The organism is Campylobacter parajejuni (assembly GCF_046764905.1).
GTDB lineage: Bacteria > Campylobacterota > Campylobacteria > Campylobacterales > Campylobacteraceae > Campylobacter_D.
In genome coordinates this window covers 55,933-111,729 of sequence record NZ_JBKORB010000005.1, presented here as the reverse complement: position 1 = coordinate 111,729, position 55,797 = coordinate 55,933, and the positions used below count along the sequence as shown (strand labels likewise).

The window sequence follows — 55,797 nt, the reverse complement described above, 5'->3', positions numbered from 1 at the left end:
AACTGCTTTTTCTTTAATTTTGCCAATATGAGGGGCTGCGGGGGTTTGCAAAAAAACACCCTCTTTAAAAATCTTTGTTTTTGGGCTAAATTTAGCTATAAACTCACTATCAGTTGGCTTTCCTGCTTGAATGAGTTTAAAATAATCATAAGAAAAATTCGCACAAAAAGCCGCACTAAAATGCGTTTTACCTACATCTGTATGCACTCCACTTACATAAATTTGCATTTTAAACCTTTAAAAATTTAACTTTGTATTTGTGATAAATCAAGCTTGAAAATTTCAAATTTTAATTATAGCTAAAAAACGAATTTACTTTTACCTAAGCCAAAGTTAGCTATAATCAAAGCTCATTTTTTTAGAAAGGACAAAAAGATGTTAGAAGGTATAATTAGAGAGAGTATCGGTAGAAAAGCGGCTAAAGCTTTAAAAAGAGATGGTTATCTAATCGCAAACATCTATGGAAAAGGATTAGAAAACATCAATGCCGCTTTTAAAGTCAATGAATTTATCAAAGAGGTTCGTAAAAAAACGACTTTGATTTTTGATGTGAAAGTGGGTTCTCAAATTCTAAGCGTTGTAGTTGTGGATTACCAAAAAGACCCTGTAACAAGTGATTTAAAACATGTGGATTTAAAAGTTGCCCAAAAAGGTGTGATTTCTAAATATATGGTTCCGGTTAAAATCACAGGAACAGCCATAGGTCTTAAAAACAAAGGTGTTTTAATCCAATCTAAAAGAAGATTAAAAGTAAAATGTGCGGCTGAAAATTTGCCTAATTTCTTCGAGCTTGATGTAAGCAAATTGGATGTGGGTGATGCTTTGCTTGTTCGTGATATCGTAGTGCCTGCGGGTGTAAGTATGATTGACGCTGATAGGGTAGCGGTTGTAGGCGTAGAAAAAGCTAGATGATTTTAGTCGTAGGGCTTGGCAATATAGGCGTAGAGTATGAAAATACCCGTCATAATGTAGGCTTTATGCTGATTGATTTACTTTTAAAAGAAAGCAATTTTACAAATCTTACAAACTCTAAATTTAAAGGAGAGCTTTTTAAGATAGGCTCTTCTTTGCTCCTTCTTAAACCTAGCACTTATATGAATCATTCAGGGCTTAGTGTAAAAGCGGTAAGTGATTTTTACAAATGCGAAAGAATTATAATCATACACGATGATATTGACATAAATTTAGGCACTTTGCGTTTTAAAAAGGGCGGTTCAAACGGCGGACATAATGGGCTTAAAAGCATAGATAGCTTGTACGGACATGACTATGAAAGAGTGCGTATAGGAGTGGGTAAGGGTGAAAATGTGATTTCACATGTTTTGGGTAAATTTAAACCTGAAGAAGACCTAATTTTAAGCAAAGTTTTAGAGCATACAAAAAAAGCTTTGCTTGAGCTTATTCAAAACGGTGATTTGCCTCTCATATCATCTAAATACAGCCTAAAGGCTTAAGATGTGGATATTTTTTCGTTTTATTTCAGGGATTTATTTAAAAAATTTTTTTATCATTTTTTTTTCTTTGCTGGGATTTTATTGCGGTGTTGATTTGATTTTAAATTTTAAGGACCTGCCAAAGGCTGCCAATCTTGATTTGCTTTATGTGATGTTTTTATCTTTTTCGGCGGTGCCTTATGTGCTTCCTATTTCTTTGATTTTTGCTTGGGTGGTTTCTTTGATTGCTATGATTAGGGCAAATGAATTAGTAAGCCTTTATGCCTTGGGTCTTAGTAAAAATTATGTGATTTTATTTCCTTTTTTATGGGCTTTGTTTTTTTGTTTTGCTTATATAGCTTTGAATTTTACTTCTTTTGCCTATGCAAATGATTATAAGAGAAATATTTTAAAAAACGGCACTATTGTGAAACAAAGTGGAGAGGTATTTTTGAAATTTAACAATGATTTTGTTTATATTTCAAAGATAAATAATGGGCAAAATAGTGCTCAAAATATAAAAATTTTTAGTATCAATGATTTAAATTTAAGCTCTTTTATAAGTGCTAAAAATGCTCATTTTGAAGGTGAAAGTTGGATTTTGCGAGAGGGTAATATTACTTTACTACCTAAAAACTATGAACTAGCTAAAGATGGTTTGAAGATAGAAGATTTTTCCCAGCTTAAATCACTTGATGGTTTTAAGCCAAAGATTATAGAAGGAGTGGCTAGTAATAGTGATTATTCCATTTTAGACGCCCTAGAAAGTTTTGGACTTTTTAAGGCACAAAATGTCAATACAACCGCCCTTAGGATTAGTCTTTATAAATTTATTTTCACTCCCTTTTTTGCACCCTTTTTAATGCTGATTATGTATTATTTTTTTCCTATTATAGCGAGATTTTTTAATCTTGCTTTTATAACTTTTATAGCTTTTGTGCTAACTTTGATGATTTGGGGGGTGTTGTTTTTGCTTACTAGATTAAGCGAGAATGGTGTGATTGCAAGTGAAATTGGCATTGTGACGCCTATCATACTCTTAGCTTTTTTGAGTGCTTGTATGTATTATAAACACCGCTAAATTAAGCTTTGTGTAGTAAAATTATAAAAATTAAAGGCTAAAGATGGATTATAAACAATTAAAAAATGAATTTCAAACTCCCTTTTATATTTATAATTTTGATTTTATAAAGAAGCGTTTTTTAAGTCTTAAAGAGGCTTTTAAGGCTAGAAAATCTCAAATTTTTTATGCTTTAAAAGCGAATTCAAATTTAAGTCTTTTACAAATGCTTGTCAAATTAGATAGCGGGTTTGATTGCGTGAGTATAGGCGAGATAAGGCGTGCTTTAAAAGCAGGAGCGAAGCCTTATAAAATCATTTTTAGTGGAGTAGGAAAAACCAAAGAAGAGCTAAAATTGGCTTTAGAATATGATATTTTATATATCAATCTTGAAAGTGAAGCTGAAATGATTCTTTTAGAAAGTGTGGCTAAGAAGCTGAATTTAAAGGCAAGAATCAGCATCCGTGTCAATCCAAATGTCGATGCAAAAACCCATCCTTACATTTCCACAGGACTGAATGAAAATAAATTTGGCGTTGAAACCCAAATAGCAAGAAAAATGTATCTTTATGCCAAAAATTCAGCCTTTTTAGAGCCTGTTGGAGTGCATTTTCATATAGGTTCGCAGCTTTTAGAACTTTCTCCTATTTATGAGGCAGCAGGCATAGTCGCAAAACTTGTAAGAGAATTAAAAGCCTTGCAAATTGAGCTTAAATTTTTTGATATAGGCGGGGGGCTTGGAGTAGCTTATGAAAAAACAGATACCGAACCTAAGCTTTACGAATACGCACAAGGAATTTTAAAGCATTTAAACGGACTTGATTTAACCATAGGAATGGAGCCGGGCAGGTATTTGGTGGCAAAAAGTGGGGAATTTGTCTGCTCTGTGCTGTATGAAAAAACAAACAAAGACAAGCGTTTTATTATCGTAGATGGAGCGATGAATGATTTTATTCGTCCTAGTTTATATGAAGCTTACCACGAGATAATTTTGCCTTATAATAAGGGCGAAGAAAGCGAATGTGATGTAGTGGGGGGAATTTGCGAAAGCGGGGATTTCTTTGCTAGAAAGCGTTTTTTGCCTAAGAGCAAGGGCGGGGATATAATGGTGATTAAAAATGCTGGTGCTTATGGCTTTAGTATGAGTAGTAATTATAATAGCCGCAATAGAGCTTGTGAATTAGCCCTTGAAGAAGGACAGATAAGATTAATCCGCCAAAGAGAAAGCTTTGAAGAGCAAATTGCCTTAGAAGAGAAATTTTTAAAGGCTTAAAATGTTTTTTTTAGATGTTCAAGGGACTTTGATTTGTGATTATGATAAGTCCTTGATTAATGGGGCTAAAGAATTGATTGATTTTTTAAATGCGAAAAATCTTCCTTATATTATCATCACAAATAATACAAAAAAACTTGATTTTTTAGAGCAGCTAAGGCAAAAGGGCTTAGCGATAAAAGAAAATGCGTATTTAGACCCCTTTTGCGTTTTAAAGCATATTTTAAAACCTTGTAAAATCGCGGCTTTTGGTGCAGATGAATTTCTACAAAGCCTTCAAAAGCTTGGCTTTGAGCTTGATTTTACCTATCCTAGTGCTGTGCTTGTGGCTAGTTATGATGATTTTAAATTTAAAGATTTTGCCACTATGATAGAATTGGCTAGAAGAGAAATTAGCTTTATTGCTATGCACGAGGGTAGCATTTACAAAAAAGATAATAGGGCTTATCCGGGCGTAGGTAGCATTATGGCTATGCTTAAAAATGCTATTAATTTTAAATATGAAGTTGTGGGTAAGCCCAGTTTGGCCTTTTATAAGGAGGCTTTAAGCTTACTAAAAAAGCAAGAAGCGGGCGCGGAATTTGAAAAGATTGCTATGATTAGCGATGATTTTAAAGGAGATTTGCTTAAAGCAAAAGAACTTGGTATGAAAAGTTTGCTAGTTTTAAGTGGCAAGATAAGCGATACAAAAGGACTTGATACGAACTTACTTGATGGAATTTATCCTAGTGTTTTTGAGTTTTTAAAGGAGCTAAAATGTCAAATTTAGAAGGGTTTAGAGCTAAAATTGATAGGGTTGATGATAAGATTTTAGAGCTGTTAAATGAAAGAATGATTTATGTTAAAAGCATAGGTGAATTGAAGCAAAATAGTGGAGGGAGTATTTATCGTCCTGAGCGTGAAAGAGCTATTATTAACCGCCTTAAAAATGCAAATTTAGGACTTTTAGACCAAAATGCCATAGAAGCCATTTATCAAGAAATTTTTGCCGTTTCTAGGAATTTAGAAATGCCTCAAACCATAGCTTATTTAGGACCTGAAGGCACTTATACACATCAAGCAGCAAGAAGTCGTTTTGGGGCTATGAGCCGCTATATCGCACTAGCAAATATAGAAGATGTATTTAAAGAGCTGAGTAATAAAGAAGCAAAATACGGCGTTGTTCCCATAGAAAATAATACTGAAGGAGCCGTAGGCGTAACTTTGGATTGTCTGGGAGCTTATGCGGAGCTTAAAATTTTTGGCGAAATTTATATGGATATTCATCATTCTTTTGTGGGAATTAATGAGAATTTAAAAGAAATCAAACGCATTTATTCCCATCCACAAGGCTATAATCAGTGTCGCAAATTTTTAGAAAGCCATGAGCTTAGCCATATAGAATTTGTGCCTTCAAAATCCACAGCTAACGCAGCTTATTTAGCTTCACAGGACAAATATTCTAGTGCCATTTGCTCAAAAATTGCCGCTAAACTTTATAATATCCCTGTGCTTTTTGACAAGATAGAAGATAATGCAGCCAATAAAACAAGATTTTTGATTTTAAGTGATATTAAAAATCCTAAAATGCCAAATTGCAAAACTTCCATTTTAGCACACACAGCACATAAACCCGGTGGACTTAGTTTCTTGCTAGAGCAGTTTAAAAAAGAAAATATCAATCTTACCAAACTCGAATCGCGTCCTGTAAAATCAAAAGAATTTTTACATAGTTTTTATATAGATTTTGAAGGGCATATTGATGATGAAAATGTAAAAAAAGCCTTAAAAGATATAAAAGAGATTGTTTGGCTTGGTTCTTATTTATCAGGAGAAAAAGATGAAATTTAATGATTTTTTACAGCATTTAAGCACTTATGAGCCGGGTAAGGATATAGAGCTTATCGCTAAAGAATACGGCGTTAAAGAAGTCATAAAATTAGCCAGTAATGAAAATCCTTTTGGCACTCCACCAAAGGCTTTAGAGAGCTTAAAGCAAAATGCAAACAAAGCCCATTTATATCCTGATGATAGTATGAGTGAGCTTAAAAATAAACTCGCACAAAAATACGGGGTAAAAAATGAAAATATTATCATTGGTGCGGGTAGTGACCAAATTATAGAATTTGCAGTGCATGCTAAACTAAATCCCAAAAATGCTTTTTTACAAGCGCGAGTTACTTTTGCTATGTATGAAATTTATGCCAAACAATGCGGTGCAAAATGCTATAAAACAACAAGCATTACTCATAATTTAGATGAATTTAAAAAGCTTTATGAAGAGCATAGAGCTGAGATTAAAATCATTTTTTTATGTTTGCCTAATAATCCTTTAGGCGAGTGTTTAAACAGGAGTGAAGTGCTTGAGTTTATGAGGGGTGTGGATAAGGATTGTTTGCTAGTTATTGACGGCGCTTATAATGAATTTGCAAGTTTTAAAGATAGCAAAAAACATCTAAAACCTTGTGAATTGATTAAAGAATTTGAAAATGTGCTTTATTTGGGAACTTTTTCTAAACTTTATGGGCTTGGGGGTTTGCGTGTGGGCTATGGTATGGCTGGAGCTAAGATTATAAAGGCTTTGTATAAACTTCGCGCCCCTTTTAATGTCAATAATCTTGCCTTAAAAGCAGCCGCAGCAGCCTTAGATGATGAGAGCTTTACTCAAAAAACTTTAGAAAATAATTTTTCTCAAATGGAGCTTTATAAGGAATTTGCAAAAAAATATTCTATTAAAAGCATTGAGAGTTATACAAATTTCATCACCTATTTTTTCGATGAAAAAAATAGCACGGATTTGACTGAAAAATTGCTTAAAAAGGGTATAATAATAAGAAATTTAAAAAGCTATGGTTTAAATGCTATGCGTATCACTCTAGGAACGCCTTATGAAAATGAAAGATTTTTTACAGAATTTGAGAGTATTTTAAAAGAGCTATAAATCAAAGAAATATAAAATTCGCTAAATTTAAGGGATGAGAATTAATGGATTTTAAAAATATGTTTCATCAAATAGGTCAGCTTTATCAAAACCTAACCCGTAAGCAACGCATAGTTATTGCCGCTTCTATTGTTGTGGTGGTAGGGTTTTTGGTCTTTTTAGCCTTATTTCGTGGGAGTGGTAGTAGTGCAAATAGTGGCTATGCGGTTTTGGTTGAGAATTTAAGCCCTAGTTCTTCTGCGGCTATTGTGGCTAAGCTTGAACAAAATAATATTCCTTATAAATTAGAAAGTGAAAATAAAATTTTAGTTCCACAAGATCAGGTTTATCGCCAAAGAATGTTTATAGCTAGTGAGGGGCTTATCAAAGATAGTCGCGTAGGTTTTGAAGCTTTTGATACTCAAGCTTTTGGAGCTACAAATGAAGAGCAAAAAGTAAAATACCAAAGAGCTATCGAAGGGGAGCTTGCAAGAACAATAGAAACCCTAGAGCCTATACGCAGTGCTGTTGTGCATATAGCTTTTCCAAAAGACAGCGTTTTTACCGAAAGGCAAATTCCACCTACAGCTTCAGTTGTTGTTAATGTTCGTGAAGGCTTGAAGCTTACTAGAAAGCAAATTGATGGTATAAAAAATATTGTTTCAGCAGCAGTTCCAAAACTGACTAAAGAAAATGTTAAGATTAGCGACCAAAGTGGTGTGCCACTTGATGAACAAGAAGCCTATGAAGATGATTTGGTTCGTGCGCAAATTAAATTTAAAAGCGATCAAGAAAAGGCTCTAGAAGATAAAATCATTGAAAATTTAGCCCCTTTTGCAGGTGGTATGGATAAGGTAAAAGTGAGCGTAAATATAGATTTTGATTTTTCCAAACAAGAATCTCAAAGTGAAATTTATGACCCAAATCCTATAGTGCGTAGCGAACAAACCTTAAATGAAGAAAAAACAGGCAGACAAGAGCCTCAAATTCAAGGCGTTCCCGGAGCCGTTTCAAACATAGGACCCGTTGAAGGGCTGGATAATAAAGGTCAAATAGATACTTATAAAAAAAATCAAGTTACTACCAATAATGAACTTTCTAAAACCATCACAAATACTAAAAAACAATTTGCCACCGTTCTTCGTACTTCAGCAGCTGTTACCATAGATGGAAAGTATCAAGATGTGGTAGATGAAAATGGAGAGATTAAAAGCGAATATGTTCCATTAAGTAAAGAAGAGCTTACAAGTGTTGAAAGCATAGTTAAAAATACTATTAATTTTAGCGCTACAAGGGGAGATAGTGTTGTAGTGCAAAATTTACCTTTTCATCGCGAATCTATCAGAGTTGAAAGCAAGGTTAAGACCTTTTATAATCGCTTTATTGAGCCTTTTATTCCACCGGTTAAATACTTTATCGCTGCGATTTTGCTTTTTATATTTTATAAGAAGATTATCGCTCCATTTGCTCAAAAAATGCTCGAAGATGTTGCAGCACAAGAAGAAATGCAGCAAGGCCCTAGTGCTGTTTTAGACGATGCTGAAGATGCTTTAGAAAAATTCAATGCGGCTAGGAAAAAGGTCGAAGAGCAACTGGGTTTTGGAGAAAACTTCAACGAAGATTCTATACAATATGAAGTTTTACTTGAAAAACTGCGTAGTTTGGTAAGTGATAAGGGGGAAGAAATTGCTGCACTTTTGCAAAATTTAATCCAAAATGATAGCGAATTTGGCGACAAGGATATGTAATGATAAAGCTTAGTGAAGAACAAAAAATGATTTATGATGATTTATCTATGCCTGAAAAGGTGGCGATTTTTCTCATTCAGCTAGGAGAAGATGCGACTACGGCTGTGTTTTCACATATGGAGATTGATGTGATTACGGAAATTTCGCGTTATATTGCTATGGCTAAAAATGTAGATCGTTCTGTGGCTACTGCGGTTTTGGAAGAATTTTATACACTATTGCAATCTAATCAATACATTAAAAGCGGTGGCTTAGAATACGCCAAAGAAATACTTTTCCGCACCTTTGGACCTGAAATTGCCAATAAAATTTTAGAAAAACTTACCAAAAGTATGGAGAATAATCAAAATTTTGCTTATTTGGCACAAATTAAACCCCAGCAGTTAGCCGACTTTATCACCAAAGAACACCCTCAAACCATAGCCTTAATCTTAGCTCATATGGATTCTATTCATGCGGCTGAAACTTTGGAGTATTTTAGTGATGAATTAAGGGCTGAGGTTGTCATAAGAATGGCGAATTTGGGCGATATTTCTCCGGGCATTATCAAAAGAGTCTCTGCTGTGCTTGAGAGTAAGCTAGAAAGCCTTACTTCTTATAAGGTTGAAGTGGGCGGTCCTAGAGCTGTGGCTGAGGTTTTAAACCGCCTTGGTCAAAAGGCTTCAAAATCGACTATCACTTATATAGAACAAAGTGATGAACGCTTGGCTGAAACCATTAAAGAGCTTATGTTTACCTTCGATGATATACAAAAACTAAGCACCAATGCTATTAGAGAAATTCTAAAAGTGGCTGATAAGCGTGATTTAATGATAGGCTTAAAAGGAGCTAGCGAGGAATTAAAGCAGAAATTCCTAGCCAATATGTCCACCCGTGCCAGTGAGGCTTTTTTGGAAGAAATGGGCTTTTTGGGTGCTGTAAGGGTTAAGGATGTCGAAGATGCTCAAAGAAAAGTGGTTGAAGTAGTGCAAAAACTAGCCGAGCAAGGACTTGTGCAAACAGGCGATGCGGATGAAATGATAGAGTAGGTGTGGTATGGTTAATCGTAGCAATGTAATTTCTGGCGGAGCTTCTCAACAGCACGTTGTTGAAGGATATCGTTTTAAAGTGATTTCTGAATTTGACAATCATATAGGAGAAAAAAAACAAGCCACTCAAGCTTTAGCTGAAGAAAATGTTAATACGCCTTTAAATAACGAAAATCAAGCTGAAGACAAACAAAACACCGCTTCGACGCAGGCTATACAAGAAATTCAAGCTCCAGCTTTCCAGCCTAGTTTTGTTGAAGATTTGCTTAAAAAAACTGATGAGATGTCAAGCAATATTATCAAGCTTCAAATGCAAATAGAAAGCCAAGAGAATGAATTTAACAACCGCTTAAATGCCGAACTTGAAAATGCTAAGGAAAAATTTAGCAAAGAAGGCTATGAAAAGGCAAAGGAAGAATTTCAAAAAGAATTAAGTGAAGTTAAAGATAAATATCTTAAAAGCATAGCCAAGCTAGACGAGGCTTGTGTGAATTTAGACGCCTTTGTAGAAAAAAACGAAAAAGAATTAGCCCAAACTGCCATAGATATTGCTAAGGAAGTGATTTTAAAAGAGCTTGAAATGAATTCCAGTAAAATAGCTTACGCTTTGGCTAAGGATTTAATCACTGAGCTTAAGGGTGCTAGTGCCATTGAGCTTAAGGTTAATGGGGACGATTATGAGTATTTAAAAGAACAATTTGGAGCTAATGCTCATATTAAAGTCAGTCTTGATGATGCCATCAGTAAAGGAAGTGTGGTTATTATAAGTGATGCAGGCAATATAGAATCTAATCTTAATTCTCGTTTGGATAAAATCAAAAAAATGGTGCATAATGAGTAAAAAATTCGCCCACACTCAAGAAGAATTAGAAAAACTAAGTCTCAAAGAATTAGAAAATTTAGCCTCCACCTTGCGTGAAAGGATTATAGAAGTTGTCAGCAAAAATGGGGGACATTTAAGTTCAAATTTAGGTGTTGTGGAGTTAAGCATAGCTATGCACTTGGTTTTTGACGCCACAAAAGACCCTTTTATTTTTGATGTTTCTCATCAATCCTACACGCATAAACTTTTAAGCGGAAAAGAAGAAATTTTTCACACCTTAAGACAGAAAGGGGGCTTAAGCGGTTATACCAAGCCTAGCGAAGGCGATTATTTTGTAGCTGGGCATTCAAGCACTTCTATTTCTTTGGCAGTGGGTGCTTGTAAGGCTATCGCTTTAAAAAAAGAAAAACGCATTCCCATAGCCTTAATCGGCGATGGAGCTTTAAGTGCAGGAATGGCTTATGAGGCTTTAAATGAATTGGGCGATTCTAAATTTCCTTGCGTGATACTTTTAAATGATAATGAAATGAGTATTTCAAAACCCATAGGTGCGATTTCAAAATACCTTTCTCAGGCTATGGCAACCCAGTTTTATCAAAATTTCAAAAAACGCATTGCTAAAATGCTAGATGTTTTGCCTGAAAGTGCGACTTATATGGCAAAACGCTTTGAAGAGAGTTTTAAGCTCATTACCCCGGGACTTTTGTTTGAGGAGTTAGGACTTGAATATATAGGACCTATTGATGGGCATAATTTAAGCGAGATTATTTCTGCATTAAGACAAGCAAGGGCTATGCAAAAACCTTGCGTTATACACGCTCAAACTATCAAAGGTAAGGGTTATGCCCCAGCTCAAGGGAAGAACGCTAAATGGCACGGAGTGGGTGCTTTTGATATAAATAGCGGAGAGAGCATTAAAAAAAATGATACTAAAAAATCTGCTACTGAAATTTTTTCTAAAAATTTACTAGAATTAGCCGCAAAATATGAAAATATAGTTGGAGTTACAGCGGCTATGCCAAGCGGGACAGGGCTTGATAAACTCATAGAAAAATATCCAAATCGTTTTTGGGATGTGGGGATTGCCGAGCAACACGCTGTAACTTCTATGGCGGCTATGGCAAAGGAAGGATTTAAGCCTTTTATCGCTATTTACAGCACCTTTTTGCAAAGAGCTTATGACCAAGTGATTCACGATTGTGCGATTATGAATTTAAATGTGGTTTTTGCTGTGGATAGAGCGGGTATTGTAGGCGAGGATGGAGAAACGCATCAGGGTGTTTTTGATGTGAGTTTTTTAGCCCCTTTGCCCCATCTTACTCTTTTAGCCCCAAGAGATGAGCAAATGATGCAAAAAATAATGGAGTATGCTTATTTACATCAAGGTCCCTTAGCTTTTCGTTATCCTAGGGGGAGTTTTGTTTTAGATGAAGAATTTCATCCCTGTGAGATAAAATTAGCTAAAGCCCAATGGCTTGTCAAAAATAATAGCAAAATTGCTTTTTTAGGTTACGGACAAGGCGTGGCTAAGGGATGGCAGGTTTTAAGAGCCTTGCAAGAAAGGGGTGAAAATGCGAATTTGATTGATTTGATTTTTGCTAAACCCTTAGACGAAGAGCTTTTGTGTGAGTTAGCACAAAAGAGTGAAATTTGGTTTGTTTTTAGCGAAAATGCTAAAATGGGCGGGGTGGCAAGTTTGATTAATGATTTTTTACAAAGGCAAAATTTAGCTATAAGGCTTGTTAGCTTCGAGTATGAAGATGAATTTATAGAACACGGCAAAAGCCATGAAGTGGAAAAAAATTTGCAAAAAGATGGGGATAGTTTATTAAAGCAAGTTTTGAAATTTTTATAGCTAAAGGATAAAAAATATTATTTGATATAAACTTTTTTTAATGAAAAATTGATTATTATTTTTGATTAAAAAATAAGGACGATGAGTATGGAATTATTGCAAATGCTTAAAAAACACGAGTTAAAAGCTACTCCACAAAGGCTTTGTGTTTTAAAAATTTTAAAAAGACATGAACATCCTAATATCGATGAATTATATACAGAAATTAAAAAAGAATACCCCTCAATCTCTTTAGCAACGGTCTATAAAAATCTTAACACCTTGCAAGAGCAGGGTTTGGTTGTTGAGATTAATGTTTTAAATCAAAAAGCTTGTTATGATATTTATGAAGAAGAACATATTCATGTGGTTTGTTCTAAGTGCGGGAATATAGAGGATGTAAGTTTTAAAGACACCAAGCTTTATGAATATCAAGAGTATTTAGAAAAAAAAATAGGCAATCTCGTTAATCATTTATCCGTTTGTGCTTATGTTGATACTTGCAAAAAGTGTCATTAAGCAAAATAAGGTTAAAATAACCCACATATTTTAAGGGTTATTTTAATGGTTTATGAAATTCAAAAAAGCTTCTTACTTTCTGACTCTACTCTTTTAGAGAATTTACGCAAAGATGATATACCCCTTAAAAGCTACAAATTCGAAACTTTTTATACTCAAATAAGCCCTAAGTGTAGTGTTAAATTTCAAAGTTTTTGTGATGAATTTTATAAAATCACTCAAATTAATGATAAGATTTTAGAGCAGAATCAAGAAGAAAAAATTTCTAAAAAAAAATTTGAAAAAGCTCGAAAAAAGCTTATAGGAAGGAGCATTAAAAAAGAACGCTTTGAATTTAAGCTTTGTTCTTTAAAAAGCTATATTGATGTTTATGAAGAGGGTCAAATTTGCGTTTTAAAGGTGTTTTTTCCCACTTTAAGTTGTGCTAAGGAATTCAAACTTCCTAAAGATTTTAAAATCAAAGAAGAATTGCTTCATAATTTAGATTCCAAATTTATCGTGTTATACGGCTTTGGCTGTGAGAATTTTGATATAGAAAAATGCTTTAAAATTATAGAAAAAAACCAAAATTTTACCCTAGATTTTCCAAGTTCTATTAACGCTTATGATGGGTTTAGAATTTTTTTGTTCTATGTATTTAGAAAATTAAAATTAAATTGGAGCTTGTGTTTAGAAAAAAAGGATAGGCAAAGTTTGGGTGAGTTTTTGTTTCATTCAAGGACCTTGTATGTGGTTTTATCTAATATGAATACTATTTTAGATGAAAAATTAAGCAACGCTTTGGCTTTAAAATTTAAAGATATAACGCAAAAAACTCAAGATATTTTGCAAATTCTCGCAAGTGAAAAGTTCTATGAAAATTTATTGCTATTTTTAAGCGATGAAAAAATTCAAGCTTTGTTTAATGATTTTGATTTTTTCATAAAAGAGCATTCTTTTTATGAGGGTGCTTCTAAGGATAGCTTTTTTAAACAGCTTGTCGCTTTAGAGCTTAGAAAAAAGATTGTTTTATTTCGAAAAAATATCTTAAAAAATTTAGAGCTTTTTGAAGATAGTCTTTTTGAATTAGCGATATTTTTAGAATATTTTCATAATTTTTTTGAAATAAAAAGCCTAAAAAAGCTTTATAAAAAGTATTTTAAAGCTAAGGAAAAAAATATTTTTGATGAAAAAAAGAGAGCTAAGTTTTTCAAATTGCTTAAAAAATCAAGTAAAAATTTGAAAATTTACAAAGGATAAAAATGCAAAAACAAGAAAAAATCATTCAAATGTTTAACCAAATTGCCCCTACCTATGACAGGGCTAATAGAATTTTAAGCTTTGGCGTGGATATAGCGTGGCGTAAAAAAGCTTGTGAAAGAGTGTTAAAATTATACCCAAAAAAGGATTTAAAAATCGCTGATATTGCTTGTGGGACAGGCGATATGATAGAAATTTGGCAACAAAGTGCTATAAAAATGCAAAAAAATATTTTAAGTATCAAAGGCATTGACCCAAGCAGTGCTATGTTAAGCGTAGCCAAGCATAAATTCCCAAGCCTTGAATTTATAGAAGCTAAAGCACAAAATTTGCCCCTAGAAAGTCAAAGCTTAGACCTTGTAAGTATTAGCTATGGTATTCGCAATGTTGTTGAGAGAGAGGAGGCTTTAAACGAATTTGCTAGGGTGCTTAAAAAGGAAGGAATTTTGGTAGTTTTGGAATTTACAAAAAGACAAAAGGGCGGTTTTATCGCAGCTTGTAGGGATTTTTATCTTCAAAAGATTTTGCCTATTTTGGGTGGAATGATTAGTAAAAATAAAAGTGCTTATGAGTATTTGCCTAATTCTATTGAAGGATTTTTAAGCAAGGATGAATTTATTAGTGAGCTTGAGAAAGCAGGCTTTAAATTGCTAGAATTTAAAAGCCTTAGCTTTGGCATAAGCTCTATGTTTATTTTGCAAAAGATTTAGCCAGTTTTTTAAGTAGTGGTGGCACGAACATTACCAAAAAAGCAGCAATAAGCAAGATAGGAGCAATGCTTCCTTGCCACAATATGCTTAAATCCCCGCTACTAATCGACAAGGCACGGCGTAAATTCACTTCCAAATGCTCCCCTAAAACAAAGCCCAGTATCAAGGGTGCCATAGGAAATTCAAGCTTTCTTAGCACAAAACCTATCACACCTATAAGGAAAATCATAAATAAATCCCAAGTTGTGCTATTAATAGAATAAATCCCAATAGCCGATACCACAGCGATAATGGGTGCTAGTATCCACAAAGGCACACTAAGAATTCTCACAAAAATGCCGATTAAAGGAATATTTAAAATCAAAAGCAAAACATTGGCTATAAGCAAGGCGGCGATTAAGCCCCAGACTAAACCCGCTTGTTCGCTAAACATAGCAGGACCGGGGTTGATATTATAAAGCGTTAAAGCCCCCATCATTACAGCCGTAGTGCCAGAACCCGGAAGTCCTAAGGTCAGCATAGGGATGAAAGAACCACAAGCTGACGCGTTATTAGCCGCTTCAGGAGCAGCCACTCCCTTTAAATCGCCTTGTCCAAATTGTCCCTTTTTACCTGCTAATTTTCTCTCACTCATATAAGTAATAGCACTAGCTATGGTAGCACCCGCTCCGGGTAAAACCCCTACAAAAAAACCCACCACAGCAGAACGCAAAATAGTCCAAAAGGTGTAAGCAAATTCTTTAAAGCTGATGAGAAGTTTGCCTGTTTTTTTAATCATAGCCTTGCTTGTATGAGTGTTTTCTAGTATCAAAAAAAGCTCACTAATGGAAAAAAGCCCTATAACTAGCACCACAAAGGAAATTCCATCATAAAGATGGGGATTATCAAAGCTAAAGCGATAGACTCCTGTATTGGCATCCACACCTATGGTGGTTAAGAAAAGTCCTATAAGAGCAGCCAGAAAGGAACGAATGGGTTTTTGTGCCATCATAGAGCCTAGAGTTGCAAGGGCGAAGATAATCAGAGCAAAATACTCAGTAGGACCAAAGCTTAAAGCCCATTTAGCCAGTATGGGAGCAAATAAAATAATGCCACAAATGGCTATAAAAGAGCCTATAAAAGAGCTTAGAGCCGAGATACAAAGAGCCTTTCCCGCTTGTCCTTTTTTGGCTAAGGGGTGTCCATCTAGGGTAGTCATAATGGCAGCTGCGTCCCCGGGTATGCCTAAAAGTATGGATGAAATTCTACCTCCATATTCACAGCCCATATAAACCGTGGCTAAGAGTATGAGAGCTGATTCAGCAGGTAAATTCATAGCAAAGGCTAGGGGCAAAAGTATGGCTACGCCATTAATAGGACCAAGTCCTGGCAACATACCGACCATAGTGCCTATCAAACAACCGATGAGAGCTATGATGAGATTGTTAGGTAACAAGGCTACTTCAAAGCCCTGAGCTAAATACATCAAAATGTCCATATTTATCCTTGTTCAAAAATCAAACCAAAAGGCAAGGTGATTTGCAAAAGATTTTCAAAAAAATAATAAAAAGCTATGCCACAAAACAAGGCAAAAAGCAGTGCTAAATAAGGCTTTGCTCCATAAAGCATAGCCATAATAAAAACAAGAAAGCCCACCGAGAGCATAAAGCCAAGATACTCAAAAACTAAGGCAAATACCAAAAGAGCGAGTATTAAAATAATAAGCTTTTTCCAAAGGGAAAAATCGCCCCATTGCACCCTAGTATTTTCCGCAAAAAAGAGTAGCAAAACACAGCACAGCATTATCAAAATAAGACTAGCTACGGGAAAAGGACGCGGTCCTAGTGGCTCGTAGCTGTATTCTGTGGTGATTTGCCAACCATTATAAAGCAAAAAGGCACTCAGCAGTAGTAAAAATACAGCAAAAATTCTCGTGCTTAACATTGAGTTTTACTTTACAAGCTTATATTCTTTGGCTAATTCTCTAAAGGTGTTGGTTTGTTCTTTAACAAAGGCATCAAGCTCTTTGCCTTTTTTGTTAAATTCAAACAAGCCTCTTAATTCTCTTTGCTCTTTAAATTCCTTGCTTTCATAAAGTTTTCCAAAGGCTTCAAGCCACCAATTATAAGCATCTTCAGGGGCATTTGGTGCCATGTAAAAGCCACGAATAGTAGGCCATACCACATCATAGCCTTGCTCTTTTGCGGTTGGGACATCTTTGGCTTTATTTTCTGTTTTCAAACGCTCATCAGCAAAGACGGCTAAAACCCTAATAGTCCCTGCTTCTAAATGTGGCAAACTCTCAGCCATACCCAAAGATACAGCTGAAATATGATTTCCTAGTAAGGAAGTAAGGGCATCCCCTCCGCCTTCAAAGGCTACATAACGCACATTAGACACATCAATACCTGCAGCCTTAGCAAGAAGAGCTGTTTGCATCCAGTCCTGCCCTCCCACAGAGCCACCTGCACCAAAACTTACAGCTTTTGGGTCCTTTTTCAAGGCTTCAAGCAAATCTTTAAGGTCTTTATAAGGAGAATCTGATCTTACTACTATGGTTCCATAATCGACACCCACAGCAGCAAGCCATTTCACATTATTTTCATCGTATTTGCCGTGCTTACCTGTGGCTATATTTAGCAAGGTGCCACTTGAAAAGGCTACTATGGCGTTGGGGTCTTTGGATTTTGAGGTATTCATAGTATTGTAAGCCGTTACACCCACTCCACCGGGCATATAAGTGGTGCGTATGGGCTTTGAAATGATGCCTGTTTGAGTGAGACTGACTTGGGCTAATTTACAAGTCAAATCAAAGCCACCTCCGGGTTTTGCAGGGGCGATACATTCAGGGCGATTTGGCTCTTTAGCCAATCCTAAAGATACGAGCATAGCTAAGGCTAGAAGTTTTAATTTCATTGTTTATCCTTTGTTTAAGTTTGCATATACAAAAAATTGTATATAATCCAAACTTAAAAAATATAAATAGCGTAAAGAAAATAAACAATTCCCCAAAACGCTGTAACGATTTTACACATTAAGGAATTTTATGACCGTAAGTGAGTTAAATCTCAAGGCAAAAGCCTTGCTTGAGAGTTATTTGGAAAATATTATTTTAAGCGGGGAGCTTTCTAAAATCACCCTACACAGCTCGGGGCATTGGTATTTTGATTTAAAAGATGAAAAAGCCAGCATAGCCTGCGCTATGTTTAAAGGAGCGAATTTAAAAGTCGGGTTTAAACCAGTAGTAGGGGATTTTTTAGAGCTTGAAGGCACTGTGAGCTTGTATGCTGAGAGTGGGCGTTATCAATTTATCGCTACAAGTATGAAAAAAGCAGGGCTTGGGGATTTAGAAACTCAGTTTTTAGCTTTAAAAGAACGCTTGGAAAAAGAAGGACTTTTTGACCCCACTCATAAAAAAAATTTGCCACGCTTTCCTAAAAAAGTAGGCATTATCACTTCAAAAACTTCCGCTGCTTTGCAAGATATGTTAAAGCTTATTAAACAAAAAGAGTATTTTTTAGCTAAAATTTATGTTTTTGATAGCTTAACTCAAGGAAATAATGCCCCTTCTTCTCTCATTCAAGCTTTAAAAAAGGCTGATAATGGAAACTTAGATGTCATTATTTTAGCTCGTGGTGGGGGCAGTAGGGAAGATTTATTTTGTTTTAATGATGAGAGCTTGGCAAGAGAAATTTTTAAGGCTAAGACCCCCATTATTTCAGCCATTGGACATGAGATTGATTATGTGATAAGCGATTTTGTGGCTGATTTTAGAGCGCCTACTCCTTCAGCTGCCATTGACACTTTATTTTATTCTAGGTTGGATATGGAGCAAAGTTTGGATTTAACCGAAGAAAAATTAATACAACTTTGGAAAAATAGAATGCAAAATTATGAAAATTTGCTTTTAAATTTAAAGCAATTTTTTAAAGCGAATTCTTTGCCAAAAATGATAGCTGAGAAAATAAAGCAAAGTTATAGTATGGAAAAACAGCTTCATAACTCCTTGTCAAATCAATTGCGTTATAGCGAGTTAAGTTTAGAAAAATTGCAAAATGCTTATTTGCAACATGAAAATTTTTTTGATAAGAGTAAAAAATTCATTTGTATCAAAAAAAAGGGTAAAATAGCAAGTTTAGAAGAACTTAAAAGTGATGATATTGTTATTTTAAGCTCTCAAACTTCTCAAAAAGAAGCAAAAATTCTATAAAGGATAATTTATGAGAAAAATCAATTTCAGTGCAGGACCATCAACTTTACCTTTGGAAATTTTAGAGCAAGCTCAAAAAGAACTTTGTGATTATCAGGGCAAAGGTTATTCTATAATGGAAATTTCTCATCGCACAAAGGTGTTTGAAGAGGTGCATTTTGGAGCGCAAGAAAAGGCTAAGAAGCTTTATGGTCTAAATGATGATTATGAAGTGTTGTTTTTACAAGGTGGGGCGAGTTTGCAATTTGCAATGATTCCTATGAATTTGGCAAGAGATGGAGTTTGCGAATACGCAAATACGGGAGTTTGGACGAAAAAAGCGATTAAAGAAGCTCAAATTTTAGGTGTCAATGTAAAAATCGTAGCCAGTAGCGAGGAAAGTAATTTTAATCATATTCCTAGAGTGGAATTTAGCGATAATGCCGATTATGCTTATATTTGCTCTAATAATACCATCTATGGAACCCAGTATAAGGAGTATCCTAAAAGCAAGGCTCCTTTGATTGTCGATGCATCGAGTGATTTTTTTTCTAGAAGAGTGGATTTTTCAAATATTGCTCTTTTTTATGGTGGGGTGCAAAAAAATGCAGGAATTTCGGGTCTTAGCTGTATTTTTATCCGTAAGGATATGCTTGGAAGGTCGCAAAATAAACAACTTCCTAGTATGTTAAATTACTTTATTCATACACAAAATCAGTCTTTATTTAACACCCCGCCCACTTTTGCGATTTATATGTTTAATCTTGAAATGGATTGGCTTTTAAATCAAGGCGGACTTGATAAAATCCATGAAAAAAATTCTCAAAAAGCTGCTATGCTTTATAAGTGCATTGATGAAAGTGAAGGTTTTTATAAGGGGCACGCAGATAAAAAGGATAGGTCTTTAATGAATGTAAGTTTTAATATTACCAAAAATACAGATTTGGAAGCTCTTTTTGTAGAAGAAGCACAAGAAGCGGGAATGCTAGGGCTTAAAGGGCATAGAATTTTAGGTGGAATTCGTGCAAGTCTTTATAATGCCATAAATTTAGAGCAGGTGCGAACGCTTTGTGAATTTATGAAAGCTTTTCAAGGAAAATACGTATGATAAAGCGTTTTGATGAGTGTGATAGAATGTCGCAGATTATTGTTTATGATAAATATTTTAAAACCGCAGGACAAGTAGCTTTTGAACCTAGTGGGGATATTCAAAAACAAACCAAAGAAGCTCTTGCAGAACTTGATACTTTGTTTGAAAAAATAGGAGTTGGTAAAGCTGAATTGATTCAAATTCAAATTTGGTTAGCCAATATGCAAGATTTTGATGCAATGAATGAAGTTTATGATGAATGGATTAAAAACTATCCTAAACCTGTTAGAGCTTGCGTGGGAAGTGCTTTGGCAGAAGGTTATTTAGTGGAAATTCAAGCTTTTGGAAGACTTAAGGAGAGTTAAAAATTCTCTCCTCCAAATTTTAAAAGAGCCGAACCCCAAGTAAAACCACCCCCAAAGGCATCGAGTAAGATTAATTTTCCTTTTTTAAGGCGACCTTCTTCATACGCGTCATTCATTGCCATAGGTATGGAAGCAGCTGAGGTATTGCCGTATTTTTCTATGGTAATAACGCATTTTTCATCGCTTAATTTTAATTTTTCTTGCACGGCTTTAATGATGCGTAAATTGGCTTGATGAGGGATGAAAAGGTCAATGTTTTGTGATGAAATTTTATTTTTAGCTAAAAGCTCTACAACATCAGAACTTAGTGTATTCACAGCGATTTTAAAGACTTCATTGCCTTTCATTTGCATGGCTAAATTTTGACAACTATGAGCCTTTTGAGAACGCTTAGTCATCAAAAGTTCTCCATAATGCCCATTACTTGCAGTATGCACATCAAGGATGTGATTTTCACTATCTAAACTCACAATAGCCGCACCTGCACCGTCTCCAAAGAGTATGCAAATACTTCTGTCGCTATAATCCATAATAGAACTCGTTTTTTCAGCCCCTATAATCAAAACATTTTTTTTTAAGCCACTTTCGACTAGGGCTTTTGCCTGTTCTAAAAGATAAATAAAACCCGAACAAGCTGCTGAAATATCAAAGGCTGTGATATTTGTAAGTCCTAAATTTGCAGCGATTTTACAAGCTGTTGAGGGCATAGTAAAATAATCAGGGCTTAAAGTAGCCACAAGAATAGCATCAATATCTTGGGGTTTTAATTTCGCTCTTTGTATAGCCTTAATAGCTGCTTTTGTGCCTAAATCACTCGTATTTTCGTTTTCACTGGCTATGCGTCTTTGTTTAATACCCGTGCGTCTAGTAATCCACTCATCGCTAGTATCGACCATTTTTTCAAGGTCGGCATTGCTTAAAATTTTTTCCGGGATATAAGAAGCTATGCTTTTAAGAGAGGCTTTAAGCATTGTATTTTCCAAGTTCGTTTTCTATAAGCTCATTAAGGTGTGATTGACTAAAATTTATGGCTTGAAAAATCGCATTTTGAATGGCTCTAGCATCGCTTTTGCCGTGGCTTATGATGACACAGCCATTAACCCCAAGCAAAGGCGCACCGCCGTATTCTTGCCAATCAATGTGCTTTTTTAATCTTTTAAAAGACGCTTTCATTAGCAAAGCACCGATTTTAGAAATAAAAGATTGTTTTACTTCCTTTTTTAGAATTTGAAAAATCGCTGTTGCCACGCCTTCACAAGCCTTTAAAATCACATTTCCATCAAAACCATCGCAGACTAAGACATCAATCTCGCCGTTAAAAATATCCCTACCTTCAGCATTGCCTATAAAATTGGGAATTTTTTTTATGAGTTGATGGCTTTCTTTGGTAAGTTCATTGCCCTTGCATTCTTCTTCGCCATTAGAAAGCAAAGCAAGGCGTGGCTTTTGAATTTGCATAATTTCTCTAGCATAAACTTCACCCATTATGGCAAATTGGAATAAATTTTCGGCTTTGCAATCTGTGTTAGCTCCCACATCTAAAAGCAAGGTTTTGCCTATAACATTTGGCATCAAAGTTGCAATAGCAGGTCTTGAAATGCCCTTAAGTCTGCCTAATCTTAAAGTGGCTAATGACATACTTGCACCACTATGACCCGCTGAAACTACGGCATCTACTTTTTTTTCTTTAAGCAAATTGATGGCTTTATATATAGTTGTTTCTTTATTTTTTAAAGCATCAGTGGCACTTTCATTCATCGAAAAAATTTCATTTGCTTCTTCGTATTGTATATAACTCTCTAATTTTTTTGGTATCAAAGGCTTTAAAATTTTAGAATTTCCCACTAAGATAGCGTTAAAAGGCTGTTTTTCTAAAGCCTTCAAAACACCTTCTATAATGGGCTTTTCTCCAAAATCACCACCCATTGCATCAATGGCAATGTTAATCATTGATTTTAATATTCCTTAGTTGTTGCATTAGCACGGTGAGGCATTTTATAGCTTCCATCTTTGTCTTTCACAGGCATAGGAAGACTAACTTTATAGTGAGTTCTGCGTTTAGCTGCACGGGTTTTACTCACTCTTCTCTTTGGTACTGCCATTTTTTCTCCTTTATAAAATTTTAACTAACTGCACTCTTTGCAGTAAAAATAATCACTCAAATAAGCTTCAAGCTCACTAATAGCAAGTTCTATTAAATCAATATGTCCATCAAAAAATTCTATGGTATTGCTTAATTCGTTTGCCTTATCTTTAAAAATACCATCACTTGCAAAAAGTTCTAAATTTTCTTTAATTTCAAGTTCTAATTCAGCCCCGCAGCTATCACAAGGCTTATAAATGAAACCCTGCATAGTGGCACTTACTTTAACAAGTTTAGGATTTATTTTTGCTAAATTTCCTTCAAAAATCATATTTTCAAGATTGAGTTTAAAAGGATATTCTTTTGCACCAATCCTAGAAAAAGCGATTTTCATTTAGCAAATTTCATTAGATTTAAAGAAAAACTCAATTTCTATTTTCGCGTTTTCTAGACTATCGCTTCCATGAACTGCATTGGCATCAATGCTCTCAGCAAAATCTGCTCTAATGGTTCCTGCTTTAGCTTCTTTAGGATTAGTTGCTCCCATTAAATCTCTATTTTTTAATACCGCACCTTCTCCTTCTAATACAGAAACAACAACAGGACCGCTAATCATAAATTCAACCAAGTCTTTAAAAAAAGGTCTTTCTCTATGAATAGCATAAAAATTTTCAGCTTGTTCTTTAGAGAGCTGAATTTTTTTCATTGCGGCAATTCTTAAACCATTGCTTTCAAAACGCTCTAAAATTTTTCCTATAACACCTTTTTTAACAGCATCAGGTTTAATTATAGATAAAGTTTTTTCCATTTTGCAATAACTCCTTATTTTAATAAAGCTTAAAATTATACTTGAATTTGTTTAAAGAAAGTTAAATTGAAGAAAAAGCTAGCGACTGCTAGCTTTCTTTATTATGCAAAAACTGGAGTATCTCCACTTCTCATATCAGCACCGATATTATCGCGACTTGGTTGTCCTGATTCTATGGCACTCCATACTATACACCCATCAGTTGGACAAGCACTGGCACAAGCTGGTTGGTCATTGTGTCCTACACACTCAACACATTTATTTGCATAAACATAGTATCTGTCCTCGCCTTCAGGATTATTAGCATCATCAACGATGGCACCCACTGGACATTCATCTATGCAAGAACCACAAGCAATACATACATCTGTAATTTTTACAGCCATTTTTTCTCCTTTGTTTAGGTTTAAAATATCAAGGTGAGATTTTAACATAAAATTCTTAAAAAAAGTAAATTTTGATAATCAAAAATTTTACTTTTTGATAATAATTATAAGTTTATTTTGAATTTTTTATTATTTTAAAATATTTAAAAAAAAATTAAAGATTTAAACGATATAATTTCGTTATCAATAAAATTTATTATTTAGGAGAAAAGTTTATGATAGTAACTAAAAAAGCTTTAGATTTTACTGCTCCAGCAGTATTAGGAAACAATGAAATCGTTGAGGATTTTAACCTTTATAAAAATATAGGTCCAAAGGGTGCGGTAGTGTTTTTTTATCCAAAAGATTTTACCTTTGTTTGTCCTTCGGAAATTATAGCCTTTGATAAAAGATACCAAGAATTTAAAAATCGCGGTATTGAAGTGATTGGAATTTCAGGTGATAATGAATTTTCACATTTTGCTTGGAAAAATACTCCAGTAAATCAAGGAGGTATCGGTCAAGTTAAATTCCCACTTGTCGCTGATTTAACTAAGCAAATTGCTAGAAATTTTGATGTGCTTTATGCAGAGGCTGTGGCACTTCGTGGTTCATTTTTACTTGATGCCGATGGAACAGTGCGTCATGCTGTGATTAATGACTTGCCATTAGGTAGAAATATCGATGAAATGCTAAGAATGGTTGATACTATGCTTTTTACTAATGAGCACGGCGAAGTTTGTCCAGCAGGTTGGAATAAAGGTGATGAAGGTATGAAAGCTAACCCTAAAGGCGTGGCGGATTATCTTGGCAAAAACGAAAGCAAACTTTAATTTTAAGCCTCTTTTTGAGGCTTTTTCTCCATTTTAATCCTTTTTCTTCGTTTCAAACTGATTTTTTATTCAAATTCGACTTAAAGTAAATTTAAGCAAATTTTTTTTAAAAAAAGGGGGTATCATATGAGCTTTTATTTTACTTTTAGGAGAATTTATGATTTATATTTTAGCGTTTTTCTTCCCTTATGTTGCCTTACTTGTTAGGGGTCTTTGGATACAAGCTATTTTTAATTTTATCCTTTGTGTGATAGGCTATTTTATGATAATGTCCTTTTTTGGAGCTTTTTTTGTTTTATTGCTTCGATTTGGGGTATTGTAGCCATTTTGCAAAATACTAACAAGAAAAATCATCAAGAGATGATTGAAGCTTTAAAAAATAAAGATTAAAATTCTTGGTCTAAACTTTTGCTTTAGACCACACTTTCTTAGATAAAATTCTACAAATTTATATTTTTTCATTATAATTTAGCTTTAAATTTTTAAGGGTAAATATGGCAGGCGAAGACCAAGAAAAAACAGAAGAACCCACGTCCAAAAAGATAGAAGACGCTAGGCAAGAAGGCAATGTTCCCAAATCCCAAGATGCAGCGGCTATCGTAACCTTAATTGTTGGAGTAACTATAACTTTATTTATGATGGGTTTTATGGGCGAAAGGATTGTGAATTTATACAGGTATTATCAAAGTTTTATTGGAGTTGAGTTTGATTTGCGTATTATTCAAGCTATTATGATTAAAAGTATTTTTGAAGTTTTAATCATTCTTGCACCCATAGTTTTAAGCATTATGGTTGCGGGTGTTTTAGGTAATGTTATGCAGTTTGGCTTTATTTTTACGACTAAACCCATTACGCCCAATTTAGGCAAAATCAATCCCTTAAAAGGTCTAAAAAATCTCTTTTCCTTAAAAAAACTTGTTGAGAGTCTAAAAATTATTTTAAAAGTAGGTGTTGTTTTTGCCATAGCTTTTATAGTTTTGCTTCAATTTATGCAAGAACTTCCTAAAGTTGAGCTTTATACTATGTTCGCCCAGCTTATTTGGCTTAGGGATAAGGCTATTATTTTAGCTGCTATTGTGATAGTGGCTTTTTTGGTTATTGCGGTTTTGGATGTTTTTTTGGTGCGTTTTCAGTATTTTAAGGGTTTGCGTATGAGCAAACAAGAGATAAAGGATGAATATAAGCAAATGGAAGGAGACCCACAGGTTAAGGCTAGAATTCGCAGAGTGCAAATGGAAGCAGCAAGACGCCGTATGGTGCAAGATGTTGCAGGAGCGGATGTGGTGATTACAAATCCTACGCATTATGCTGTGGCTATTCGTTATGATACCAGCAAAGAACAAGCTCCTAGGGTTGTTGCTAAAGGGGTGGATTTTCTCGCCCTTCGCATAAAGCAAGTTGCTTATGAAAATAATGTTGTAGTTTATGAAAATCCACCTTTAGCAAGAGAGCTTTACAAGGTTTGTGAAGTAAATGACCTTATTCCTAGAGAAATGTTTAAGGCGGTAGCTGAAGTCTTAGGCTTTGTTTATAATACAAACAACAAAAGCCGCCTAGCAGGTCAAGTAAAAAAAGGAAACTAGCTTTAAGGCGTTTGGTTTCCCATTTGATTTATGAAATCAAGCACGGATTTTTGTGTGCTTGTATCTTCACTATCGACCTTAAAATAAATTTCTACTCTGTTATTTTCTAAGGCTTGTGGATTGGCATTGATAGGCTCATTAAGTCCATAGCTTTTAAGGCTGATATTTTTTAAATTTGCCCCGCCTTCTATGAAATATTTTAGAACATTTTCGGCTCTGTGATAAGCCAACTCATAGCTTCTTAAGGCTGAATCGCTATTATCAGTGTAGCCTCTGATTTCTATTTTTGCTTGAGGGGGCAAATAGCTTGTCAGCTCTGCCATGCGTTTAAGATAATCTTGAATATCAGCTGAAGTAATTTCAGCACTTCCTCTTTCAAATTCAACTTTAGATGGTAAATTGAGTGCGACTTGATTATCGCTTTGGTCAAGTGCTGCTTGAAGGCGTCTTATGGTTTCTTGCTGAGTCATTGTCATTTGCTTTAAGGATTTAAGCTCATCGCTTTCTTCTCTTGCTGCACCCTTGTGTTTTTCTTGGGTTTGGCTTTCTTCTTGCACGGTCTGTGAAGCAGTGTATTCAAAAATTTTAATAAATTCGGTTTTTAAAGCCTCTACCTTAGCAGGATTGCTCTTAGAAATAGCCCAAAGGGCGATGAAAAGTGCCAAAAGCAAACTAAGAAAGTCTGCATAAGGCACCGCCCATTTTTCACCTGCTGGACATTCGGGACATTTATGTTTTTTAGCCATTTTTAACCCTTGTCAAATTGTGAAATTCTAGCGTCATCGTGCCCTAAGAAATTAAAAAGTTTTGCTTCTAAATCCCTAGGATTTGCTCCTTCTGCAATCCCTTTTATAGCTTCTGTGATGACAATTTGCTCTTTGACCAAATCCATACCATTGGCTTTCATTTTTCTACCCCAAGGTGCAAAGAGTGCGTAAGCTCCAAAAATCCCTGTAACCGTAGCAGTAAAAGCACCCGAAATCCCTGCCGCCATAGCCTGTGGATTATCAAGCAATTTAAGAGCCAAAATAAGACCAAAAACCGCTCCTACAAGTCCCATAGTAGGGCAGGTTTCTCCAAACACTATCCAATATTCAGCACATTCTTTATAATGCTCTTCTAGTTGTTCGGTCTGAATTTCCATACTTTCGTGAATTTCTTCAAAGCTTTTGCCATCGACTAGCATCATCATAGCATTTTTTAGGAATTCATTTTCAATTTCGTTGGTTTTGGATTCAAGGGCTAAAAGTCCATCTCTACGAGCAATAATAGCAAATTCTATTAGCTCGGCTATACGCTGGGGTAAATTCACACCTGAGCCTTTAAAAACAACTTTAAGTTCTTTATAGGCAGCTTTGACGATTTTTTTATGCGTTCCTGTCATCGCACAAAAGGCTGCCGTTGGCATCACTATGAGAAAGGATGAAAGGTGTATAACATGCAAGGGATTTCCCCCTTCTAAAATATCCCCCACAGAGATACTAGTAACTGCCAACACCATTCCTAGTATGGTTGAAAGGTCCATTGAATTTTACTCCTTGATTATTTTAAAGCTCCCCAATTTTTAGCAATACTTGAGCTTGTTTTTAATTTTACTTTTAATTCTACTATATTTTCCATAATATCACTAGCTTTTTTCACAAAATTTTCGCATAATTCATCTTTTACTTCGAAAATCAATTCATCGTGAATTTGCAAAATAAGCTTCTTGTCTTCGTTTAATTCCTTGTTGATTTCTAGCATTGCAAGTTTGATAACATCGGCTGCTGAGCCTTGTAAGATAGAATTTATACTTTCTCTTTCATACATAGCCATTTGCATAGGTTTAGCATTTTCAAAGTCAAAATAACGCTTACGACCGCTTAGAGTGGCAATAAAGCCATTTTGTTTAGCTTCGTTCTTAACTTTTTCAAAATATTTTTTAATACTTGTGAAATTTTGAAAATATTTTTCTATATAGGACTTAGCTAAAGAGGCTTCTATTTTTAAATTTTGACTTAAAGTTTTATAGCCCATACCATAAATTAGCCCGAAATTAATGCTTTTTGCAATACTTCTGGTTTCGTAATTGCTTTGATTAAAAATCATAATAGCCGTTCTTGCATGTATATCTTCATCATTTGCAAAGGCATTTAAAAGCTTCTCATCTTCGCTAAAGTGTGCAAGCATTCTAAGCTCGATTTGAGAATAATCAAGACTGATAAAACTAAATCCTTCTTCAGCCACAAAGCAGGATTTATAATCCTTTGCGTATTGTCCGTGTGCGGGGATATTTTGTAAATTAGGCTCTTTAGATGAAAGCCGTCCTGTGGCTGTGCCTGTTTGTAAAAAGCTTGAATAAATGCGTGAATTTTTATCTTTTAAAGCAAATTTTAATAAAGGCTCACAGTAAGTTGAGTAAAGTTTCGCAAGTTCTCTATAAGCTAAAATTTTAGCAATAACAGGGTGTTTGTCTAAGAGTTCGTTTAAAACCTTTTCATCGGTGGAATATCCTGTTTTGCCTTTTTTTCCGCTTGGAAGTTTGAGTTTTTCAAAAAGTATATCGCCTACTTGTTTGGGCGAATTTAAATTAAACCTATCTTCACAAAGCGTGTAAATTTCTTCACTTAAATGCTTGATTTCTTTTTCAAATTTTTTCATAAGATTTTCAAGAGCATTTGTATCGAGCTTGATACCATTTTTTTCCATCATCATAGTGATTTTAATAAAATCAAATTCGCAAGTTTGAGCTAATTTTAGCAAAGGAGTTTCGAGATTTTTTAAAAAATAAAGATAAAATCTTAAAGTGATATAAGCATCCTCTGCTGCGTATTTACAAGCTTTTTCAAGCTCTACGCTTGCAAAATTTTCTCCTTTTTTGACAAGACTTTGGAAGTGTAAGGTTTCGTAAGAAAAAAGTCTTAAGGCTAAATCGTCCATATTCACACGCAAACTAGGATTGTAAAGCCACGCTAAAATCATAGTATCGGCAAATTTTTGAGGTGGCTTTAGGGCGAAATTCTGCTCTATGATTTTAAAATCATATTTAAGATTATGTCCTATGACAAAGTGCTTAAAAATAAGTTCTATGGCTTTTTTGGCACTTTGTAAGGCAATTTGTTTATCAACTCCAAGATAATTATGGGTTAAAGGCACATAAAAGGCTTCATTTTCACTCATACAAAAACTAAAACCGACTATTTTTGCTTCTTTTGCATCCACTCCTGTGGTCTCTGTATCAAAGGCTATAATGCTTTCTTTATCAAGGGTATTTAAAATTTCAAAAAGCTTGTTTTCATCTTGTATCAAAGTGGCTTTAAAGCCTAAATTTTTATCTTTATTATCAGGATTTTGACGCAATTTTTTAAGCAAGACATTAAGCTCATAATGTTCTAAAATTTCAAGAACCTTCAAAAGCGGTTCTTCTTCTGGGTAACTTGCTTTTTCTATCAGGTTTTGCACTTCTAAATTTTCATACAAAGAAGCAAGTTTTTTGCTTAAAAAGGCATTTTCTTTACCTTCTAAGAGCAGGGTGCGATTTCTTTCATTGCGAATTAGTATTAAGTTTTCATAAATTCCTTCTAGGCTACCAAATTCATCAAGTAGAGTTTTAGCCCCTTTAGCTCCTATGCCTTTGACACCGGGGATATTATCAGAACTATCTCCACAAAGAGCCAAAAAATCTCTCATTTGACAAGGTTTTACCCCGTATTTTTCCAAACAAGCTGCCTCGTTGTAGTCATTTTTGGAAATAGGACTATAAATGCTTGTTTTTCCATCTTTGATAAGTTGATAAAGGTCCTTATCTTGCGTGATGATACGCACAAAAATATCTTTATCTTCGCAAGTTTTTACAAAAGAAGCGATGATGTCATCAGCCTCGTAACCTTCTTTTGAAACGCTTATAAAACCCATTTTTTCTATCATAGTTATGCAAATGGGAATTTGCTCTAAAAGCTCAGGGGGTGGTGGAGTGCGGTTTTGTTTGTAGTTTGGGTCAATTTCGCTACGAAAAGTTTTTCCCTTAGAATCCAGTGCAAAAATAATATAATCGCTTTTATATTCGTTTTTTAAACTATAAATAAAATTAGCAAAACCGCTAACCATTCCACTGGCTTGTCCTTTTGAATTTTTAAAGCCTTTTAAGGCATAATAAAGCCTGAAAAAAAATCCAAAAGTATCGATAATAGTTAAAGTTTTCATCCCACTTCCTTCTTTAAAGTGAGATATTATAACATTAAAATTTTAGAAATTTTTTCAAGTTGTTGCTCTAAGATAGGGATAAATTTAAGCAACCATTCGGCGTAAGCTTGGATATAGTGCAAAATATAGCTTGATTCATCTTCTAGTTTTAAAATCAAAACCCGACTCAGGTGTAATCCTCTTTGTAAAAAGATAGAGCGAAAATATTCCATATAAAAAAATTCATTTGTGTTTAAGGCTTGATTAAATTTATCTATACTGGCATAAACTCCTTGTAAAAAGGCTAAGGGGAGTTCTTTTTGGGCGTTTTGTATTTGTTCTAGCATAGTTTGTAAATTTTTAGCATCATTTAAAAAGCTTAAGGCACAATGATAATCCCCAGCGAGTTTGGTGTGAAATTGTTCTAAAAGTTTTTGACTTTTATTGGGTGCTAAGGGTTTGGGTAAGGTAAAATCAGGTTTTTTTCTTGTTAAGAAACGCTTGCAACATTCTTCAAAAGGAAGTTCTTCGGTATAGTTAATCCTTACTCCACCTTGTGTTGCGTTATAAAATTTAGCTTTTTCACTATTGCAAGCAAAAAGATATTCTAATTTCATTTTATAATCATTCCAAATAAAATGCGTTCTAACGCTTCCTAGCCCTCCATAAGCTAACACTTCTAAACTAGGATAATCAAGTTCTGATTCAATCCTATCGCCTAAGGCAAAACCTTTTGAATGCGAATTTCCTTTTTCATCATAGGCTAAATCCTGACCTATGAGAATGATGGTTTTAAATCCTAATTCCAAAGCTAAGGTATAAGAAAAGTGCGAAACATTAGAACCTGTATCGATATAGCCAAAGTCATCAAGCCCTAATCTTTGATTGGAGTAATTTAAATTTAAAATAATGCTGAGTGCCTTTTTGTTTAAAAGCTCTACGACTTGGGGATGGGTGCAAGAATCTAAGCAGAAAATGCCTTGGGTTTTTGTGGATTGAAAAAAAGCTAAGGGATGATTTTCAAAATCTAAATTTGTAATATAATCAGGCGTGATTCCTTCATTTTCGAGTATATTTAAAGCTCCATCAGCACAAAAAATACAAGCTTTATCTTGGTATTGTTTTAGCAAAGGAAGTTGTTTGTGTAGGCTAGGACCTGCTGAGACAACGATAGCCACATCAAAGAGATTTTTTCTTTCTACGATAAGGCTTTTAAAAGGAATGTGCAAACTCATAGTGGGGATATTGTTTAGTAAATGGGTTTGCGTGAAAGAATATAAATCATCTTGACTTGAGCTTCTAAACTCAGCTTCTATCAGCTCAAGACATAATTTGCGTGTATGATTAATATCAAGCTCGTAAAATTGTTCATAGTAAGGCATACTCACAAAAAGCTCATAAAGTCCAAGCCACTCATAGATTGATTTTTGGTTAAAAAGAAGCATTAATTGAAGTTTTGATTTAGCTTCTTTGGTATGAATGAGATAAATACTGCCTTTGCTTAGTTCTTTGCTTAAATCCAAAACGCTTAAAGCAAGGGCAAAGAGTTCGATTTCGCCTTCAAAAACAAAAATAGTTTTGTAGTGATTTTTAAGCTTTTTAAGCAACATAATACTGGCTATGCCGTAGATATAAAGAATGGGGTATCTTAAATTCTGTTCTATAATACTACGCTCTAAAGCGTCTTTTAAACTATCTTCATAAACTAAAATATTTCTTTTGACATCAAAAATATTACCCTTATCCCATGTAAAATTCCTAATCCCCCCCCCCGCTGTCATTAGTCTTTTGATTGCATTGGCTAAGGGTTCATTAACTCCACTCATTAAAGCTTTGACATTGTTTTTTAAAATTTTATTCATTCTTACCCTTTCAAATGAATTGTCCTAAAAAAATTAAAACATAATAGCGAATAACTTTCCCTAAAGCAATAAAAATAGCCGTTTTTACAAAAGAATATTTTGCAAAACCCAGTCCAAGAGCAAAAATATCTCCTATTAAAGGTAAAAAGCTTAAAAAGGCAAAGAAGCTTCCAAATTTAGCAAAATTAATACTGAAATTTTCTAGTTTTTTTAAGGACTTGCTAAAGTATTTTTCTAAAATTTTTTCTTTTCCAAGATAGGCTAGGGCATAAGTGCTTAAACTTCCCAAAGTATTGCCTAAACTTGCTATGAGAAGAACTAGCTTAGGATTAAAATCAAGCTTGACAAAACCCAAAACAAAGGCTTCACTTGCTAAAGGCAAAAGGGTGCTTGAGAGAAAGCACACTATAAAAAGCCCTAAATAACTAATATTATCATATAAAAAATCAAACATTTTAAACTATGATTTTTGAATATTCTTAAGTTCTAAATTCAAATAATACCCTGTGTAAGAATGGGTTTTTTTATGCTCTTTAGCCACTTTTTCTACGCTACCTTTAGCTATAACCTTACCGCCTTTAACCCCACCTTCTGGTCCCATATCGATGATATAATCGGCGTTTTTAATCACATCTAAATTATGCTCAATCACAAAAACAGAATTTTTAAGTTCAACTAAATGCTGCAAAACCGATATAAGCTTATTTACATCTTCAAAATGAAGTCCCGTTGTGGGTTCGTCTAGTATGTAGAGTGTTTTTCCCGTATCTGTGCGGCTTAATTCTTTGGCGAGTTTAATTCTTTGTGCTTCGCCTCCGCTTAGAGTTGTGGCATTTTGTCCTAGGCTAAGATAGTCTAAACCCACTTTTACCAAAGTGTCTAATTTTTGGCGTATTTTAGGAACAGCAGCGAAAAATTCACTGGCTTCTAGTATGCTCATATTTAAAATTTCACTGATATTTTTGCCTTTATATTTGATTTCTAAAGTAGAGTCATTGTAGCGTTTGCCCTGACAAGTATCACAAGTTACCATCACATCGGGTAAAAAGTGCATTTCTATTTTGATTTCTCCATCTCCGCTACATTTTTCACATCTGCCACCTTTAACATTAAAAGAAAAGCGTCCTGCTTTGTAACCTCGCATTTTAGCTTCCTTAGTGGAGGCAAAAAGATTGCGAATTTCGTCCATAGCACCCGTGTAAGTGGCAGGATTTGAACGCGGTGTGCGTCCTATGGGGCTTTGGTCAAGGTAAATGACCTTGTCAAGCTTTTCAAGTCCTTCTATTTGCACCCCGCTTAGTTTTTTAACTTTTTTAGCACGATTTAATTCTTCTTGGGCGAAGGGAAGTAGGGTTTGAAGTATAAGAGAGCTTTTTCCAGAGCCTGAAACTCCAGTTATTGCAACTAAATTTTGCAAAGGAAATTGCACACTTAAATTTTGAATATTATTGATACTTACATTTTTAAGCTCTAGCCATTCTTTTTGTGTTCTGTTTTTAAATTGCAAAATCTGTTTTTTGCCACTCATATAAAGTGCCGTTTGACTTTTGCTTTTTAGAAGTTCTTTATAAGTGCCACTAAAGACAACTTCCCCGCCGAATTTTCCTGCTTTTGGACCAATATCTACTATAAAATCTGCTTCTTCAATCGTCATTTTATCGTGTTCTACTATGATTAAGGTATTGCCTTTTTGCTGTAAATTTCTTAGAGTTTTAATGAGTTTTGCGGTATCTCTTTCGTGAAGTCCTATGCTAGGCTCATCTAAAACATACATAACCCCGCTTAAGCCACTGCCAATTTGCGATGCTATGCGAATTCTTTGTGCTTCGCCCCCGCTTATGGTTCTAGCATCACGCCCCAAAGAAAGATAACCCAGTCCCACATCATATAAAAAGAAAAGCCTTTCATTGATTTCTTTTAATATGGGTTTGGAAATAAGTTTTTGTTGCTCACTTAAATAAGAGAAATTTTTCTCATCAGCAAAAAAAGCCGTGCTATCTTCTATACTCATATCTAAAATTTCGCCCAAGCCCTTTTTTGCCACTTTAACGGCTAAATTTTCAGGCTTTAAACGATGCCCGTTGCAATCTTTGCAAATTTTTTCACTCATATATTCAGCCAAGTCTTTTTCAACCTTTAGCATTTCATAAGCCATTTTAACCACGCCTTCAAAATTGCGTTTGAGTCGGTGTCTTTTCCAAAGAAATTCTATGGTCTTTGCATTGCCATAGAATACAAGGCGTTTTTGTTCTTCGCTAAGTTCTGCAAAAGGCGTTTTAATGGGGATTGCGTTTTGTTCGCAAAAGGCGATTAGGAATTTATAATAATAACTTTTGTTAAAGCCATACATAATTTTCACCGCACCCTTTTCAAGGCTTAAGCTTTCATCAATAATTTTTTTCATATCTAAAGTATAGCGAATTCCAAGCCCATCGCAAGCTTCACAAGCTCCTTTGGGGGAGTTAAAAGAAAAGCTAAGAGGTTCAAGGGGGACAAAAGAAATTTTACAATCAAAACAAGCGGAGTGTTCGCTAAAATGATAGTGTTTATTTAGCCCTATTTCTTCGTGATTTAAGACTTCTATTTCTATTTCTCCAAAGCTTTCTTGTAAGCCTTTTTCTATATCACTTGCAAGACGCAAGAGTAAATCTTGCCTGATTTCAAGGCGGTCTATGACGAGTTTGATGGTGTGTTTTTTTGTTTTTGGCAGTTCTATTTCTTCATCAAGTCTTACTAAAACCCCATCAATTTGCGCTCTTACGAAACCTTTGTTGCGTAAATTTTCAAGTAAGTCCGCATAGCTTCCCTTTTTTTCGCGTATGAGTGGGGCGTAGATGATGATTTTAGCACCTTTTGGAAATTTTAAAATTTCACTGACTATATCACTTGCACTCATAGATGAAATTTTTTGTCCGCATTGATGGCAGTGTTGAATGCCTACTCTTGCATACAAAAGCCTTAGATAATCATAAATTTCAGTGATAGTTCCCACTGTGGAGCGTGGGTTTTTGGAAGTTGTTTTTTGGTCTATGGCGATGGCTGGGGTTAGTCCTTCTATCTTATCTACATCGGGTTTGCCTACCTTATCTAAAAATTGCCTTGCATAAGCACTCAGACTCTCTATATAACGGCGTTGCCCTTCGGCATAGAGTGTGCCAAAGGCAAGAGTGGATTTTCCACTTCCGCTAAGTCCAGTAAAAACTATGAGTTTGTTTTTGGGAATTTCAAGATGGATATTTTTAAGATTATTTTCTTTTGCGCCGATGATTTTTATGGTATCGTTCATAATTTTTCCTAATTTTAAATAAATTTAAGATTTTAACATAGTAAGATTAAAAAAACTTAGTTTAAAATCAAAAATTTATCAGTTCTAATTTATTAAGCCCAGTTTGTTAAGTAAAGAATGCGTGGTTCCAAGTATAGACAAGGCATAGACGCAAAGTAAAATTTTTTTATGGGCTTTAAGTTGCATTTTTTCTATGATTTTAATTCCTATGAAAACCCCTACCATAGAAGCTACACCCACTAAAATGCCCTTATGGATAATTTGAGAATCTATAACCCCTGAATTTGCAAAAGAGATGATACCTGAAACGGAAGCAAAAATGACAAAAAATAAAGATAAAGAAACTACTTTTTTGCTATCATAACCTAGAAAATAAGCTAAAATAGGGGCGATTAAAAGCCCCCCACCTATCCCTAAAGAAATAGCAAAAATACCCGTAAAAGCGCCGGCAATAAATAAAATGATATTTTTTATCCAAATGTTTCTTTGATTTTTTGTTATGCTTTCTTTGAGATTGAAAGCGTATTTGAGAAAAAATACACAACTCACTGCTAAAAATATACTAGTCAGTGCCACATCGCTTAAAGCCCTTAAAAGCATACCGCTAAAGCTAGCTCCTAGTAGTCCCCCAAGACCTATCATAATGCCATCTTTGAGATTGAGATTTTTCTTTTTGTAATTAATATAAGAACCAAAAACTGCTGCAAAAATCATTTGCAATACTGAAATTCCAATGGCTTCGTGAGCGCTTGCTCCAAACATAAACATAGAAGGAACGATAATCATACCCCCGCCAATGCCAAAAAGCCCCGAGGCTATGCCTGAAATTACCCCTATGATTAAATAGGGTAAATCTGTAAAATTCATATTTTTTCCTAATTTTTCAAACAAGGAATAATTTTATCTTATTAAACTAAGTATCATCTTATGTTTGGTAAAAATTTTCTTTTAAAACGCAAAAATTCGCCTCAGGATTTTTAGCTGGGCTTGCTTTAACACTAAGAACTATAAAGAAGTGAAGTTAAAATAAATCGCTATGGCTTCCTATATTGATAGCAATTAAAATTAATTCTTTTTCTAGTTTTTGATAGATTAAAAGCAAATCAGGCTTTATATGGCATTCTCTAAGGTCTTTATATTTGCCTTTTAACTTGTGGTCTTTGTGTTTTGGCTCTAGTGTTTGGTTGTTTATTAATTTATCAAGAACTTCAATGAGTAAATCAATATCCTTTTGATTAAGCTTTTTAACTGCTTTTTTAAATTCTTTTGATTTTATGAGTTTATATTTAATCATCTAAACAATCTTTTATCAGCTCTTTAGCACTGGAATAGCTTTTATATTTGTGTGGGTTTTTAGCCATAACTTGTGCTTCTTTTAAGGCTCTATCCATAGAGCTTTTTTTAATCTTTACCTTTGCGTTAAAGGGTTTAGCCATAGCTTTAATTGCTTTTAATAAATCATCACTCGCATTTTCTATAACTAAAGTCATCTTAAATCCTTTGTTTGATTTTGTAAAATTATAGACTATAAGTTATAAATCAAAGTTTATTTTTAAGTTTTTTCATTTTTATATCGTTTTTAAAAATCTTTAAATTCATATCAATATATTCTCAATGTCCTATTTTAAATTAATTTATCCTAGTTTTTAATACTCTTTATGATTTTTAGCTGGGCTTGCAGGGTTTGGGAATGTCTTTTTCTTTTAAAGAATTTATAAAATTTCTTTTAAATTTAAAGAAAAATTTATATGGATTAAATTAGAATTAAACAAGATTTTAAATTTTTAAGAAAAATCTAAAATCCTAAAATATCTTATGTAAAGGTGTAAAGATGAGTGAAAATGATTTTTTTAGCCATTCTTTGATTTTAAAACTTACCCACACTCTTCGCTCTTGGCGTTTTTAAACTTCGATTTATTTTTTCTTTAAGTATATTTTATTTTTATAAAAAGGTTTGTTATGTTTGTTAAAAATGTAAATTTTTATTACAGGCAAATCCTTGAAAAATTTGAGAATTCTTATTTTGCAGAGGATTTGACTAAGGTGATTATAGGGATTGATTGTGATTATTTAGACGCTAATTGGCTTTCACTTAGCGAATTAAAAGCAAAATATTATGAGACTTTGGCAAAAAAGAAAATTTGCGATTATGCAGGGTTTTTTGGAGTTTTTAGTGCGGATTTTGTGTCTTTATTTGAAAAAATTCCCCTTTCTTCTAAGAAAAACTATGATTTTCCCTTGTTTTTGTTTGCCAATGCTAAGGCTTATTTGATTTATGAAAAAAATAGCAAGATGTTTTTTAAATTTGGAGCTTCAAAGTATTTTGAGTATCTTAAGGATGATTTTAAACCTGTTTGCAAAGAACAGCAAAATGATTTTGAAATTTTAACTTCCTTAGAAGATGAAAAAAATGATTTTTTAAAAATGTGTGAGAAAGCTAGAGAGTATCTTCTAAGTGGGGATATTTTTCAAGTGGTTTTAAGCAAACAACTTTGCATTAAGCACAATATAAATGCCTTTGATTATTATGAGTATTTAAGCCGTTTAAATCCCAGTGCTTATATGTTTTATTTTCCAAGCCAATATGGTGTTGTTTTAGGCTCTTCTCCAGAATTTTTATTAAAAATCAAAAAAAGAGAAATTTTCTTAGCTCCCATTGCAGGAACTAGAAATTTAGAATCAGATTCTAATTTAATGGCTTTAGAAAAAGAGCTTTTAAGCGATGAAAAAGAATTAAGTGAGCATAAAATGCTTGTGGATTTAGCAAGAAATGATGCTTCTAAATTTGGCACTCAAACAAGGGTTGAGAATCTTTTTTCTATTATTAAAAATAAATTTGTAATGCACATAGTGAGTGAAGTTTATGCCAATATGAAAGAAGATGCGAGTATTTTTGATGTGATTGAGGCGGTTTTTCCAGCAGGAACCCTAAGCGGGGCTCCTAAAATAAGAGCCTTAGAGCTTATTAATGAGCTTGAAGAATGTAACCGCGGGATTTATGGCGGTGCGGTGGGGTTTTTAAATTTTAATGAAGATTTAACTTTAGCTATTTTGATTCGTTGTGGATTTTTTACTCAAGATAAGGCTTATTTGGCAAGTGGAGCAGGCATTGTTTTGCAAAGCGATAGTCAAAAAGAATACGCAGAAATCTGTGCTAAACGCAAGGCGCTTTTGATGGCTTTTGAAAATTTAAAAAAGGAAAAACAATGATACTCCTAATTGATAATTACGATTCTTTTGTTTTCAATGTTAAAACTATGTTAGAGCAAGTAAGCGATGATGAAATTTTAGTGAAAAGAAATGACGCTATTTCAATAGACGAAATTAAAAATTTAAATCCCACTCACATCATCTTAAGCCCCGGTCCAAAACATCCTAGCCAAAGTGGGATTTGTTTGGAAATTTTTAAGGCAAGGCTTGATATTCCTGTTTTGGGCATTTGTTTAGGACATCAAGCCTTAGCCTTAGCTTTTGATTCTTTGGTGCTAAAAATGCAAGAGCCTATGCACGCAAAAAATTCTCTCATAAAGCAATGCAAAGAAAATGAGCTATTTTTAGCTTTGCCTCAAGTTTTTAGCGTTATGCGTTATCATTCTTTAGAGGTTAAAGAGCCTAGCGATGAGCTTGAAATTTTAGCCCTAGATGAAAGGGGTGTGATTATGGCTTTAAGGCACAAAACTCTGCCTTATTTTGGTGTGCAATTTCATCCTGAAAGTTATTTTAGCGAGTATGGTTTGCAAATTTTTTCTAATTTTTTAAAGCAAGATGTGAAAAAAACAGAAAATGAACAAAAACCCTTAAGTTTTTATCTGCAAAAAATGAGTGAAAATCATTTTTTACAAAGTGAGGATTTTGAGCAAATTTGCAAGCTTATTATGTCGGGAAATTATGAAATTTTACAAGTAGCCGCCTTGCTTATTTTAATCACAGAAAAGTCCTTAAATGAAAAATCCCTAAGTGCCTTTGTGAGACAAATTTTAAGATATTCTAAGACCTTTAGCGATGAAAGCGAGATGATTGATATTTGTGGAACGGGGGGCGATGGTTTTAAAAGCATTAATGTTTCTACAACAAGTTCTTTTATTTTAGCGGCTTTAGGGGTAAAGGTTGCTAAACACGGCAACCGTGCGATTTCAAGTTCTAGTGGAAGCACAGATGTGCTTGATGCTTTAAATATCGCTACTCCAAATACCTTAGAATGTGCTTTAAAATGCTTAAACGAACAAGGGCTTAGTTTTTTCCACGCTCCTTTTTTCCACGCTTTGGTAGGAGAATTAAGAGAAGTAAGAAAAAGACTTGGAGTAAGAACGGTTTTTAATGTTTTAGGACCCTTATTGCACCCTAATTTAAAGCTAAAATATCAGCTTATGGGAAATTATCACGCCCCCGTGCATAGACTTTTGATAGAAGTTTTAAAAAATTTAGGACGCAAAAAAGCTTTGGTGGTAAGGGGAAATGATGGTATGGATGAATTTAGCATTTGTGATGAGAGTAAGGTTTATGAGCTTTGTGATGGCGAAATTTTAGAATACTGCGTTTGCCCTGAGCAATTTGGCTTTAAAAGGGCTTTTCATAGTGAGATTATGGGTGGGAGTGCGTGCGAAAACGCTAAAGATTTGCTTGATATTTTAAGTGGAAAAATGCAAGGGGCGAAATTTGATATTGTGGTTTTAAACGCAATGTTTGCTCTTTATACGGCTAATCAAGCAAGCACACCTTTAAAAGCTAAGGATGTGATTTTAGAAGCTATATATTCAGGCAAAGTTATAGAGTATTTTAAGGAGTATCAAAGCTATGCCAAAGCTTAAAATTTGCGGCATTAAAGATGAAAAAAACGCTAAAGATTTAGCTTCTTTAAATATTGATTTTTTTGGACTTATCTTTGCTAAAAGTCCAAGACAGCTAAGTTTGGAGCAGGCTATGCTCTTAAGTGCTATTTTTCATCAAAAAGCTAAAAAAGTTATAGGTGTGTTTGTGGATGAAAATTTGGAAAAAATTATCCACTACATTGAAAAAGCAAAGCTCGATGGGGTGCAAATTTATCGCACCATCACTCAAGAAGAATTTGAAATTTTAAAGACAAAAAATGTTTTTATTTGGCAAGTCGTTAGCATAGGGAGTAGTTTGGAGTTAAAGAATGAAAGCTATGCTGATTTAGTGCTTTTTGATGCTAAGGGAATTTTAAAGGGCGGTAATGGGATAAGTTTCGATTGGAAGTTATTGAAAACTTATACTAAGGATTTTGCTTTAGCAGGGGGTATAGGTTTAGAAAATATAAATGAAGCCGTAAAAACAGGGGCTAAAATTTTAGATTTAAACTCAAAGCTTGAGAATGAAAAAGGTCTAAAGGACTTAGAGAAAGTAAAACAAATTTTAAGGGAGCTAAAAAGATGAAAAAAGCGTATTATGGGAATTTTGGTGGGCAGTTTTTACCTGAGAGTGCGATGTTTGCTTTAAATGAGCTTGAACTTGCTTTTTTGAAATTTTCTAAAGACAAGCTCTTCAAAAAAGAACTGAGTGAGCTTTTAAAAACTTATGTAGGACGCCCCACACCGCTTTATTTTGCAAGGAATTTAAGCAAAAAATATAAACACGAAATTTATCTTAAAAGGGAAGATTTAAATCACACAGGCGCACATAAAATCAATAACGCCATAGCCCAAGCTCTTTTAGCTAAAAAAATGGGAAAGCAAAAAATCATAGCAGAAACAGGAGCAGGGCAACACGGACTTGCAACAGCAACTGCAGCAGCGCTTTTGGGGCTTGAGTGTGAAATTTACATGGGCGAAACTGATGTGCAAAGACAGGCTTTAAATGTCTATAAAATAGAGCTTTTAGGTGCAAAAATCAATGCCGTGCAAAGCGGACTTAAAACCTTAAAAGAAGCAACTACTGCAGCCATTCAAGCTTGGGTTGGGGATATTAAAAATATTTTTTATGTGGTTGGAAGTGCGGTAGGTCCTTATCCTTATCCTAAAATGGTAACACATTTTCAAAGTATTATAGGAAAAGAATGCAAAATGCAACTTCAAAAACTGAATAAAAAAGCAGATTATATCATCGCAGCCGTTGGGGGTGGAAGCAATGCGGCGGGAATTTTTTATGATTTTATCAAAGATGAGAGTGTAAAGCTTATAGGCATTGAAGCAGGGGGGCTTGGCACTCATACGCCTTATCACGCAGCGACTTTAAACAAGGGTAAAACAGGTATTATACATGGCATGAAAACTAAGGTTTTGCAAGATGATTTGGGTAATATTTTGCCCGTGCATAGTGTTTCTGCGGGGCTTGATTATCCAGGAATTGGTCCTTTGCATGCTTTTTTATTTGAAAGCAAAAGGGCTAAGTATTATGCCATTAGTGATGATGAGTGCATGCAGGCTTTAAAATTACTTTGCAAGGAAGAAGGCATTATCGGAGCGATTGAGAGTTCTCACGCTTTGGCTTTTTTAGAAAAACTTTGCCCAAAATTAAAGAAAAAAAGCGTGATAGTGGTAAATCTTTCAGGTAGGGGCGATAAGGATATGCAAACGATTAGAGCGTATAAAAAAGGGGTGATTTATGGTTGATTTTAGAAAATTTTATAAGGATAATGCAAATGTTGCTTATATGGTTTTAGGTTATCCTAATCTTAACACAAGCGAACTTTTTTTACAAAAATTAAATCAAAGTTCTATTGATGTTTTAGAGCTTGGCGTAGCTTATAGCGACCCCATTGCTGATGGCTCTGTTATAAGTGTTGCGGCAAAAAAGGCTTTAGAGCAAGGCGTGGATATTCATAGTGTTTTTGAGCTTTTGGCTAAAATAAGGACAAAAAAGGCTTTGGTTTTTATGGTGTATTATAATTTAATTTTTTCTTATGGTTTGGAAAAATTTGTGAAAAAAGCAAAGTCTTTGGGAATTTGTGCTTTGATTGTGCCTGATTTAAGTTTTGAAGAAAGTGATGATTTGGATAAAGTATGTCAAAAACACAGCATAGCTTTAATCACTCTTGTAAGCGTTACAACTCCTAAAGAAAGGGTGAAAAAACTGGTAAGAAATGCCAAAGGCTTTATTTATTTGCTAGCAAGCATAGGGATTACAGGAACCAAAAGTGTGGAGGACAAAATTTTACAAGAGAAGCTTAGGGAAATTAGACTATTTACGAAACTACCTGTTTTTATAGGTTTTGGTATTAAGAATAATGAAGATGTGAAAAGGATGAGAAAAATAGCCGATGGGGTCATAGTAGGCACGAGTATAGTGGAGTGTTTTAAGGGCGAAAATTTGGAGTGTATTTTAAAAGATATTGAAGAAATTTTCAAAAAATAAAATTTTTAAAACATATTTTTATTTTTGATTTACTATAATCTTCAATTAAGTTTTTTATAAAGGTGGTAATTATGTTAAAAATTCTTGAGTATTCCATCACCCATTTTTATGAGCATATCTTAAGACTTCGTATTGACGCAGCTGAGAATATAAGCGGTGAGCTTTATGGAGCAAGTATTCCTATTATGGGAAAAAAGGGAGGGGAGTATAATTTTTATTTATTTTTCCCAGAGGAATTTTTGAAAAAGACCGCTGAAGTTTTGGTTAGCGATGTGAAATTTAAAGAAGATGATTGGTGTGATTTAAGCAAAGAATGTGCCAATCAAATCATAGGTTGTGCTAAAAATTTATTAAACGATGCTAGGGGCGATGATGAATACAAGCTTGGAATTCCCGAATATTTAGGAAGAGTTGATTTTTCTAAAATCGTTTTAGATGAGGCTTTAACTTATAAATTTGAAAATTGTTATTTTAGAATAGGGTATTGTAAATAATGAGCGATGATGTAGAGTTTAACATTCATCAGGGACTTTTGCAGTCTTATGAAGACATTTTAGATATCACGGTCGATTTCGTAAGTGAGCTAGGAACGACTAGTATGAGTGTGGCTGAGCTTTTAAAGCTTGAAGTGGGTTCGGTTATTGACCTTGAAAAACCTGCTGGAGAGAGTGTTGAGCTTTATATCAACAAAAGAATTTTTGGCAAAGGTGAGGTTATGGTTTATGAAAAAAACCTTGCTATAAGAATTAATGAAATTTTAGATTCCAAAACCGTGCTTCAATACTTTAAAAAAGAAATTTAGATGAGATTTTTGGTATTGTTTTTTTTAATTTTACCTTTATATAGCGTTGAGCTAGTGGGTTATAATGTTTATGATAGAAATGATAGAGTGGATTTAATGCTTTCTTTTGATAATGCCTATAATGGTAAAATCTCTCAAAAAAAAGAAAAAAATTTAACCCTTTTGATTTTTAGCGATTTAAAATATTCTAAGAATGAATTAAAAGAGCTTAATTCCAAGCTTGTGGATAAAATCAGTATTAGTTCTAAAAATAATAATACCTATATTATGTTACAAAATAAAGAAAATATCCATCTTGAACTTAGTTCCATCAATGATAAATTTGGAGTAAGAATAAGAGCTGTGGAGCAAGCAAATGCTCAAGTTACAACACCTGCTTTAAATTCTACTGGGGATTTAATGCCTAAGCCAAAAAGCACAAGCTTAGAAGGGTATGATTATACCAATTATATTTTAGTTATGCTTGTTTTGCTTATTTTGCTACTAGGGCTTTGGTGGTTTAAAAGGACTATGATTTATAAAAATAATAAGCTTTCTAAAGACTTTACTATGATTTTTCAAAGATTTTTGGATAAAAATAATCAACTTGTCGTTTTTGACCACGCTAATAAACGCTATACTATGATAATAGGTAATTCCAATGTGCTTTTAGAGAGTGCCGAGCTTTCAGAAGAGCAAAAATATTCAGAACAAACAGAAAAGAATTTTGATTCTTTTTTTGAAGAGAATAAAAAAAGAATTCAAACTCTCATCGAACAACGCAAAGAAGGCAAGAAAAGTTAAGATATAAAGCTTAAGAGAGTTAAAAAAATTAGCGAATAAGCTAAAAAAAGCTTAAGGTTTTTGATTGATAGCTAGGGCTATGGTAATGGGCTTTGCGATTTTTTTAAGTTCATCTTTAGCTAAATTAAGAAGCTTGTTTTCCCCATAAATATAAAGAGTATTGTTTGCAAAGGCAAAGTCGATTTTATCTTCGTTCGTGCTTAGAGTTTTAGCCAGACATAAAATAAAATTAAGCCACGAAATAGTATGAATATTTGGCAAAAGTTGCTTGTAAGGTTCAAGATTATAAGGATTAGCCTTTTTCCCATTGAGTTTAATAATGCTAGCAATTAGGGCTTTTTCTTTGTGTGAAAAGCCATAGTTTAATCCACCTAGCACAAAATGAGCTGAATGTTCATTGGCAAAATAAAAATTTAAATGCTCCCCAATATGACATAATTTCGCAGCGTTTAGCAAGGTATATTTATAATTATCTCCTAGTTTATGAAGCTTTTTAAGGCTAGTAAAAATTTGCAAAGCAAAATGCGGTGTTTTGTTTGTTTGTTTGTTTGATAAAAATTTATCTTGTAAGCATTTTAAACTAGGATTAAAATTGGGTGCAAATGTGGTTTTAGGACGCAGCAAGTCTTGCAAATAAACCCCTTCTCTGATTCCAACCCCACTTGTAATAACTTGCTTGGCTTTGATTTTTTCAGCAATTTTTAAAAAAATAAATATACCTTCTTTAATGGTATCAAAGCGGTCTTTTTTGATACCAAAATTGATTAAGGAGTCTTCTTTGGAATTAAAAATCTTTAGAATGTGTTCTTTTTCTTCATCTAAGATATAGCGAAAATCGTGTAAATTTTTGAGTGGATAGGAATTTTTTTGCATAATAGAATTTGAGATAGCTCTTAAACTTCCGCCTATGGCTATGAGATTTTGATTGCAAAATTCCTTAGGAATTTGTTCTAAAATGGGTTTTATAAATTCCTCCAAAGAAGCCGTTTTTCCAGTATCGTAGAATAATTCTTTAAGCCTAACCGTGCCAATATCAAGGGATATGCAAGACATGATTTTATTGTTTTTGATTAAACACAATTCACTAGAACCACCTCCAATATCCAAAGTGGTTGCGTCTTTGAAAGGACTTAGCAAATTTAAAGCCGCAAGTCCGCCCAAATAACTTTCATTTTTTCCATCTATACAGCGTATATTTAAGGCTAGCTTATCTTTAATTCTTTTAATGAAAATTCTTGAATTAGGAGCGTCTCTTAGGGCTGATGTGCCTACAACAAATATTTTTTTACATTTATGTTTTAAGGCACATTGTTTAAAAAAAGCTAGGGCTTTTTCAGCTCTTTGCATAGCTTCTTCTTGAAGGATTTTGCCGTTATTATAGGCATTTTCCCCCAATCTTACTTTGCGTTTGTATTCACAAGCTGTATAAAAACCATACCTTGAAGTTTTTTCAAAAATTACCATTCTAATGGAATTTGACCCCAAATCCACAACGGCTGTCTTTCTTGCCATCAAAATTCTCTATTTTTATGTTTAAGTTTTAATTCTTCTATGCTTTCTACATTATCAGGGTCAGGAATGATACATTCATAAGGACAGGCTACAATGCAAGCTGGTTCTGAAAAATCATTAACACATTCAGAACAAAGGTCAGGGTCTATGACATAAATAGGGCTATTTTCGTAAATAGCTTCATCAGGACATTCTTCTCTGCAAGCATCGCAACATACGCAGTCTTTTGTAATTAAAAGAGACATCATCACCTTTCGAAAAAAATAATTTTAGTTTATACAATAACAAAACTTAAATAAAATATAAAAAATAAATACAAAGATAAAATTTTGCACCTTTTGGTGCAAAATGCTTAAGATTTTTTAGGGAAGCAAAAACGGTATCCCCTGCGGCGCACCGTTTCTATGGTAGATATGTTTAAGGGTTTATCCATTTTTTGACGAATTTGATTGATAGCGACTTCGATAACATTTGGAGTTACAAGCTCAGGTTCTTCCCATATAGCATCTAGAAGTTGCTCTTTGGAGACAATTTGATCAGAATGCCTTGCTAAGTGTGTTAAAACTTCAAAAGGCTTTCCTTTAAGCTCTATATCTTGCCCCTTGTAAGTAATTTTTTCCTCATCAGGGTCGATGACTAAATCTTCAATTTTAATAACATTAGTTCCGCCAAGTCTTAATCTTGCTTCTATTCTTGCTAGTAAAATGTCAAAATCCAAAGGCTTTTTAACAAAGTCATCCGCTCCTGCTTTTAAAGCTTTGATTTCTGTTTCTTTATCTGTTTTAGAAGATATAATCATCACTGAAGTTCTTGGAGATTTGTGTTTAATTATATTAACAAGTTCTGCGCCATCTCCATCAGGTAAGGTCCAGTTTGCTAGAACTAAATCATAATGCCTGATACCGATAAAGTATTCTCCATCTTTAAAATTTTCAGAAGAGTCGGTTTGATAACCAAATTCGTTAAGATTGTCTATAAGGGTTTTGTTTAGGCTAATCTCATCTTCTATAACTAAAATTCTCATTGTAGTATCCTTATTAAGAAAAATTTAAAAAATTATAGCATAGTTTAAGTAAATGTTTAGGTAACTTTAAAAAAAAATTAATATTTTTTTTTCAGCTTCACTCCAACCCTAGCCTTTTTAATGATATGGGGTTTGAAAACGGCTATTTTCAGCCAAATTAAACTAGGAAAATCTTTTTTAAGCTGAGTGCTTGTATGGCTTAGAGCTTCTTCTAGGGTGTGAAAGCGCCCTTTTTTATAGTATTTTTTGACCTTAGTGATTACTTTGGCATAGTTTAAAAACTCGTCTGATTTGGCTTGGAGTTTAATGAGAATTTTTTGCTTTTTCTTTCTTTCAAAGTCTAGTATTCCAATGATACATTTAAAATGAAATTTGAGTTTTATATGACTTTGCATTCTTCTTTAAAAACCAATCTTTTAATATTAGGCAAGTGTTTATAAACTATAATAATAGCGACAATAAACACAGGTGCGTGCGTATTTATAGGGAGTTCATAGTGAAAAATAAAAGAGCTTGCAATAAAAACAAGCAAGGCTATTAAAGATGCTAAGGATGAAATTTTAAACACCTTAGCAAAAATAAGCCAAACTACAAAAGCACAAAGAACTTCTAAAGGCAGTAAAACACTCATAGCTCCCGCACCTGTAGCTATGCCCTTGCCTCCTTCAAAAAGCAAATAAATGGAAAAACAATGCCCAAAAACAGCCAAAACAGCCACGCTCCAAAGCAAGGCATCATCATAAGCTAAAGCCTTCAAAATTAGCAAAGGAACTGCCGCTTTAGCAAAGTCTAGGATAAGGGTAGCAAGGGCAAGTTTTTTAGCTAAGGCGGGGTTTTTTTCCTTAACCACTCTTAAAACATTGGTTGCTCCTATGCCTTTTGAGCCTTGATTTTTTATGTCCGCTCCAGCAAAAAATTTAGCCAAAACAAGCCCAAAAGGAATAGAAGCTAAAAGATAAATTCCACCATAGATGAGTAAATTTTCCATATTGACCTTTTAAAGATTTTGTAAATGACAATTATAGGTTAAAAAGCTAAACGAGAGAAAAATAAATAAGATAAAATTACTATTAATTAATTATTAATAGTAATTAATAATTTTTATTATTTTTTAAGTAAATAAATTATACTATTTATTTTAAATTTAATTTAAATAAGGAGTTGTTAATGAAAATAAAATTATTTTTTATTACATCTTTGGTTGCTTTTTCAAGTTTAAATGCTACGAATCTTATTGAAGAAGCTAGAAATTCAGGTCTTGTATCCTTGCCAAAAAATCAAAAGGGTGTTGATGAAATTTTAAAGCAAAATGGAATAAAGGCTAGTGAATTTACCCTTGAAAAAGCAGAGCTTGGTAAAAAACTTTATTTTGAGCCACGCCTTTCGAAAAGTGGGATTATTTCTTGTAATACCTGTCATAATGTAGGATTGGGTGGAACAGATGGAATTAGTGCTGCGGTGGGGCATAAATGGACGGCAAATCCCCATCATTTAAACTCACCAACAGTTTATAATGCAGTTTTAAATAATACTCAATTTTGGGATGGTCGTGCGGGAACTTTAGCTGACCAAGCTAAAGGACCTATCCAAGCGGAACCTGAAATGGCAACTCCTGCTAAACTTGCAGTAGAAAAAATCGCATCTTTACCTGAGTATGTTAGTGAATTTAGAAAAATCTATGGAAAAAGTGGAGTGAGTTTTGATAATATCGCTGATGCGATTGCAAATTTTGAAAGAACTTTAATCACTCCATCTCGTTTTGATAAATTCTTAGAAGGAGATGAGAAGGCTTTAACAAAAGAAGAACAAAAAGGCCTAAAACTTTTCATGGAAAAAGGCTGCACCGCTTGCCATAATGGCGTGAATTTAGGTGGCAATATGCAGGCATTTGAAGTTGCTGGTAAATATAAATTTGCAAATTTAGGTGATTTTAAAGGTGATGCAAACGGTATGGTAAAAACTCCGACTTTAAGAAATGTTGCTGAGACTGCTCCGTATTTTCACAATGGTGCCATTTGGAATTTACAAGATGCTATAAAAGAGATGGGTAGTGTTCAGCTTGGTATTAAAATTTCCAACAAGGAAGCAAAAAGCATTGAAACTTTCCTAAAATCTCTAACTGGAATAAAACCAGCAATTATCTATCCACAGCTTCCTATCTCCACAGAAAAAACTCCTAAGCCTGAGCTGTAAAGGCTAGACAAGCTTTATATTTTAGAGCTTGTTTAAATTTCTTTATCTTAGCTTTGTTATAATGGATACTAAATTTGTGAGAAAGGTTTGAAATGAAACTTTTTGGAACCGATGGTGTTCGTGGAAAAGCGGGTGAATTTTTAGATAGTTTTTTGGCTATGCGTTTGGCTATGGCTGCAGGGATTTATTTTAAAGATAAAAGTATTACGAATAATATCTTAGTGGGAAAAGATACGAGAAGAAGCGGCTATATGATAGAAAATGCCATAGTTTCAGGACTTACTTCTATAGGATATAATGTTATACAAATAGGTCCTATGCCAACTCCTGCGATTGCTTTTTTAACTGAAGATATGCGTTGTGATGCAGGGATTATGATATCGGCTTCACATAATCCTTATTATGACAATGGTATTAAATTTTTTGATGCTCATGGAAACAAACTTAGTGAAGATATTGAGAAAAAAATAGAAGAAATTTATTTTGATGATAAGCTTATACAAGCTTCTAGGGTGGATATGGAGAAAATCGGTCAAGCAAAAAGAATTGATGATGTCATAGGAAGATACATTGTTTCTATTAAAAATTCTTTTCCAAAAGACTTGACCTTAAAATCCTTGCGTGTGGTTTTAGATGTGGCTAACGGCGCAGCTTATAAGGTAGCACCCACTGTTTTTAAGGAGCTAGGAGCTGAAGTTATAGTGATGAGTGATAAGCCCAATGGACTTAATATTAATGAGAATTGCGGAGCTTTACATCCTGCAAATTTAGCTACTGAAGTGAAGCGTTTGCGTGCAGATGTGGGTTTTGCTTTTGATGGGGATGCCGATAGGCTAGTAGTGGTGGATGAAAGGGGCGAAGTAGCAAATGGCGATAGTTTGCTAGGAGTTTTAGCCCTTTATCTTAAAGAGCAAGGAAAGTTAAAATCCAGTGTTGTAGCTACTATAATGAGCAATGGTGCTTTAAAAGAGTTTTTAAATAAGCAAGGTATAGAACTTGATACTTGTAATGTGGGCGATAAATATGTGCTTGAGAAATTAAAATCAAGTGGCGGAAATTTCGGCGGAGAGCAAAGCGGTCATATTATTTTCAGTGATTATGCAAAAACTGGAGATGGTTTGATAGCGGCTTTGCAATTTTCTGCTTTAATACTTTCTAAGAAAAAATCTGCAAGTTTTATTTTGGGTCAAGTTAAACCTTATCCTCAGCTTTTAACCAATCTTAAAATTTCAGAAAAAAAAGATTTAAATAAAATTAAAGGTTTAAAAGAGCTAAAAAAAGATTTAGAAAGTAAAAATATCAATGCTTTATTTCGTTATTCTGGAACTGAAAATTTGATAAGACTTTTATTGGAAGCTAAAGATATTAAGCTTTTGGAAAAAGAAATGAAAAATGTTGTGGAGTTTTTTAAGAAAGCTTTAAATGGCTAAAACTTTTAAATTTATTTTTTATTTTTGGGGTGCTTTTGTTTTGGTTTTTGCCTTTGATCAATGGGTAAAATCCTTAACTTTAGCAGGACTTAGATGGCAGAGTGAATACTTAGACTTGACTTATGCCCTAAATACAGGTGTAGCTTTTTCGATGCTGAGTTTTTTAGAGCATAATTTAAAATATCTACATCTTGCTTTAATTGCCTTGCTTTTTATTTATCTTTTTTGGCAAAAATTGCTTTTAAAAACCTATAGTGTTGCTTTTGGTATGATGCTTGGTGCGGGTGTTTCAAATTTATTTGACCGCTTCATACATGGAGGCGTGGTGGATATGTTTTTTTGGCATAAATGGTTTAATTTTGCTATTTTTAATGTTGCAGATGTCATGATAAATATAAGTGTGGCTTTGATTTTAATGCAAGAAATATTTAAAAAAAGGAAAAAAGATGACAGAATGGATTAATGATTATTATTTTTGGATTAAATGGGTGCATTATTTAGCATTTGTTTCTTGGATGGCGGGACTTTTTTATTTGCCACGTCTTTTTGTATATCACGCAGAGCATAAAGATAATCAAGGTTTTGTGGATGTGGTAAAAATCCAAGAAAAAAAGCTTTATTTTTATATACAAAATCCTGCTATGATTGTTACTTTAATCACAGGGAGTTTAATGCTTCACGCCCATAAAGAAGTTTTGATGGTGGGTAGTGGGTTTATGCATGTTAAGCTTAGCTGTGTTACGCTTTTGCTTATCTATCATATTCATAATTATTATTGTTTAAAAGCTTTAGCAAATGATACTTCTACAAAAAGCGGAAAATATTTTAGAATTTATAATGAATTTCCCACTTTGATGTTTATCATCATTGCTTTAATGATGGTTATTCGACCCTTTTAATGGTTTTCCGCTTTAAATTCCATACTAGCGGAATTAAGCGGATTAACATTTTCTTTCATTATATTGATATAGTCCTTGTTTTTCAGGCGTTTATTGTCCCTGAAAACTGCACGCACAAGGTCCATACCTGTGTAAAAATCTTTCATTAAAACTACAAAAAGATATTGACCAAATTCGGTTGCGATTAAGGTATTTTTATTTTTTACAATAGCTCCACTCATCTTTAGGCCTAAAAGTTCTATGAAAAGTTCTTTTTCAAGATTGCAATTTAGAGTTTTGTTAAATTTATCAATTTCTATTTTTCCTGAAAAAATTTCAGTTAAAAAGACATATTTGATAATCTCTTTTTTATCAAAGCAAGCTTTGGCTATATTAGCATTTTGTTTTTCTTGTATCAATTTAGCATAATCATTAAGATTGAAAGCATTGATTAAAAGTTCTCCATCTAAAAAACTAAACGCCCCACTACCCACACCTAAATACTCGTGATGAGAGCTTACATATTCGTCATTGAGCTTGTTTTTTTCCAAAGAAAAGCTCCAGCCATTGTTTTGAGTATAGTCTTTAAAAAATTCACGTATAATTTGATAATAAGCAAATTCATTATCTTTGATACTTACACCTAGACTTTTAGCGATATTATCTTTGGTAAGATTTGATTTCATTAAGGGATAGGTTGTGATTTGTTGCGGGGCTAAATTTTTTGCAATCTCTAAGTCGCTTAAGAGTTGCTTTTCGCTTTGTCCGGGTAGGTTGAAAATCAAATCGATACTAAAAATAGGTAAAATTCCTAAAGCTTTTGAAATTTTTTCTTGAAGTTCTTTAGAAGAACCAAATTTATTATATCTTGCTACTTTTTTTAAAGTTTCATCATCAAAACTTTGAATTCCACAACTTAAACGATTGATAATACCTTTAAACATTGAAAGTTTTTTAGGGTCAATGTGGTTAGGGTCGCTTTCACACGAAATCTCTTGTATATTGAATAATTTTTTACAAAGTTCTAAGGTCTTTAACGATTCTTCTTCATTAATGAGAGTTGTGCCACCACCCACATACATGGAAGTAAAATCAAAACCTTTATCTTTCATGATTTTAATTTCTTCTCTAAGATTTTGAAAATAGGCTTTGGCTAAATTTTCATCATAATAATACTTATGAAAACTACAATAAGGACAAAAAGTATGACAAAAAGGCACGTGAGCGTAGAGCATATAGCTTTTATTTTGTTTTGGAATTTTAGTCTTCCCTTTTTTTAAAAGTTCGACATTAAAACCTTTTTGTAGGGATTTTTCCATCATGGTATGAGAGTATTTTAAAGCTAAATTTTGGAATAAATTCATAAGAGACCTAAATATTAAAATAACAAAATGCAACTTTAGCAATCTTTAGCTAAAACAAGGGTAAATTTTTCATTTCTTAACAAAAAAATGTTATAAGTTTAATCAACTTACAGGAAAGGAATAAAAATGGACAAAACAAAAGTCGCACAAAATCTCAATGCTTTATTTAAGCAAAGGGCTGAATTCTACTCTTATTTTGATAAAAATATTTCTAAAATCGCAAATACTGAAGTATTTGATTTTAAGAATGCTAAAAATTTAAATCCAGAAGAGGTGTATAAACAATTTTATCATTTTGATTATGCTATAAGAAAGCTTTTACCAGCTCTTTATAAGGCTTATGAAATCACGGATGCGGATTTAGATAAAGATTTTTAAAGCATTAGAGAATAGCACTTTGCTATTCTCTAAAAGATAGGTCTAAATTTTTTGCTTCTTCTTTTATATTTTTACTGATATTTTCACTTTGCCTAAATCCACCCCCAAAGGCTTTGATGACATTCACTATGGAATTAGCATAAGAATACTTAGTATTATTGAAAGCAACTGCAGCATTAAGCCAATTTTGTCTTGCTTCTAAATAATCTTGCAAAGACATTTCTCCTATATCATAGCGTTCTTTGGCAATTTCATAAATTCTTTTGTAAGCTTGTTCGCTTTCTTGTGCATTAGCGTATTGCAAACGAATGGTTTTTCTAGCTATTAGGGCATAGCGAATTTCTCCAAAGGCTGTGATTAGGGTATTTTGATAATTCACAAAGGCTTCATCCTTATTCAGTTTGGCTAAATTTACATTTTGATAAATTTCTCCCCAGTGAAAAATAGGTAAGGTAAAATTCCCACCTACGCTCCAAGTTTTAGAACCATCTCTAACTAAGGTATCCAAATCCCCGCTTTCAAATCCCAATAATCCTGTTAGAGAAAGACTAGGTAAGAAAGCCGTTCTGGCTACTCCAACGAGATAATTTTTCGCGCTAAGTTTTTCTAAAGAAGAGCCAATATCAGGTCTTTGAAGTAGAATTTCGCTTGAGATTCCTGTGGGTATAGTGAATTCTTTAAGCTTAAAAACTTGATAGGCTTGATTTTTGTAAAGTATGTCATTTAAATCATTTGAAGTTAAAATTTTTAAAGCTTTAAGATAATTTTCTTTATTTAATTTTGCTTCGTTATATTGCAAAGCTATGCTTTCTAAATTAGCTCTTGCATTGGCAAGCTCATACTCACCTACGGCACCAATTTGAAATTTCTCATCATTAATCCTATAAATTTCCTTTGCAGCTTCATAAGCTTCTTTAAGAGCATTTTCATTTTCAAAGGCATTTACAAGATTAAAATAGCTTTGAACCACGCTTGAAATGACAGATAATCTTGCCGCTTCATAATCATATTCACTTGCTTTAAAGCTTGATTTTGATGCGCGATAGGTGTCGCGGTATTTGCCCCATAAATCAAGCTCATAGCTTAAATTTAAGCCCATTTTAAAATCATTGCCATAACTTGTCCCGCCCCTACTGCTTGGAGCATTAGCTGATGTTTTAGCTCTAGTGCCACTTGCACTACCATCTAGTGTGGGTAATAAATCACTAAAACTAATGCCAAGCTGGGCAGCGGCTTGTTCCATATGGATGTAGGCAAGTTTTAAATCGCTATTATTTTTAAGGGCTAAATCCACAACTTTGTTTAAATTTTCATCTTCAAATTCTTTCCACCAAGTTTTTGAAAGAGTGGTGTTGCTTTCTTTTTCCCAAGCTAAGATGCCTAATCTATTGTCGGTGCTGTAATTTGCCTCGGGTATATTTAAATTAGGGCTTAATGAGCAAGCACAAAATACAAGAGTGAAACTTGTTACTAGACTAATTGAAATGATTTTATTCATGAACTTTACTCCTTTTTTTGTCAAGCCATTCATTGAAATTTTCTAAAAGATAGAAAAATAAAGGCACAAAGAAAATAGCCAAAGTCGAAGCGGCTATCATTCCACCTACAAGCCCTGTTCCTAGTGAGTGTCTTGAAGCACTTCCTGCTCCTGTTGCAAAAAGCATAGGCAAGATTCCAAAGGTAAAAGCTAGAGAAGTCATAACTATAGGGCGGAAGCGAAGTTTTGCCGCTGCAAGAGCAGAATCAAAAATGCTTTTACCCTTTTTAAGTCGCTCTTCCATAGCAAATTCCACAATCAAAATAGCGTTTTTGGCTGAAAGTCCTATGAGAAGCAAAAGTCCCGTTTGAAAATACACATCATTGCTAAAATCCCTAAAATACACAAATAAAAAGGAACCAAAGGCAGCAAAAGGCACAGCCGTGATAACCGCTAGTGGCATAAACCACCTTTCATACTGAGCGGCTAAAATTAAAAACACAAAAATAACGCCTAAGGCAAAGGAAAAAGCTGCTGTTCCTTTGCTAGAAACTTCCTGATAAGCTGTTCCACTCCAAGCTATGGAATATTCATCTCCTAAAACTTCTTTTGCTACTTGAGCTATGGCGTCTATGGCTTGACCTGAAGTGTAACCTTGTGCAGGTTGTCCTTGAATTTGTGCTGCTGGGAAGAGATTAAAACGTTTAACATCGTCAGGTCCTGAACTTCTTTGCAGGGTTAAAAAGGAATCAAGTGCTACCATTTTGCCATCATTTGAACGCACGAAAATATTTTTTAAGGCATCTTGAGTATTTCTAAAATCACCCTTAGCACGGATATTAACTTGAAAATTCTTTCCTAGCATAGAGAAATCATTCACATAATAAGTCCCTATGGTTGCATTCATAGTATTAAAAACATCTTGCATATTGAGATTAAAATGCTTAAGTTTATCCCTATCTATGATGAGTTTATATTGTGGGAAGCTTGTATCTAAGGTTGTTCTTACTCCGCTTAATTCTTTTCTTTGATTAGCGGCTATTATGAGTTTATTTACATCTTCTTGGATGGCGTCATAGCTTTTACCACTTTTATTTTGTACATACATTTCAAAGCCCCCTGTGATGCTAAGTCCGGGTATAGGGGGTAAGCCTAGGAAAAAGCTTGAAGCGTTTTGGTCAAAGGCGAATTTTTTTGAGAGTTCAGCTATGATTTGATTAACGCTTACATTTCTATCTTTCCAATCTTCAAGTCCTATGAACATTGCCCCTGCATTTTCTTTTAAGGAGCTAGTGAATAAATCAAAGCCTATCATTGCCATTGTATCTTTTACGCCGTTTGTATTTTGGACTACTTCGCTAATGTGGTCAATTTCTGTCATTGTTCTATGAAGGGCTGAAGCAGAAGGAAGATTGACTATGCTTATCATAAGTCCTTGGTCTTCTTCAGGCACTAAAGAGCTTGGCACGGCTTTA

Annotated in this window: 60 protein-coding genes (2 of these 60 cut by a window edge); 33 read left to right on the top strand and 27 right to left on the bottom strand. The window is 33.9% G+C overall.

All coding sequences use genetic code 11. The features are described from left to right. Window positions 1-228 carry the 5' end (the start) of a dethiobiotin synthase gene (locus tag ACLL8X_RS06260; RefSeq protein ID WP_411990066.1) on the bottom strand. The gene continues 366 nt to the left of window position 1, outside the view, so only the first 228 of its 594 coding nucleotides appear in the window; it begins with the start codon at window positions 226-228; its stop codon lies beyond the left edge, outside the window. A 147-nt stretch (window positions 229-375) separates the two neighbouring features. Between ACLL8X_RS06260 and ACLL8X_RS06255 the strand changes: the two genes are divergently transcribed. The 14 genes from ACLL8X_RS06255 (at window position 376) to ubiE (ending at window position 14,566) form a co-directional block, all read left to right on the top strand. Beyond that, a complete protein-coding gene (locus ACLL8X_RS06255; protein ID WP_411990065.1) occupies window positions 376-912 on the top strand; it encodes a 50S ribosomal protein L25/general stress protein Ctc in 537 nt (178 codons plus the stop codon). After that, window positions 909-1,454: an aminoacyl-tRNA hydrolase gene (gene pth / locus ACLL8X_RS06250; protein WP_411990064.1), complete on the top strand. Its 546-nt coding sequence runs from the start codon at window positions 909-911 to the stop codon at window positions 1,452-1,454. Before ACLL8X_RS06255 ends, pth begins: the two co-directional genes overlap by 4 nt. Window position 1,455: 1 nt before the next feature. After that, window positions 1,456-2,514, top strand: coding sequence for an LptF/LptG family permease (locus ACLL8X_RS06245; RefSeq protein WP_411990063.1), 1,059 nt, complete (start codon window positions 1,456-1,458; stop codon window positions 2,512-2,514). Between the two features lie 43 nt (window positions 2,515-2,557). Further along, the gene (lysA, locus tag ACLL8X_RS06240; protein WP_411990062.1) at window positions 2,558-3,766 is read left to right on the top strand and encodes a diaminopimelate decarboxylase; all 1,209 of its coding nucleotides are present in this window, start codon (window positions 2,558-2,560) and stop codon (window positions 3,764-3,766) included. Between the two features lies 1 nt (window position 3,767). Next, on the top strand, window positions 3,768-4,535 hold the full coding sequence (locus ACLL8X_RS06235) for an HAD-IIA family hydrolase (RefSeq protein WP_411990061.1): 768 nt from the start codon (window positions 3,768-3,770) through the stop codon (window positions 4,533-4,535). Beyond that, window positions 4,523-5,596 carry a prephenate dehydratase gene (gene pheA / locus ACLL8X_RS06230; RefSeq protein ID WP_411990060.1) on the top strand — a complete coding sequence of 358 codons (1,074 nt, stop codon included), beginning with the start codon at window positions 4,523-4,525 and terminating at the stop codon, window positions 5,594-5,596. The genes ACLL8X_RS06235 and pheA overlap by 13 nt, the downstream gene beginning before the upstream one ends. After that, window positions 5,586-6,686, top strand: a complete 1,101-nt coding sequence (hisC, locus tag ACLL8X_RS06225; protein ID WP_411990059.1) for a histidinol-phosphate transaminase — start codon at window positions 5,586-5,588, stop codon at window positions 6,684-6,686. The genes pheA and hisC overlap by 11 nt, the downstream gene beginning before the upstream one ends. Before the next feature lie 44 nt (window positions 6,687-6,730). Beyond that, the gene (gene fliF, locus ACLL8X_RS06220) at window positions 6,731-8,413 is read left to right on the top strand and encodes a flagellar basal-body MS-ring/collar protein FliF (RefSeq protein WP_411990058.1); all 1,683 of its coding nucleotides are present in this window, start codon (window positions 6,731-6,733) and stop codon (window positions 8,411-8,413) included. After that, window positions 8,413-9,441: a flagellar motor switch protein FliG gene (fliG, locus tag ACLL8X_RS06215; RefSeq protein ID WP_411990057.1), complete on the top strand. Its 1,029-nt coding sequence runs from the start codon at window positions 8,413-8,415 to the stop codon at window positions 9,439-9,441. The genes fliF and fliG overlap by 1 nt, the downstream gene beginning before the upstream one ends. 7 nt (window positions 9,442-9,448) lie before the next feature. Next, window positions 9,449-10,282 carry a flagellar assembly protein FliH gene (gene fliH / locus ACLL8X_RS06210; protein WP_411990056.1) on the top strand — a complete coding sequence of 278 codons (834 nt, stop codon included), beginning with the start codon at window positions 9,449-9,451 and terminating at the stop codon, window positions 10,280-10,282. After that, a complete protein-coding gene (gene dxs / locus ACLL8X_RS06205; RefSeq protein ID WP_411990055.1) occupies window positions 10,275-12,119 on the top strand; it encodes a 1-deoxy-D-xylulose-5-phosphate synthase in 1,845 nt (614 codons plus the stop codon). Before fliH ends, dxs begins: the two co-directional genes overlap by 8 nt. Window positions 12,120-12,206: 87 nt before the next feature. Then, the gene (perR, locus tag ACLL8X_RS06200) at window positions 12,207-12,617 is read left to right on the top strand and encodes a peroxide-responsive transcriptional repressor PerR (protein ID WP_411990054.1); all 411 of its coding nucleotides are present in this window, start codon (window positions 12,207-12,209) and stop codon (window positions 12,615-12,617) included. Between the two features lie 45 nt (window positions 12,618-12,662). Beyond that, window positions 12,663-13,856, top strand: coding sequence for a hypothetical protein (locus tag ACLL8X_RS06195; RefSeq protein WP_411990053.1), 1,194 nt, complete (start codon window positions 12,663-12,665; stop codon window positions 13,854-13,856). A gap of 2 nt (window positions 13,857-13,858) precedes the next feature. Then, on the top strand, window positions 13,859-14,566 hold the full coding sequence (gene ubiE, locus ACLL8X_RS06190; protein WP_411990052.1) for a bifunctional demethylmenaquinone methyltransferase/2-methoxy-6-polyprenyl-1,4-benzoquinol methylase UbiE: 708 nt from the start codon (window positions 13,859-13,861) through the stop codon (window positions 14,564-14,566). Here ubiE and ACLL8X_RS06185 read toward each other — a convergent pair. From ACLL8X_RS06185 to ACLL8X_RS06175, 3 genes are read right to left on the bottom strand one after another with little or no spacing between them, the layout of a single operon-like run. Continuing rightward, window positions 14,547-16,043, bottom strand: a complete 1,497-nt coding sequence (locus tag ACLL8X_RS06185) for a tripartite tricarboxylate transporter permease (RefSeq protein WP_411990051.1) — start codon at window positions 16,041-16,043, stop codon at window positions 14,547-14,549. The two genes, ubiE and ACLL8X_RS06185, sit on opposite strands and share 20 nt — an antisense overlap. Window positions 16,044-16,045: 2 nt before the next feature. Next, entirely contained in the window at window positions 16,046-16,489 is a 444-nt protein-coding gene (locus ACLL8X_RS06180; RefSeq protein WP_411990050.1) for a tripartite tricarboxylate transporter TctB family protein, read from the bottom strand. Between the two features lie 6 nt (window positions 16,490-16,495). Next, on the bottom strand, window positions 16,496-17,461 hold the full coding sequence (locus ACLL8X_RS06175; protein WP_411990049.1) for a tripartite tricarboxylate transporter substrate binding protein: 966 nt from the start codon (window positions 17,459-17,461) through the stop codon (window positions 16,496-16,498). A gap of 130 nt (window positions 17,462-17,591) precedes the next feature. Here ACLL8X_RS06175 and xseA point away from each other — a divergent pair, with 130 nt between their 5' ends. Genes xseA through ACLL8X_RS06160 form a run of 3 tightly spaced genes read left to right on the top strand, consistent with a single transcriptional unit; the run spans window position 17,592 to window position 20,189 of the window. Further along, complete coding sequence (gene xseA, locus ACLL8X_RS06170; protein ID WP_411990048.1) at window positions 17,592-18,755, top strand: exodeoxyribonuclease VII large subunit; 1,164 nt, start codon at window positions 17,592-17,594, stop codon at window positions 18,753-18,755. Between the two features lie 10 nt (window positions 18,756-18,765). After that, the gene (serC, locus tag ACLL8X_RS06165) at window positions 18,766-19,842 is read left to right on the top strand and encodes a phosphoserine transaminase (protein ID WP_411990047.1); all 1,077 of its coding nucleotides are present in this window, start codon (window positions 18,766-18,768) and stop codon (window positions 19,840-19,842) included. Continuing rightward, window positions 19,839-20,189, top strand: coding sequence for a RidA family protein (locus tag ACLL8X_RS06160; protein WP_411990046.1), 351 nt, complete (start codon window positions 19,839-19,841; stop codon window positions 20,187-20,189). Before serC ends, ACLL8X_RS06160 begins: the two co-directional genes overlap by 4 nt. Here ACLL8X_RS06160 and ACLL8X_RS06155 read toward each other — a convergent pair. From ACLL8X_RS06155 to ACLL8X_RS06130, 6 genes are all read right to left on the bottom strand, one after another. Further along, window positions 20,186-21,160 carry a beta-ketoacyl-ACP synthase III gene (locus tag ACLL8X_RS06155; RefSeq protein WP_411990045.1) on the bottom strand — a complete coding sequence of 325 codons (975 nt, stop codon included), beginning with the start codon at window positions 21,158-21,160 and terminating at the stop codon, window positions 20,186-20,188. The two genes, ACLL8X_RS06160 and ACLL8X_RS06155, sit on opposite strands and share 4 nt — an antisense overlap. Then, entirely contained in the window at window positions 21,153-22,139 is a 987-nt protein-coding gene (plsX, locus tag ACLL8X_RS06150) for a phosphate acyltransferase PlsX (RefSeq protein WP_411990044.1), read from the bottom strand. Before plsX ends, ACLL8X_RS06155 begins: the two co-directional genes overlap by 8 nt. Before the next feature lie 5 nt (window positions 22,140-22,144). After that, on the bottom strand, window positions 22,145-22,291 hold the full coding sequence (gene rpmF, locus ACLL8X_RS06145) for a 50S ribosomal protein L32 (protein ID WP_411990043.1): 147 nt from the start codon (window positions 22,289-22,291) through the stop codon (window positions 22,145-22,147). Between the two features lie 24 nt (window positions 22,292-22,315). Then, window positions 22,316-22,666, bottom strand: a complete 351-nt coding sequence (locus tag ACLL8X_RS06140) for a hypothetical protein (RefSeq protein WP_411990042.1) — start codon at window positions 22,664-22,666, stop codon at window positions 22,316-22,318. Continuing rightward, complete coding sequence (ndk, locus tag ACLL8X_RS06135; RefSeq protein ID WP_411990041.1) at window positions 22,667-23,080, bottom strand: nucleoside-diphosphate kinase; 414 nt, start codon at window positions 23,078-23,080, stop codon at window positions 22,667-22,669. It lies immediately after the preceding gene. Window positions 23,081-23,181: 101 nt separating this feature from the next. Then, the gene (locus ACLL8X_RS06130) at window positions 23,182-23,466 is read right to left on the bottom strand and encodes a DUF362 domain-containing protein (protein WP_411990040.1); all 285 of its coding nucleotides are present in this window, start codon (window positions 23,464-23,466) and stop codon (window positions 23,182-23,184) included. Between the two features lie 215 nt (window positions 23,467-23,681). On the opposite strand from ACLL8X_RS06130, the gene ACLL8X_RS06125 reads away from it, so the two are divergent. The 3 genes from ACLL8X_RS06125 (at window position 23,682) to flhB (ending at window position 25,861) form a co-directional block, all read left to right on the top strand. Further along, the gene (locus ACLL8X_RS06125; RefSeq protein ID WP_411990039.1) at window positions 23,682-24,278 is read left to right on the top strand and encodes a peroxiredoxin; all 597 of its coding nucleotides are present in this window, start codon (window positions 23,682-23,684) and stop codon (window positions 24,276-24,278) included. A gap of 157 nt (window positions 24,279-24,435) precedes the next feature. Beyond that, entirely contained in the window at window positions 24,436-24,600 is a 165-nt protein-coding gene (locus ACLL8X_RS06120; protein ID WP_411990038.1) for a flagellar biosynthesis protein FlgG, read from the top strand. Between the two features lie 172 nt (window positions 24,601-24,772). Then, window positions 24,773-25,861 carry a flagellar biosynthesis protein FlhB gene (gene flhB, locus ACLL8X_RS06115; RefSeq protein WP_411990037.1) on the top strand — a complete coding sequence of 363 codons (1,089 nt, stop codon included), beginning with the start codon at window positions 24,773-24,775 and terminating at the stop codon, window positions 25,859-25,861. Between the two features lie 2 nt (window positions 25,862-25,863). Here flhB and motB read toward each other — a convergent pair whose 3' ends face one another. The 9 genes from motB to ACLL8X_RS06070 form a co-directional block, all read right to left on the bottom strand. After that, a complete protein-coding gene (gene motB, locus ACLL8X_RS06110) occupies window positions 25,864-26,607 on the bottom strand; it encodes a flagellar motor protein MotB (RefSeq protein WP_411990036.1) in 744 nt (247 codons plus the stop codon). Between the two features lie 2 nt (window positions 26,608-26,609). Continuing rightward, window positions 26,610-27,386, bottom strand: coding sequence for a flagellar motor stator protein MotA (motA, locus tag ACLL8X_RS06105; RefSeq protein ID WP_411990035.1), 777 nt, complete (start codon window positions 27,384-27,386; stop codon window positions 26,610-26,612). Between the two features lie 17 nt (window positions 27,387-27,403). After that, complete coding sequence (polA, locus tag ACLL8X_RS06100) at window positions 27,404-30,043, bottom strand: DNA polymerase I (protein WP_411990034.1); 2,640 nt, start codon at window positions 30,041-30,043, stop codon at window positions 27,404-27,406. Window positions 30,044-30,069: 26 nt separating this feature from the next. Beyond that, entirely contained in the window at window positions 30,070-31,884 is a 1,815-nt protein-coding gene (locus ACLL8X_RS06095) for a motility associated factor glycosyltransferase family protein (RefSeq protein ID WP_411990033.1), read from the bottom strand. A 10-nt stretch (window positions 31,885-31,894) separates the two neighbouring features. After that, window positions 31,895-32,338: a YqaA family protein gene (locus tag ACLL8X_RS06090; RefSeq protein WP_411990032.1), complete on the bottom strand. Its 444-nt coding sequence runs from the start codon at window positions 32,336-32,338 to the stop codon at window positions 31,895-31,897. A 6-nt stretch (window positions 32,339-32,344) separates the two neighbouring features. Further along, window positions 32,345-35,170 carry an excinuclease ABC subunit UvrA gene (gene uvrA / locus ACLL8X_RS06085; protein WP_411990031.1) on the bottom strand — a complete coding sequence of 942 codons (2,826 nt, stop codon included), beginning with the start codon at window positions 35,168-35,170 and terminating at the stop codon, window positions 32,345-32,347. Window positions 35,171-35,254: 84 nt separating this feature from the next. Next, window positions 35,255-36,037, bottom strand: coding sequence for a sulfite exporter TauE/SafE family protein (locus ACLL8X_RS06080; RefSeq protein ID WP_411990030.1), 783 nt, complete (start codon window positions 36,035-36,037; stop codon window positions 35,255-35,257). Window positions 36,038-36,191: 154 nt separating this feature from the next. Next, window positions 36,192-36,464 (bottom strand): type II toxin-antitoxin system RelE/ParE family toxin, encoded by a 273-nt coding sequence (locus ACLL8X_RS06075; RefSeq protein WP_411990029.1) that lies wholly within the window; start codon window positions 36,462-36,464, stop codon window positions 36,192-36,194. After that, complete coding sequence (locus ACLL8X_RS06070; RefSeq protein ID WP_411990028.1) at window positions 36,457-36,660, bottom strand: hypothetical protein; 204 nt, start codon at window positions 36,658-36,660, stop codon at window positions 36,457-36,459. Before ACLL8X_RS06070 ends, ACLL8X_RS06075 begins: the two co-directional genes overlap by 8 nt. Before the next feature lie 469 nt (window positions 36,661-37,129). On the opposite strand from ACLL8X_RS06070, the gene ACLL8X_RS06065 reads away from it, so the two are divergent. The 8 genes from ACLL8X_RS06065 (at window position 37,130) to ACLL8X_RS06030 (ending at window position 44,066) form a co-directional block, all read left to right on the top strand. After that, window positions 37,130-38,380 carry an anthranilate synthase component I family protein gene (locus tag ACLL8X_RS06065; protein WP_411990027.1) on the top strand — a complete coding sequence of 417 codons (1,251 nt, stop codon included), beginning with the start codon at window positions 37,130-37,132 and terminating at the stop codon, window positions 38,378-38,380. Further along, complete coding sequence (gene trpD, locus ACLL8X_RS06060; RefSeq protein ID WP_411990026.1) at window positions 38,377-39,978, top strand: anthranilate phosphoribosyltransferase; 1,602 nt, start codon at window positions 38,377-38,379, stop codon at window positions 39,976-39,978. Before ACLL8X_RS06065 ends, trpD begins: the two co-directional genes overlap by 4 nt. Further along, a complete protein-coding gene (locus tag ACLL8X_RS06055; RefSeq protein WP_411990025.1) occupies window positions 39,965-40,564 on the top strand; it encodes a phosphoribosylanthranilate isomerase in 600 nt (199 codons plus the stop codon). The genes trpD and ACLL8X_RS06055 overlap by 14 nt, the downstream gene beginning before the upstream one ends. Continuing rightward, window positions 40,561-41,739 carry a tryptophan synthase subunit beta gene (gene trpB, locus ACLL8X_RS06050; protein ID WP_411990024.1) on the top strand — a complete coding sequence of 393 codons (1,179 nt, stop codon included), beginning with the start codon at window positions 40,561-40,563 and terminating at the stop codon, window positions 41,737-41,739. The genes ACLL8X_RS06055 and trpB overlap by 4 nt, the downstream gene beginning before the upstream one ends. Continuing rightward, the gene (gene trpA, locus ACLL8X_RS06045) at window positions 41,732-42,481 is read left to right on the top strand and encodes a tryptophan synthase subunit alpha (RefSeq protein WP_411990023.1); all 750 of its coding nucleotides are present in this window, start codon (window positions 41,732-41,734) and stop codon (window positions 42,479-42,481) included. Before trpB ends, trpA begins: the two co-directional genes overlap by 8 nt. Before the next feature lie 71 nt (window positions 42,482-42,552). Next, entirely contained in the window at window positions 42,553-42,975 is a 423-nt protein-coding gene (locus tag ACLL8X_RS06040) for a hypothetical protein (protein WP_411990022.1), read from the top strand. Next, window positions 42,975-43,283: a flagellar motor switch protein FliN gene (fliN, locus tag ACLL8X_RS06035; RefSeq protein WP_411990021.1), complete on the top strand. Its 309-nt coding sequence runs from the start codon at window positions 42,975-42,977 to the stop codon at window positions 43,281-43,283. Before ACLL8X_RS06040 ends, fliN begins: the two co-directional genes overlap by 1 nt. Continuing rightward, complete coding sequence (locus ACLL8X_RS06030) at window positions 43,284-44,066, top strand: hypothetical protein (RefSeq protein WP_411990020.1); 783 nt, start codon at window positions 43,284-43,286, stop codon at window positions 44,064-44,066. A gap of 51 nt (window positions 44,067-44,117) precedes the next feature. On the opposite strand, the gene ACLL8X_RS06025 is transcribed toward ACLL8X_RS06030, so the two are convergent. From ACLL8X_RS06025 to plsY, 5 genes are all read right to left on the bottom strand, one after another. After that, entirely contained in the window at window positions 44,118-45,578 is a 1,461-nt protein-coding gene (locus ACLL8X_RS06025) for a Ppx/GppA phosphatase family protein (protein ID WP_411990019.1), read from the bottom strand. Continuing rightward, a complete protein-coding gene (locus ACLL8X_RS06020) occupies window positions 45,578-45,823 on the bottom strand; it encodes a YfhL family 4Fe-4S dicluster ferredoxin (RefSeq protein WP_411990116.1) in 246 nt (81 codons plus the stop codon). The genes ACLL8X_RS06025 and ACLL8X_RS06020 overlap by 1 nt, the downstream gene beginning before the upstream one ends. Window positions 45,824-45,930: 107 nt before the next feature. Beyond that, entirely contained in the window at window positions 45,931-46,602 is a 672-nt protein-coding gene (gene hsrA, locus ACLL8X_RS06015; RefSeq protein ID WP_411990018.1) for a homeostatic response regulator transcription factor HsrA, read from the bottom strand. A gap of 77 nt (window positions 46,603-46,679) precedes the next feature. Further along, a complete protein-coding gene (locus ACLL8X_RS06010) occupies window positions 46,680-46,997 on the bottom strand; it encodes a dihydroneopterin aldolase (protein WP_411990017.1) in 318 nt (105 codons plus the stop codon). Continuing rightward, window positions 46,982-47,590: a glycerol-3-phosphate 1-O-acyltransferase PlsY gene (gene plsY, locus ACLL8X_RS06005; protein WP_411990016.1), complete on the bottom strand. Its 609-nt coding sequence runs from the start codon at window positions 47,588-47,590 to the stop codon at window positions 46,982-46,984. Before plsY ends, ACLL8X_RS06010 begins: the two co-directional genes overlap by 16 nt. Window positions 47,591-47,769: 179 nt before the next feature. Here plsY and ACLL8X_RS06000 point away from each other — a divergent pair, with 179 nt between their 5' ends. The 4 genes from ACLL8X_RS06000 to hemJ all read left to right on the top strand — a co-directional run bounded on the left by ACLL8X_RS06000 (window position 47,770) and on the right by hemJ (window position 51,124). After that, window positions 47,770-48,795, top strand: coding sequence for a cytochrome-c peroxidase (locus tag ACLL8X_RS06000; RefSeq protein WP_411990015.1), 1,026 nt, complete (start codon window positions 47,770-47,772; stop codon window positions 48,793-48,795). 92 nt (window positions 48,796-48,887) lie between these two features. After that, window positions 48,888-50,225 (top strand): phosphoglucosamine mutase, encoded by a 1,338-nt coding sequence (gene glmM, locus ACLL8X_RS05995; RefSeq protein ID WP_411990014.1) that lies wholly within the window; start codon window positions 48,888-48,890, stop codon window positions 50,223-50,225. Next, window positions 50,218-50,688, top strand: coding sequence for a signal peptidase II (gene lspA / locus ACLL8X_RS05990; protein WP_411990013.1), 471 nt, complete (start codon window positions 50,218-50,220; stop codon window positions 50,686-50,688). Before glmM ends, lspA begins: the two co-directional genes overlap by 8 nt. Next, window positions 50,672-51,124 (top strand): protoporphyrinogen oxidase HemJ, encoded by a 453-nt coding sequence (hemJ, locus tag ACLL8X_RS05985; protein WP_411990012.1) that lies wholly within the window; start codon window positions 50,672-50,674, stop codon window positions 51,122-51,124. Before lspA ends, hemJ begins: the two co-directional genes overlap by 17 nt. Here hemJ and ACLL8X_RS05980 read toward each other — a convergent pair. Next, the gene (locus ACLL8X_RS05980) at window positions 51,121-52,467 is read right to left on the bottom strand and encodes a coproporphyrinogen III oxidase family protein (protein WP_411990011.1); all 1,347 of its coding nucleotides are present in this window, start codon (window positions 52,465-52,467) and stop codon (window positions 51,121-51,123) included. The two genes, hemJ and ACLL8X_RS05980, sit on opposite strands and share 4 nt — an antisense overlap. Before the next feature lie 126 nt (window positions 52,468-52,593). Between ACLL8X_RS05980 and cmeU the strand changes: the two genes are divergently transcribed. Then, window positions 52,594-52,845 (top strand): CmeU family protein, encoded by a 252-nt coding sequence (cmeU, locus tag ACLL8X_RS05975; protein ID WP_411990010.1) that lies wholly within the window; start codon window positions 52,594-52,596, stop codon window positions 52,843-52,845. Between the two features lie 22 nt (window positions 52,846-52,867). On the opposite strand, the gene cmeC is transcribed toward cmeU, so the two are convergent. Both cmeC and cmeB read right to left on the bottom strand, forming a co-directional pair. Continuing rightward, on the bottom strand, window positions 52,868-54,343 hold the full coding sequence (gene cmeC, locus ACLL8X_RS05970; protein WP_411990009.1) for a multidrug efflux transporter outer membrane subunit CmeC: 1,476 nt from the start codon (window positions 54,341-54,343) through the stop codon (window positions 52,868-52,870). Next, window positions 54,336-55,797, bottom strand: the final stretch of a protein-coding gene (gene cmeB, locus ACLL8X_RS05965; RefSeq protein ID WP_411990008.1) for a multidrug efflux RND transporter permease subunit CmeB. 1,661 nt of this gene lie beyond the right edge of the window; the window shows 1,462 of its 3,123 coding nt (coding positions 1,662-3,123); the start codon falls outside the window, past its right edge; it ends in the stop codon at window positions 54,336-54,338. Before cmeB ends, cmeC begins: the two co-directional genes overlap by 8 nt.

Excerpts from the sequence above, each read along its gene's own strand:
- ACLL8X_RS06255 (WP_411990065.1), top strand. The coding sequence starts at position 376 with ATGTTAGAAGGTATAATTAGAGAGAGTATCGGTAGAAAAGCGGCTAAA.
- pth (WP_411990064.1), top strand. The coding sequence starts at position 909 with ATGATTTTAGTCGTAGGGCTTGGCAATATAGGCGTAGAGTATGAAAAT.
- ACLL8X_RS06245 (WP_411990063.1), top strand. The coding sequence starts at position 1,456 with ATGTGGATATTTTTTCGTTTTATTTCAGGGATTTATTTAAAAAATTTT.
- lysA (WP_411990062.1), top strand. The coding sequence starts at position 2,558 with ATGGATTATAAACAATTAAAAAATGAATTTCAAACTCCCTTTTATATT.
- ACLL8X_RS06235 (WP_411990061.1), top strand. The coding sequence starts at position 3,768 with ATGTTTTTTTTAGATGTTCAAGGGACTTTGATTTGTGATTATGATAAG.
- pheA (WP_411990060.1), top strand. The coding sequence starts at position 4,523 with ATGTCAAATTTAGAAGGGTTTAGAGCTAAAATTGATAGGGTTGATGAT.
- hisC (WP_411990059.1), top strand. The coding sequence starts at position 5,586 with ATGAAATTTAATGATTTTTTACAGCATTTAAGCACTTATGAGCCGGGT.
- fliF (WP_411990058.1), top strand. The coding sequence starts at position 6,731 with ATGGATTTTAAAAATATGTTTCATCAAATAGGTCAGCTTTATCAAAAC.
- fliG (WP_411990057.1), top strand. The coding sequence starts at position 8,413 with ATGATAAAGCTTAGTGAAGAACAAAAAATGATTTATGATGATTTATCT.
- fliH (WP_411990056.1), top strand. The coding sequence starts at position 9,449 with ATGGTTAATCGTAGCAATGTAATTTCTGGCGGAGCTTCTCAACAGCAC.
- dxs (WP_411990055.1), top strand. The coding sequence starts at position 10,275 with ATGAGTAAAAAATTCGCCCACACTCAAGAAGAATTAGAAAAACTAAGT.
- perR (WP_411990054.1), top strand. The coding sequence starts at position 12,207 with ATGGAATTATTGCAAATGCTTAAAAAACACGAGTTAAAAGCTACTCCA.
- ACLL8X_RS06195 (WP_411990053.1), top strand. The coding sequence starts at position 12,663 with ATGGTTTATGAAATTCAAAAAAGCTTCTTACTTTCTGACTCTACTCTT.
- ubiE (WP_411990052.1), top strand. The coding sequence starts at position 13,859 with ATGCAAAAACAAGAAAAAATCATTCAAATGTTTAACCAAATTGCCCCT.
- ACLL8X_RS06185 (WP_411990051.1), bottom strand. The coding sequence starts at position 16,043 with ATGGACATTTTGATGTATTTAGCTCAGGGCTTTGAAGTAGCCTTGTTA.
- ACLL8X_RS06180 (WP_411990050.1), bottom strand. The coding sequence starts at position 16,489 with ATGTTAAGCACGAGAATTTTTGCTGTATTTTTACTACTGCTGAGTGCC.
- ACLL8X_RS06175 (WP_411990049.1), bottom strand. The coding sequence starts at position 17,461 with ATGAAATTAAAACTTCTAGCCTTAGCTATGCTCGTATCTTTAGGATTG.
- xseA (WP_411990048.1), top strand. The coding sequence starts at position 17,592 with ATGACCGTAAGTGAGTTAAATCTCAAGGCAAAAGCCTTGCTTGAGAGT.
- serC (WP_411990047.1), top strand. The coding sequence starts at position 18,766 with ATGAGAAAAATCAATTTCAGTGCAGGACCATCAACTTTACCTTTGGAA.
- ACLL8X_RS06160 (WP_411990046.1), top strand. The coding sequence starts at position 19,839 with ATGATAAAGCGTTTTGATGAGTGTGATAGAATGTCGCAGATTATTGTT.
- ACLL8X_RS06155 (WP_411990045.1), bottom strand. The coding sequence starts at position 21,160 with ATGCTTAAAGCCTCTCTTAAAAGCATAGCTTCTTATATCCCGGAAAAA.
- plsX (WP_411990044.1), bottom strand. The coding sequence starts at position 22,139 with ATGATTAACATTGCCATTGATGCAATGGGTGGTGATTTTGGAGAAAAG.
- rpmF (WP_411990043.1), bottom strand. The coding sequence starts at position 22,291 with ATGGCAGTACCAAAGAGAAGAGTGAGTAAAACCCGTGCAGCTAAACGC.
- ACLL8X_RS06140 (WP_411990042.1), bottom strand. The coding sequence starts at position 22,666 with ATGAAAATCGCTTTTTCTAGGATTGGTGCAAAAGAATATCCTTTTAAA.
- ndk (WP_411990041.1), bottom strand. The coding sequence starts at position 23,080 with ATGGAAAAAACTTTATCTATAATTAAACCTGATGCTGTTAAAAAAGGT.
- ACLL8X_RS06130 (WP_411990040.1), bottom strand. The coding sequence starts at position 23,466 with ATGGCTGTAAAAATTACAGATGTATGTATTGCTTGTGGTTCTTGCATA.
- ACLL8X_RS06125 (WP_411990039.1), top strand. The coding sequence starts at position 23,682 with ATGATAGTAACTAAAAAAGCTTTAGATTTTACTGCTCCAGCAGTATTA.
- ACLL8X_RS06120 (WP_411990038.1), top strand. The coding sequence starts at position 24,436 with ATGATTTATATTTTAGCGTTTTTCTTCCCTTATGTTGCCTTACTTGTT.
- flhB (WP_411990037.1), top strand. The coding sequence starts at position 24,773 with ATGGCAGGCGAAGACCAAGAAAAAACAGAAGAACCCACGTCCAAAAAG.
- motB (WP_411990036.1), bottom strand. The coding sequence starts at position 26,607 with ATGGCTAAAAAACATAAATGTCCCGAATGTCCAGCAGGTGAAAAATGG.
- motA (WP_411990035.1), bottom strand. The coding sequence starts at position 27,386 with ATGGACCTTTCAACCATACTAGGAATGGTGTTGGCAGTTACTAGTATC.
- polA (WP_411990034.1), bottom strand. The coding sequence starts at position 30,043 with ATGAAAACTTTAACTATTATCGATACTTTTGGATTTTTTTTCAGGCTT.
- ACLL8X_RS06095 (WP_411990033.1), bottom strand. The coding sequence starts at position 31,884 with ATGAATAAAATTTTAAAAAACAATGTCAAAGCTTTAATGAGTGGAGTT.
- ACLL8X_RS06090 (WP_411990032.1), bottom strand. The coding sequence starts at position 32,338 with ATGTTTGATTTTTTATATGATAATATTAGTTATTTAGGGCTTTTTATA.
- uvrA (WP_411990031.1), bottom strand. The coding sequence starts at position 35,170 with ATGAACGATACCATAAAAATCATCGGCGCAAAAGAAAATAATCTTAAA.
- ACLL8X_RS06080 (WP_411990030.1), bottom strand. The coding sequence starts at position 36,037 with ATGAATTTTACAGATTTACCCTATTTAATCATAGGGGTAATTTCAGGC.
- ACLL8X_RS06075 (WP_411990029.1), bottom strand. The coding sequence starts at position 36,464 with ATGATTAAATATAAACTCATAAAATCAAAAGAATTTAAAAAAGCAGTT.
- ACLL8X_RS06070 (WP_411990028.1), bottom strand. The coding sequence starts at position 36,660 with ATGACTTTAGTTATAGAAAATGCGAGTGATGATTTATTAAAAGCAATT.
- ACLL8X_RS06065 (WP_411990027.1), top strand. The coding sequence starts at position 37,130 with ATGTTTGTTAAAAATGTAAATTTTTATTACAGGCAAATCCTTGAAAAA.
- trpD (WP_411990026.1), top strand. The coding sequence starts at position 38,377 with ATGATACTCCTAATTGATAATTACGATTCTTTTGTTTTCAATGTTAAA.
- ACLL8X_RS06055 (WP_411990025.1), top strand. The coding sequence starts at position 39,965 with ATGCCAAAGCTTAAAATTTGCGGCATTAAAGATGAAAAAAACGCTAAA.
- trpB (WP_411990024.1), top strand. The coding sequence starts at position 40,561 with ATGAAAAAAGCGTATTATGGGAATTTTGGTGGGCAGTTTTTACCTGAG.
- trpA (WP_411990023.1), top strand. The coding sequence starts at position 41,732 with ATGGTTGATTTTAGAAAATTTTATAAGGATAATGCAAATGTTGCTTAT.
- ACLL8X_RS06040 (WP_411990022.1), top strand. The coding sequence starts at position 42,553 with ATGTTAAAAATTCTTGAGTATTCCATCACCCATTTTTATGAGCATATC.
- fliN (WP_411990021.1), top strand. The coding sequence starts at position 42,975 with ATGAGCGATGATGTAGAGTTTAACATTCATCAGGGACTTTTGCAGTCT.
- ACLL8X_RS06030 (WP_411990020.1), top strand. The coding sequence starts at position 43,284 with ATGAGATTTTTGGTATTGTTTTTTTTAATTTTACCTTTATATAGCGTT.
- ACLL8X_RS06025 (WP_411990019.1), bottom strand. The coding sequence starts at position 45,578 with ATGGCAAGAAAGACAGCCGTTGTGGATTTGGGGTCAAATTCCATTAGA.
- ACLL8X_RS06020 (WP_411990116.1), bottom strand. The coding sequence starts at position 45,823 with ATGTCTCTTTTAATTACAAAAGACTGCGTATGTTGCGATGCTTGCAGA.
- hsrA (WP_411990018.1), bottom strand. The coding sequence starts at position 46,602 with ATGAGAATTTTAGTTATAGAAGATGAGATTAGCCTAAACAAAACCCTT.
- ACLL8X_RS06010 (WP_411990017.1), bottom strand. The coding sequence starts at position 46,997 with ATGCAAAGTCATATAAAACTCAAATTTCATTTTAAATGTATCATTGGA.
- plsY (WP_411990016.1), bottom strand. The coding sequence starts at position 47,590 with ATGGAAAATTTACTCATCTATGGTGGAATTTATCTTTTAGCTTCTATT.
- ACLL8X_RS06000 (WP_411990015.1), top strand. The coding sequence starts at position 47,770 with ATGAAAATAAAATTATTTTTTATTACATCTTTGGTTGCTTTTTCAAGT.
- glmM (WP_411990014.1), top strand. The coding sequence starts at position 48,888 with ATGAAACTTTTTGGAACCGATGGTGTTCGTGGAAAAGCGGGTGAATTT.
- lspA (WP_411990013.1), top strand. The coding sequence starts at position 50,218 with ATGGCTAAAACTTTTAAATTTATTTTTTATTTTTGGGGTGCTTTTGTT.
- hemJ (WP_411990012.1), top strand. The coding sequence starts at position 50,672 with ATGACAGAATGGATTAATGATTATTATTTTTGGATTAAATGGGTGCAT.
- ACLL8X_RS05980 (WP_411990011.1), bottom strand. The coding sequence starts at position 52,467 with ATGAATTTATTCCAAAATTTAGCTTTAAAATACTCTCATACCATGATG.
- cmeU (WP_411990010.1), top strand. The coding sequence starts at position 52,594 with ATGGACAAAACAAAAGTCGCACAAAATCTCAATGCTTTATTTAAGCAA.
- cmeC (WP_411990009.1), bottom strand. The coding sequence starts at position 54,343 with ATGAATAAAATCATTTCAATTAGTCTAGTAACAAGTTTCACTCTTGTA.